The organism is Streptomyces sp. NPDC086519, from assembly GCF_040686075.1.
GTDB classification, from domain to species: domain Bacteria; phylum Actinomycetota; class Actinomycetes; order Streptomycetales; family Streptomycetaceae; genus Streptomyces; species Streptomyces shenzhenensis.
Genome location: NZ_JBFBJL010000016.1, coordinates 1 through 56,503 on the forward strand (window position 1 = coordinate 1; position 56,503 = coordinate 56,503).

54 protein-coding genes and 1 riboswitch (1 of these 55 cut by a window edge) are annotated in these 56,503 nt (G+C 72.4%); of the genes, 31 read left to right on the top strand and 23 right to left on the bottom strand.

Annotated features, from left to right (window positions below):
• Positions 1-117: 117 nt before the first annotated feature.
• Both AB0P24_RS16995 and AB0P24_RS17000 read right to left on the bottom strand, forming a co-directional pair.
• Positions 118-399 carry an Lrp/AsnC ligand binding domain-containing protein gene (locus tag AB0P24_RS16995; protein WP_365794628.1) on the bottom strand — a complete coding sequence of 94 codons (282 nt, stop codon included), beginning with the start codon at positions 397-399 and terminating at the stop codon, positions 118-120.
• Entirely contained in the window at positions 396-1,190 is a 795-nt protein-coding gene (locus tag AB0P24_RS17000; RefSeq protein ID WP_365794630.1) for a rhomboid family intramembrane serine protease, read from the bottom strand. Before AB0P24_RS17000 ends, AB0P24_RS16995 begins: the two co-directional genes overlap by 4 nt.
• Positions 1,191-1,343: 153 nt before the next feature.
• Between AB0P24_RS17000 and AB0P24_RS17005 the strand changes: the two genes are divergently transcribed.
• The 5 genes from AB0P24_RS17005 to AB0P24_RS17025 all read left to right on the top strand — a co-directional run bounded on the left by AB0P24_RS17005 (position 1,344) and on the right by AB0P24_RS17025 (position 6,895).
• Positions 1,344-1,583, top strand: coding sequence for a hypothetical protein (locus AB0P24_RS17005; protein ID WP_225096775.1), 240 nt, complete (start codon positions 1,344-1,346; stop codon positions 1,581-1,583).
• Between the two features lie 40 nt (positions 1,584-1,623).
• On the top strand, positions 1,624-2,967 hold the full coding sequence (locus AB0P24_RS17010) for an NYN domain-containing protein (RefSeq protein ID WP_365794633.1): 1,344 nt from the start codon (positions 1,624-1,626) through the stop codon (positions 2,965-2,967).
• A 210-nt stretch (positions 2,968-3,177) separates the two neighbouring features.
• Entirely contained in the window at positions 3,178-4,212 is a 1,035-nt protein-coding gene (locus AB0P24_RS17015; RefSeq protein ID WP_365794635.1) for an NlpC/P60 family protein, read from the top strand.
• A gap of 436 nt (positions 4,213-4,648) precedes the next feature.
• Positions 4,649-5,665 (top strand): NlpC/P60 family protein, encoded by a 1,017-nt coding sequence (locus AB0P24_RS17020; protein ID WP_365794637.1) that lies wholly within the window; start codon positions 4,649-4,651, stop codon positions 5,663-5,665.
• A 30-nt stretch (positions 5,666-5,695) separates the two neighbouring features.
• Complete coding sequence (locus AB0P24_RS17025; protein WP_365794639.1) at positions 5,696-6,895, top strand: hypothetical protein; 1,200 nt, start codon at positions 5,696-5,698, stop codon at positions 6,893-6,895.
• A gap of 144 nt (positions 6,896-7,039) precedes the next feature.
• Here AB0P24_RS17025 and AB0P24_RS17030 read toward each other — a convergent pair whose 3' ends face one another.
• Positions 7,040-8,275: a glycosyltransferase family 87 protein gene (locus tag AB0P24_RS17030; protein ID WP_365794641.1), complete on the bottom strand. Its 1,236-nt coding sequence runs from the start codon at positions 8,273-8,275 to the stop codon at positions 7,040-7,042.
• Between the two features lie 114 nt (positions 8,276-8,389).
• On the opposite strand from AB0P24_RS17030, the gene AB0P24_RS17035 reads away from it, so the two are divergent.
• Positions 8,390-9,532 carry a glycosyltransferase family 4 protein gene (locus tag AB0P24_RS17035; protein ID WP_365794643.1) on the top strand — a complete coding sequence of 381 codons (1,143 nt, stop codon included), beginning with the start codon at positions 8,390-8,392 and terminating at the stop codon, positions 9,530-9,532.
• A gap of 179 nt (positions 9,533-9,711) precedes the next feature.
• Positions 9,712-11,295: a GMC oxidoreductase gene (locus AB0P24_RS17040; protein ID WP_365794903.1), complete on the top strand. Its 1,584-nt coding sequence runs from the start codon at positions 9,712-9,714 to the stop codon at positions 11,293-11,295.
• A gap of 25 nt (positions 11,296-11,320) precedes the next feature.
• Here AB0P24_RS17040 and AB0P24_RS17045 read toward each other — a convergent pair whose 3' ends face one another.
• Positions 11,321-13,117 (bottom strand): AMP-dependent synthetase/ligase, encoded by a 1,797-nt coding sequence (locus tag AB0P24_RS17045; protein WP_365794645.1) that lies wholly within the window; start codon positions 13,115-13,117, stop codon positions 11,321-11,323.
• Positions 13,118-13,431: 314 nt separating this feature from the next.
• Between AB0P24_RS17045 and AB0P24_RS17050 the strand changes: the two genes are divergently transcribed.
• The 6 genes from AB0P24_RS17050 to AB0P24_RS17075 all read left to right on the top strand — a co-directional run bounded on the left by AB0P24_RS17050 (position 13,432) and on the right by AB0P24_RS17075 (position 18,739).
• Positions 13,432-14,229 (top strand): metallophosphoesterase, encoded by a 798-nt coding sequence (locus tag AB0P24_RS17050; protein ID WP_365794647.1) that lies wholly within the window; start codon positions 13,432-13,434, stop codon positions 14,227-14,229.
• A gap of 140 nt (positions 14,230-14,369) precedes the next feature.
• A complete protein-coding gene (locus AB0P24_RS17055) occupies positions 14,370-14,813 on the top strand; it encodes an SRPBCC family protein (protein WP_365794649.1) in 444 nt (147 codons plus the stop codon).
• Between the two features lie 259 nt (positions 14,814-15,072).
• On the top strand, positions 15,073-16,227 hold the full coding sequence (locus tag AB0P24_RS17060) for an ArsA-related P-loop ATPase (protein WP_365794651.1): 1,155 nt from the start codon (positions 15,073-15,075) through the stop codon (positions 16,225-16,227).
• Positions 16,228-16,290: 63 nt separating this feature from the next.
• Positions 16,291-16,752 (top strand): DUF5304 domain-containing protein, encoded by a 462-nt coding sequence (locus tag AB0P24_RS17065; RefSeq protein WP_365794653.1) that lies wholly within the window; start codon positions 16,291-16,293, stop codon positions 16,750-16,752.
• A 133-nt stretch (positions 16,753-16,885) separates the two neighbouring features.
• On the top strand, positions 16,886-17,839 hold the full coding sequence (locus AB0P24_RS17070; RefSeq protein ID WP_365794655.1) for an ROK family glucokinase: 954 nt from the start codon (positions 16,886-16,888) through the stop codon (positions 17,837-17,839).
• 150 nt (positions 17,840-17,989) lie between these two features.
• Positions 17,990-18,739 carry an endonuclease/exonuclease/phosphatase family protein gene (locus AB0P24_RS17075; protein ID WP_365794657.1) on the top strand — a complete coding sequence of 250 codons (750 nt, stop codon included), beginning with the start codon at positions 17,990-17,992 and terminating at the stop codon, positions 18,737-18,739.
• 138 nt (positions 18,740-18,877) lie between these two features.
• On the opposite strand, the gene AB0P24_RS17080 is transcribed toward AB0P24_RS17075, so the two are convergent.
• On the bottom strand, positions 18,878-19,471 hold the full coding sequence (locus AB0P24_RS17080) for a hypothetical protein (protein WP_365794659.1): 594 nt from the start codon (positions 19,469-19,471) through the stop codon (positions 18,878-18,880).
• Positions 19,464-20,243 carry an alpha/beta fold hydrolase gene (locus AB0P24_RS17085; protein WP_365794661.1) on the bottom strand — a complete coding sequence of 260 codons (780 nt, stop codon included), beginning with the start codon at positions 20,241-20,243 and terminating at the stop codon, positions 19,464-19,466. The genes AB0P24_RS17080 and AB0P24_RS17085 overlap by 8 nt, the downstream gene beginning before the upstream one ends.
• 178 nt (positions 20,244-20,421) lie before the next feature.
• Here AB0P24_RS17085 and AB0P24_RS17090 point away from each other — a divergent pair, with 178 nt between their 5' ends.
• From AB0P24_RS17090 to AB0P24_RS17105, 4 genes are all read left to right on the top strand, one after another.
• Positions 20,422-21,144, top strand: a complete 723-nt coding sequence (locus AB0P24_RS17090) for a lysophospholipid acyltransferase family protein (protein WP_365794663.1) — start codon at positions 20,422-20,424, stop codon at positions 21,142-21,144.
• Positions 21,145-21,197: 53 nt separating this feature from the next.
• Positions 21,198-22,409 carry a DUF5931 domain-containing protein gene (locus tag AB0P24_RS17095; protein WP_365794665.1) on the top strand — a complete coding sequence of 404 codons (1,212 nt, stop codon included), beginning with the start codon at positions 21,198-21,200 and terminating at the stop codon, positions 22,407-22,409.
• Positions 22,409-23,071 (top strand): response regulator transcription factor, encoded by a 663-nt coding sequence (locus AB0P24_RS17100; protein WP_365794667.1) that lies wholly within the window; start codon positions 22,409-22,411, stop codon positions 23,069-23,071. Before AB0P24_RS17095 ends, AB0P24_RS17100 begins: the two co-directional genes overlap by 1 nt.
• A 138-nt stretch (positions 23,072-23,209) precedes the next feature.
• On the top strand, positions 23,210-24,238 hold the full coding sequence (locus AB0P24_RS17105) for a 6-phosphofructokinase (RefSeq protein WP_365794669.1): 1,029 nt from the start codon (positions 23,210-23,212) through the stop codon (positions 24,236-24,238).
• 66 nt (positions 24,239-24,304) lie between these two features.
• Here the strand turns inward: AB0P24_RS17105 and AB0P24_RS17110 are convergent, their stop codons facing one another.
• Entirely contained in the window at positions 24,305-26,206 is a 1,902-nt protein-coding gene (locus AB0P24_RS17110; protein WP_365794671.1) for an anthranilate synthase family protein, read from the bottom strand.
• A 108-nt stretch (positions 26,207-26,314) separates the two neighbouring features.
• On the bottom strand, positions 26,315-26,371 hold the full coding sequence (locus AB0P24_RS17115) for a trp operon leader peptide (protein ID WP_362754581.1): 57 nt from the start codon (positions 26,369-26,371) through the stop codon (positions 26,315-26,317).
• Positions 26,372-26,477: 106 nt separating this feature from the next.
• Between AB0P24_RS17115 and AB0P24_RS17120 the strand changes: the two genes are divergently transcribed.
• Both AB0P24_RS17120 and AB0P24_RS17125 read left to right on the top strand, forming a co-directional pair.
• Positions 26,478-27,830, top strand: coding sequence for a class II 3-deoxy-7-phosphoheptulonate synthase (locus tag AB0P24_RS17120; protein WP_365794673.1), 1,353 nt, complete (start codon positions 26,478-26,480; stop codon positions 27,828-27,830).
• Positions 27,831-27,969: 139 nt separating this feature from the next.
• Positions 27,970-28,230, top strand: coding sequence for a (2Fe-2S)-binding protein (locus tag AB0P24_RS17125; RefSeq protein WP_365794675.1), 261 nt, complete (start codon positions 27,970-27,972; stop codon positions 28,228-28,230).
• 10 nt (positions 28,231-28,240) lie between these two features.
• On the opposite strand, the gene bfr is transcribed toward AB0P24_RS17125, so the two are convergent.
• The gene (bfr, locus tag AB0P24_RS17130) at positions 28,241-28,723 is read right to left on the bottom strand and encodes a bacterioferritin (protein WP_365794677.1); all 483 of its coding nucleotides are present in this window, start codon (positions 28,721-28,723) and stop codon (positions 28,241-28,243) included.
• A gap of 199 nt (positions 28,724-28,922) precedes the next feature.
• Here bfr and AB0P24_RS17135 point away from each other — a divergent pair, with 199 nt between their 5' ends.
• A complete protein-coding gene (locus AB0P24_RS17135; protein ID WP_365794679.1) occupies positions 28,923-29,555 on the top strand; it encodes a sulfite oxidase-like oxidoreductase in 633 nt (210 codons plus the stop codon).
• A gap of 45 nt (positions 29,556-29,600) precedes the next feature.
• Here the strand turns inward: AB0P24_RS17135 and AB0P24_RS17140 are convergent, their stop codons facing one another.
• The 5 genes from AB0P24_RS17140 to thiO all read right to left on the bottom strand — a co-directional run bounded on the left by AB0P24_RS17140 (position 29,601) and on the right by thiO (position 34,911).
• Positions 29,601-30,479, bottom strand: a complete 879-nt coding sequence (locus AB0P24_RS17140; RefSeq protein WP_365794681.1) for a deoxyribonuclease IV — start codon at positions 30,477-30,479, stop codon at positions 29,601-29,603.
• Between the two features lie 34 nt (positions 30,480-30,513).
• On the bottom strand, positions 30,514-32,472 hold the full coding sequence (gene pknB / locus AB0P24_RS17145; RefSeq protein WP_365794683.1) for a Stk1 family PASTA domain-containing Ser/Thr kinase: 1,959 nt from the start codon (positions 32,470-32,472) through the stop codon (positions 30,514-30,516).
• Between the two features lie 262 nt (positions 32,473-32,734).
• On the bottom strand, positions 32,735-33,529 hold the full coding sequence (locus AB0P24_RS17150; protein WP_365794685.1) for a thiazole synthase: 795 nt from the start codon (positions 33,527-33,529) through the stop codon (positions 32,735-32,737).
• A gap of 3 nt (positions 33,530-33,532) precedes the next feature.
• Positions 33,533-33,745 carry a sulfur carrier protein ThiS gene (gene thiS, locus AB0P24_RS17155; protein WP_365794687.1) on the bottom strand — a complete coding sequence of 71 codons (213 nt, stop codon included), beginning with the start codon at positions 33,743-33,745 and terminating at the stop codon, positions 33,533-33,535.
• Positions 33,742-34,911 (bottom strand): glycine oxidase ThiO, encoded by a 1,170-nt coding sequence (thiO, locus tag AB0P24_RS17160; protein ID WP_365794689.1) that lies wholly within the window; start codon positions 34,909-34,911, stop codon positions 33,742-33,744. The genes thiS and thiO overlap by 4 nt, the downstream gene beginning before the upstream one ends.
• A riboswitch (TPP riboswitch) is annotated at positions 34,909-35,020 on the bottom strand. Its footprint overlaps the gene before it by 3 nt.
• Before the next feature lie 129 nt (positions 35,021-35,149).
• On the opposite strand from thiO, the gene AB0P24_RS17165 reads away from it, so the two are divergent.
• The 5 genes from AB0P24_RS17165 (at position 35,150) to AB0P24_RS17185 (ending at position 39,679) form a co-directional block, all read left to right on the top strand.
• Complete coding sequence (locus AB0P24_RS17165) at positions 35,150-36,382, top strand: FAD-dependent oxidoreductase (protein WP_365794691.1); 1,233 nt, start codon at positions 35,150-35,152, stop codon at positions 36,380-36,382.
• Between the two features lie 159 nt (positions 36,383-36,541).
• Complete coding sequence (locus AB0P24_RS17170) at positions 36,542-36,907, top strand: Rv2175c family DNA-binding protein (RefSeq protein WP_365794693.1); 366 nt, start codon at positions 36,542-36,544, stop codon at positions 36,905-36,907.
• 33 nt (positions 36,908-36,940) lie between these two features.
• A complete protein-coding gene (gene thiE / locus AB0P24_RS17175; RefSeq protein WP_365794695.1) occupies positions 36,941-37,588 on the top strand; it encodes a thiamine phosphate synthase in 648 nt (215 codons plus the stop codon).
• 115 nt (positions 37,589-37,703) lie between these two features.
• The gene (gene metF, locus AB0P24_RS17180) at positions 37,704-38,627 is read left to right on the top strand and encodes a methylenetetrahydrofolate reductase [NAD(P)H] (RefSeq protein ID WP_365794697.1); all 924 of its coding nucleotides are present in this window, start codon (positions 37,704-37,706) and stop codon (positions 38,625-38,627) included.
• A 56-nt stretch (positions 38,628-38,683) separates the two neighbouring features.
• Entirely contained in the window at positions 38,684-39,679 is a 996-nt protein-coding gene (locus AB0P24_RS17185; protein ID WP_365794699.1) for a hypothetical protein, read from the top strand.
• A gap of 35 nt (positions 39,680-39,714) precedes the next feature.
• Here the strand turns inward: AB0P24_RS17185 and AB0P24_RS17190 are convergent, their stop codons facing one another.
• The 5 genes from AB0P24_RS17190 to AB0P24_RS17210 form a co-directional block, all read right to left on the bottom strand.
• A complete protein-coding gene (locus AB0P24_RS17190) occupies positions 39,715-41,229 on the bottom strand; it encodes an NAD(P)/FAD-dependent oxidoreductase (RefSeq protein ID WP_365794701.1) in 1,515 nt (504 codons plus the stop codon).
• 47 nt (positions 41,230-41,276) lie between these two features.
• Positions 41,277-41,891: a DUF4126 domain-containing protein gene (locus tag AB0P24_RS17195; RefSeq protein ID WP_365794703.1), complete on the bottom strand. Its 615-nt coding sequence runs from the start codon at positions 41,889-41,891 to the stop codon at positions 41,277-41,279.
• Positions 41,892-42,277: 386 nt separating this feature from the next.
• Positions 42,278-42,904 carry a TetR/AcrR family transcriptional regulator gene (locus AB0P24_RS17200; protein ID WP_365794705.1) on the bottom strand — a complete coding sequence of 209 codons (627 nt, stop codon included), beginning with the start codon at positions 42,902-42,904 and terminating at the stop codon, positions 42,278-42,280.
• 65 nt (positions 42,905-42,969) lie between these two features.
• Complete coding sequence (locus AB0P24_RS17205) at positions 42,970-45,054, bottom strand: YhgE/Pip domain-containing protein (RefSeq protein ID WP_365794707.1); 2,085 nt, start codon at positions 45,052-45,054, stop codon at positions 42,970-42,972.
• Positions 45,026-45,769: an ATP-binding cassette domain-containing protein gene (locus AB0P24_RS17210; RefSeq protein ID WP_365794709.1), complete on the bottom strand. Its 744-nt coding sequence runs from the start codon at positions 45,767-45,769 to the stop codon at positions 45,026-45,028. Before AB0P24_RS17210 ends, AB0P24_RS17205 begins: the two co-directional genes overlap by 29 nt.
• 174 nt (positions 45,770-45,943) lie before the next feature.
• On the opposite strand from AB0P24_RS17210, the gene AB0P24_RS17215 reads away from it, so the two are divergent.
• The 3 genes from AB0P24_RS17215 (at position 45,944) to AB0P24_RS17225 (ending at position 48,089) form a co-directional block, all read left to right on the top strand.
• Positions 45,944-46,507, top strand: a complete 564-nt coding sequence (locus AB0P24_RS17215; RefSeq protein WP_365794711.1) for an SAV_6107 family HEPN domain-containing protein — start codon at positions 45,944-45,946, stop codon at positions 46,505-46,507.
• Between the two features lie 144 nt (positions 46,508-46,651).
• Entirely contained in the window at positions 46,652-47,422 is a 771-nt protein-coding gene (locus tag AB0P24_RS17220) for a methyltransferase (RefSeq protein ID WP_365794713.1), read from the top strand.
• Positions 47,423-47,699: 277 nt separating this feature from the next.
• Positions 47,700-48,089, top strand: coding sequence for a DUF3040 domain-containing protein (locus tag AB0P24_RS17225; protein WP_365794715.1), 390 nt, complete (start codon positions 47,700-47,702; stop codon positions 48,087-48,089).
• Positions 48,090-48,408: 319 nt separating this feature from the next.
• On the opposite strand, the gene AB0P24_RS17230 is transcribed toward AB0P24_RS17225, so the two are convergent.
• From AB0P24_RS17230 to AB0P24_RS17245, 4 genes are all read right to left on the bottom strand, one after another.
• Positions 48,409-50,796, bottom strand: a complete 2,388-nt coding sequence (locus AB0P24_RS17230) for a DUF3488 and transglutaminase-like domain-containing protein (RefSeq protein WP_365794717.1) — start codon at positions 50,794-50,796, stop codon at positions 48,409-48,411.
• Positions 50,796-52,142 (bottom strand): DUF58 domain-containing protein, encoded by a 1,347-nt coding sequence (locus tag AB0P24_RS17235; protein ID WP_365794719.1) that lies wholly within the window; start codon positions 52,140-52,142, stop codon positions 50,796-50,798. The genes AB0P24_RS17230 and AB0P24_RS17235 overlap by 1 nt, the downstream gene beginning before the upstream one ends.
• A complete protein-coding gene (locus AB0P24_RS17240; RefSeq protein WP_365794721.1) occupies positions 52,142-53,182 on the bottom strand; it encodes a MoxR family ATPase in 1,041 nt (346 codons plus the stop codon). The genes AB0P24_RS17235 and AB0P24_RS17240 overlap by 1 nt, the downstream gene beginning before the upstream one ends.
• A gap of 417 nt (positions 53,183-53,599) precedes the next feature.
• The gene (locus AB0P24_RS17245) at positions 53,600-54,148 is read right to left on the bottom strand and encodes a carbonic anhydrase (protein WP_365794723.1); all 549 of its coding nucleotides are present in this window, start codon (positions 54,146-54,148) and stop codon (positions 53,600-53,602) included.
• A 356-nt stretch (positions 54,149-54,504) separates the two neighbouring features.
• On the opposite strand from AB0P24_RS17245, the gene rsmH reads away from it, so the two are divergent.
• The 3 genes in view from rsmH to AB0P24_RS17260 are tightly spaced (at most 33 nt apart) and all read left to right on the top strand, a layout consistent with a single transcriptional unit that may run on beyond the window.
• The gene (gene rsmH, locus AB0P24_RS17250) at positions 54,505-55,461 is read left to right on the top strand and encodes a 16S rRNA (cytosine(1402)-N(4))-methyltransferase RsmH (protein WP_365794725.1); all 957 of its coding nucleotides are present in this window, start codon (positions 54,505-54,507) and stop codon (positions 55,459-55,461) included.
• 33 nt (positions 55,462-55,494) lie between these two features.
• Positions 55,495-56,025 (top strand): septum formation initiator family protein, encoded by a 531-nt coding sequence (locus AB0P24_RS17255; RefSeq protein WP_365794726.1) that lies wholly within the window; start codon positions 55,495-55,497, stop codon positions 56,023-56,025.
• 5 nt (positions 56,026-56,030) lie between these two features.
• Positions 56,031-56,503: the beginning of a penicillin-binding protein 2 gene (locus tag AB0P24_RS17260; protein WP_365794727.1), read on the top strand. 1,513 nt of this gene lie beyond the right edge of the window; the window shows 473 of its 1,986 coding nt (coding positions 1-473); its start codon is at positions 56,031-56,033; its stop codon lies beyond the right edge, outside the window.

The window sequence follows — 56,503 nt, forward strand, 5'->3', positions numbered from 1 at the left end:
CCCCGCGGTGGCCCCCGGCGGCCGGGGCGTGGCGGGGGGCCGGCGGGGGACTGCGCGCGCAGTTCCCCGCGCCCCTTACGGGGCGCTCCAGCGGCGGGCGCTTCGAAGGCGAAGCCCCTAGCTGTCCAGGCCGATCGCGAACGCCGCCTCCAGGTCGTGCTGCGAGTACGTGCGGAACGCCACGTGCGTGTCCGTCGCCTCCACACCCTGGATCTTGCTGATCCGGCCGGGGATGACGTCGGCCAGGTCCTCGTGCTGCTTCACCCGGACCATGGCGATGAGGTCGTACGTGCCGGTGACGGAGAAGACCTCGCTGACGCTCTCCAGTGAGGCGATCCGTTCCGCGATCTCGGGGATCCGGTCCACGCTGGTCTTGATGAGGACGATCGCGGTGATCACGGCTGGTTCTCTCCCTCGGGTGCCGGAGCTGGGGCGGTCCTCACTTTAGTCGCCCGCCCGTCGCCCACCACCGCCCCTGTGCGGCCGTGCTTCTCGCCCTTCTTCTTCCTGTACCGCACCCACGCGTAGCCGAAGCCCAGTCCGAAGCCGACCAGGTGGGCGAGATAGGCCACGCCGGGGCCGGCGGGGGCCTGGCTCAGGGCCACCCACTGCAGGGCTGCCCAGAAGGGCAGGACGACCCAGGCCGGGAAGCGGAGCGGGAGGAAGAAGAGGAAGGGGAGGAGACTGGTCACGCGGGCGCTGGGGAACAGGTACAGGAACGCGCCGAGAACCGCCGAGATCGCCCCGGACGCCCCCACCAGCGACTGCTGGGACGAGGCGTTGGCGGCCGCGTAGCCGAGGAGGGCGAGATAGCCGCAGCCGACGTAGAAGAGGGTGAACTCCGTGCGGCCCATCCGTTCCTCGGTCATCGCCCCGAAGACGAAGAGGAAGAGCATGTTGCCGAGCAGGTGCACCCAGCTGCCGTGGATGAACAGCGCGGTGGCCGGGGTGAGCGCCTCCCGTGCCGGACCGGCGAACAGATCGGCGGGCACCACTCCCCACCGCCGGAAGTACGCCCGCTGGGCGGCCACCAGGGCCTCTCCGGTGCCGTAGGACGGCGTGAGGCCCGAGGCGGGGCCGAGCGCGAAGATCAGGCAGCACACGGCGATCAGGGCGTACGTCATGGGTGCTGACGTGCCCCGCAGCCTGCGCAGGGTCCGGGCGGCCGTCGTGTTCCAGTTGCCGATCATGGATACAGAGCATGACGTAACCGGACGTGGTGGTGCAGATCGCCTCGCCGCCGTGGACAGGGCGGCGTCGAGTACCCGCCAGGCCGTAGGGTTACGAGCCACACGCGTCGGGACGGCGCGTCACGGACACTAGAAGGAAGCGAACAAGCCACGATGACGGTTCCCCTGCCGACCGCCACGACGCGGTGGCGCTGCACTCTCTGCGGCAACCTCACGCGCTTCGACGTGACCCGCTCGTCGAAGGTGGTCGAGTACGTGCACCTCGACCTGGCCGGTGAGCCCACGGTCGAGGAGCGCGAGGTGGTCAGTGAGACCATCGAGTCGGTGCGCTGCCGCTGGTGCAACGCGGTGGACCAGGTGGAACTAGTGGACAGGCCGGGCGCCGACTCCTGAGTCCGGGAGCCGGCCCCGTACAGGTGATGGGGTGTGACGGATGGTGGAGACCACAGGCGGGGGGCCGGGCGACGGCACCGCCGAGGTGCTTGACCGTCCGTTGCCCGACGGCGTGCGACGGCGTGTCGTGCAGATCGTGTCGGACGGGTTCGGCGGGCTGACCGTCGCCGAGCTGCCCGCGCAGCTGCGGCAGTACGCCAGGTTCGCCCCCAATCGCCGGGCCAAGTTCGCCGGGAACGCCATGGCGGCCGCGCTGGAGACGGACACCCTCTTCCGGCAGCGGATCGGGGAGAAGCTGAGAGAGGCCCAGCCGGAACTGGCCGGCGCCCTGGACTCCGGCTCCCCGCCCCCGGCCGCGGACCCGCTCGATGTGGCGGCCGCGGCCTATGTACTGCGCCCCACGGGCTGGGTGAAGCTCGTCGCCTCGGCCGGCGAGGAGGCCCAGCGGGCCGACGCCGAGCGGGCCGACGAGGAGAGCCGGGCCGAACTGGAGCGGCTGCGCGAGGAGCTGGACCGGGCCCGGGAGCAGACCCGGTCCGAGACGGAGCGGCTGCGCACCGAGCTGGACGCGGCGAAGAAGGAAGCGGAATCACTTCACCGCAAGCTGCGGGCCGCGCTGAGCGACGTGAAGCGCGGTGAGGCGGCGCTGCGCAAGTTGCAGGGCGAGATGGAGGCGGGGCGGGCCGAGGGGCAGTCCCTGCTGTCCGCCGCCGAGAGCGAGAGCCGGCGGCTCAAGGCCCGGCTCAGCGAGGTCGAGGCGGCCCTGGAGGCCAGCCGCCGGGCTGCCCGGGAGGGGCGCAGCGTCGAGGACATGCGGCTGCGGCTGCTGCTCGACACCGTCCTGGACGCGGCCCAGGGGCTGCGCCGGGAACTGGCGCTGCCGCCGGTGTCGGTGCGGCCCGCGGAGACCGTGGACGCGGTCGAACCCGGACGGATGACCCCGAAGGACATCGCCGCGCGGGCGCTGTCCGAAAACGACCCCGCCATTCTCAACCAGCTGCTCGCCCTGCCCCAGGCGCACTTGGTCGTCGACGGCTACAACGTGACCAAGACCGGCTATCCGCAGATGCCGCTGGAGAAGCAGCGGCTGCGGCTGCTCGGCCAGCTCTCCCAGCTCGCCGCCCAGACCGGCGCCGAGGTCACCTGCGTCTTCGACGGCGCCGAGCTGGTCGCGCCGGTGCTGCTCGCCCCGCCGCGGGGGGTCCGCGTCCTCTTCTCCAAGCCCGGTGTCACCGCGGACGAGCTGATCCGCCAGCTGGTGCGCGCCGAGCCGCCGGGCCGCCCGGTGATCGTCGCCTCCACGGACCGCGAGGTCGCTGACGGGGTCGCCCGGGCCGGTGCCCGACCGGTCGCTTCTGCGATGCTTCTGAAGCGACTGTCCTGAACGTGCAACCCGCATATGCAATGCCCGAATTGACCGAACCGTCACGCAACGTAGCGTCAATCGCGCGTTACTGGTCGTGAGTTATGTGCAAAGAGTGCGTTGCGTGACCACTTTTTTGGCTGCTGGGTTTGAACTGATCACAGGTAGGTCACTAGGGTCTGGCCTCGAACCTCCACACGGGTGATCACTCAAACGAAGGAGCCCGTCTCCGTGGCGTCCCATCGTCGACCCAAGCAGCCCAGCCGTGCGCGCGTGACCGTGCTCACGACCGCAGCAGCCGCCGCCGTAGTCCTCAGTGCCAACGCCGCCAACGCGGCGCCCAGCGAGAAGCTGAGCAAGGACGAGGTCAAGGCGAAGGTCGACAAGCTCTACGAGGAGGCCGAGCAGGCCACCGAGAAGCTCGACGGGGCCAAGGACAAGCAGCAGAAGCTCCAGAAGGAGATCTCCACGATCCAGGACAACGTGGCTCGTGGTCAGGAGGAGCTCAACAAGCTGCGGGACAGCCTCGGTTCGCTGGCCACCGCGCAGTACCGCTCCGGTGGCATCGACCCGTCGGTCCAGCTCTTCCTCTCGTCCGACCCGGACGACTACCTCGACAAGGCGTCCACGCTCGACCAGTTGAGCGGCCAGCAGGTCGAGGCCCTGAAGAAGATTCAGGACAAACAGCGCGAACTCGCCCAGGAGCGGGCAGAGGCCACCGACAAGCTCAAGGACCTCTCCGCCACCCGCACCGAGCTGGCCAAGCAGAAGAAGGCCGTCCAGTCCAAGCTCGCCGACGCGCAGAAGCTGCTCAACACGCTGACCGCCAAGGAGAAGGCGGCGCTGGACCAGGAGCAGGCCCAGGCCGCTAGCCGCGCCTCCTCCCGCGTCGACCTCGGCAACACGGGCTCCGCCTCCAGCCGGGCCGCCGCGGCCTTCTCCGCCGCCCAGTCCAGGATCGGCTCGCCGTACGTGTACGGCGCCTCCGGCCCGTCCTCCTTCGACTGCTCGGGCCTGACCTCCTGGGCCTACGCCCAGGCCGGCGTGACCATACCCCGCACCTCCGAGGCCCAGGCCAACGCCGGCACCCGCATCTACAGCGAGAGCGACCTCAAGGTCGGTGACCTGGTCATCTTCTACGGCGACTACCACCACGTCGGCCTCTACGCCGGCAACGGCCAGGTGCTGCACGCCCCGCACACCGGCGCCGTCGTGCGCTACGAGGCGATCGGCGACATGACCTTCGAGTTCGGCGTCCGCATCTGACCCCACCGGGCAGCGCCGACCCCGGTACGCCCCAAGATCAACTCATCGTGGCGCCCGAACGGGCGAATCACGGCGACCACAACTGACTCCACGCCCCGCCGGTGACCTGCGTCAGCGGCGGGGCGTCGCGTTTGCGCGGCCGTGGAGGCCTTTGGCCGTCGGCCGGTCATGTGGCTAGCATCGCCGCGTTCGGCGACCGAGTTGCCGGACCTACCGCCGGACGGGCGGGAAGTCACGCCTGCGGAGGCCGCGCAGGACCAGCCCACCCGGGTTGGCGGCGGCCTGTGAAACAGGAACCCGTGGTGGCGCCGCTGTGCGGTGCGGACCGGAATTCCCCGTCTCCGGGCGGGGGAGGGCGTCAGAGTCCGCCGACTCTCCCCGGTACCCGGGGGAGAGCGCCGGCGTCCGATACAAACGGAAGGGGTGCTGTTCTCCCGTGGGGTCTCATCGCCGTCTCGCACCGTCCGGGTTCAACCGGGGCGCCGGTGCCGCTCTCTGCGCACTGTCGGCCGCGGCCGCCGCGCTCGGCGCCGTACCGGCGAGCGCCGCCCCGCGCGCCGACGGCCGCGCCGAGTTGGACCGGCTGTTCCAGCAGGCCGAGGAGGCGACCCAGGCCTACGACAAGGCCGACGAGCGGGCCGACGCGCTGCGCCGCCAGGTGAACGACGCGCAGGACCGCATCGGCCGCCAGCAGCAGCGCGTCAACACCATGCGGGAGAAGCTCGGTTCGCTCGCCGGCGCCCAGTACCGCTCCGGCGGCGTCGACCCCACCGTGGCCCTGCTGTTCTCCGACAACCCTCAGGACTACCTCGACCGGGCCTCCGTCCTCGACCGCATCGACGTCCGCCAGGCCGGTCGGCTCAAGGACTTCCAGACGGCGATGCGCGAACTCGCCCAGGAGCGTGCCGAGGCCGCCGGGAAACTCGCCGAACTGGAGCGCAGCCGCAAGGCGGTCGCCTCCCACAAGGCCGTCGTGGAGCGGAGGCTCGCCAGGGCCCGGCAACTCCTCGCCGCGATGCCCGCCGCCGACCGCGCCGCCTTCGAGCACGCCTCCCGCGGCGACGGCCGCGACGACCTGCCGTACCTCTTCGGTGTCGTCGCCCCCGACGGCCGCGCCGCCGCCGCGATCGCCGCCGCCCGCTCCGCCCTCGGCAAGCCGTACGTCTGGGGTGCGGACGGCCCCTCCGGCTTCGACTGCTCGGGCCTGATGCAGTGGTCGTACGCCCACGCCGGGATCCACCTCCCGCGCAGCTCGCAGGAGCAGCGCTACGCCGGCCGCCAGGTCCCGCTCTCCCAGATGCGCCCCGGTGATCTGGTCGTCTACCGCTCCGACGCCAGCCATGTGGCCATGTACGTCGGCAACGGCCAGGTCATCCACGCCCCCTACCCGGGTGCCCCGGTCCGCTACGACCCGGTCGGAATGATGCCCGTCTCCTCCGTCACCCGGCCCTGATGCGCGGGCCCCGACCCGTACCATCGGAAAGTGGCTGGTCGTGGACGGGCGTGGTGCTCAGGAGTGGTGGGGCTGTGTCTGCTGCTCCTGCCGCTGGCCGGATGCGGCGGCGGGCAGTCGCCGACCGGCGCGGCGATGACCGCCGTGCAGCAGGTCCTGGACCGCCGCGCGGCCGCGGTCCTCGCTCACGACGAGAAGGCGTACGCCGGGACCGGCACCCGCGGTTCGTACGTGAACCTGCGGGCGGTACCGCTCGCCGACTGGAGCTACCGGCTGACCGCCCTCCACCCCGAGGGCGCCGGCGCCACCGCCGACGCGCGGCTCAGCTACCGGATACGGGGCTACGACAGGGCACCGGTCACGACGGACCGCACGCTCGCCCTCAGCCGCACCGCCGACGGACAGTGGTATGTCACATACGACAAACCCGCCGAGAAGTCCGGGCAACAGCTCTGGGACCAGGGCAGGGTGACCGCCGTCAAGAGCACCCACAGCCTCGTCCTCGGCGTCGGCCAGTCCCCGGCCACCCTGCGGGACTACGCCCGGCTCGCCGACACCGCCGTCCCCGAGGTCACCAGGGCCTGGGGGACGGACTGGACCCGGCGGGTGGTCCTGCTGGTGCCCGGGTCGCTGAACGGCATGGCGGCCCTGCTGGGCGCCCCCGCCGCCAACTACCGGGGCATCGCCGCCGTCACCACCGGGGAGGCGGGAGGGTCGGGCCAGGCCCCGGCGGACCGGGTCATCCTCAACCCCGAGGCGTACGCCGTCCTCGGCGCGGTCGGCAGGCAGGTCGTCCTCACCCACGAGACGACCCATGTGGCCACCCGCGCCCACACCACGCCCGCCACCCCGCTCTGGCTCTCCGAGGGCTACGCCGACTGGATCGGCTACCTCGACACCGGCCGCACGCCCACCGAGGTCGCGCCGGAACTCGCCCGCGCCGTCGCGGCCGGTGACGCACCCGACGGCCTTCCGGCGGACAAGGACTTCGGCTTCACCGACGACCCCACCACACTGGCCGAAGCCTATGAGGGGGGCTGGCTGGCCTGCCGGATGATCGCCGGCCGCTGGGGCGAGGGGAAGCTCGGCGCCTTCTACCGGGCCGTGGGCGCGCACCAGGGGCGGGCGGGCGCGGTCGAGGACGCGCTGCGGACGGAACTCGGGACCACCCTGCCGGACTTCACCGCACGCTGGCGTGACTACGTGGCGGCTCAGCTCGGCGACGCCTGACTCAGCCCTACGGCGCCCGGCCTGCCGCCGGGCGCACCCGGCCTTCTCCGGCGCGAGGGAGGCCCGGCGGCCCGGGATCTGCCTGGCGCCGGGCCCGGCGACGGGGGCGCGGCGCGTGGCCGCGGGAGGTCTGCTGTCCCGGGCTCAGGAGGAGATCCGGGTCTCCTTCGTGCGGGCGGCCTGAGCCGGGAAGGGGCGGGCGGCGGCCCCGGTCACCGTGGAGCGCCACAGCACGCGGGCCGCCGCGACGGTGGCCGCGAGGAGCAGTCCGTCGCGCAGGACCAGCAGGGTGATGCCGTACCAGTCGCTGACCACGACGTGCGAGAAGCCGACCGGGAACTCCAGGACCGTCACGAAGGCCGCCAGGAGGACCAGGACGGCCGGGAGGGTCATGCGGCCGGCCCGGAAACACAGGCAGACGGCGGCCAGCCCCACCAGCCACACCATGTACTGCGGGCTGATCACCCGGCTGGTGATCGTGAACATCAGGACGGCGGTGAAGGCCGCGTCCGCGAGCGTGTGGGAGCGGAAGCGGACCGCCGACAGCCGCCACAGCAGCAGCCAGCCGAACGCCGGCGCGGTGAGCAGCAGGGCCGCCGTGCTCACCGCCCGCACGTGCGGACCGAGGAACTCGATCGAGCCGTAGTTGAGCTGCACCTCGCCGTGCCAGCCGAAGTGCCGGGCGATGTGCAGGGCCAGCGCGCCCAGCGACTCCACCTCGGTGCCCCGGTCCCGCTGGAAGGTCAGGAAGGCGAACGCCCCTGGCATGGCCACCGCGAACAGCGCGCCGACCGCCCCCGCCGTCACCGCCGCCGACGCCCAGGTCCGCCGCCGTACGGCACCCACGAGCAGCAGCGCCGGCCACACCTTGACCATGGCGCCGAACCCGGCGAGGGTGCCCGTGATCCGGGGGTGCCGGGCCCCGGCGAGCAGCGCGGCGACGGCGACGGCGGTGACCATCAGGTCGTAGCGGGAGTAGACGGTCGGGCCGAGGAGCGGGACGCCGGCCACCCAGACCCAGGCGCCGCGCAGGGTGCGGCCGGGGCGCAGGCCGGCGTGGAGCAGCAGGGAGAGGACCACCAGGTCGGCGAGGCAGGCCAGGACGAAGAACGCGGTCGGGTAGTCCAGGAAGGGGAGCAGCGCGGGGGAGAGGATCGCCAGGGCGGCCGCGGGCGGGTACTGCCAGGTGACGTCGTCCAGAGGGAACGTTCCGTGCCGAAGGACCTCGTACCAGCCCTGGTAGATGACCGACACGTCGCTCGTGACGTCCACGCCCGGGAACACGAACACCCTCAGGACGAACAGCAGCAGCACCACTCGGGTGGCACCCCAGGTGACCAGCGGCAACGCCAGGGCACGCCGCACGCCCGTCCTGTCCACCTGAGCCCCTGTCCGTCGGCATCGCCGTGTCGAGTGGGCCACATGATCTCCCGGCGTCCTGTGCGGGGGCCATGAAGCACGGCCGGACACACTGTGCGGGTATGGTCGGCGCCGATGAACAAGACCCTCATCGTGACCAATGACTTCCCGCCCCGGCCGGGTGGCATTCAGGCATTTCTGCACAACATGGCCCTGCGGCTGGATCCCGAGCGGCTCGTCGTCTACGCGTCCACGTGGAAGCGGGGCCGGGAGGGTGCCGAGGCCACCGCCGCGTTCGACGCCGAGCAGCCCTTCACCGTCGTACGCGACCGTACGACGATGCTGCTGCCGACGCCGGGGGCGACCCGGACGGCGGTCGGGCTGCTGCGGGAGCACGGGTGCACGTCCGTGTGGTTCGGGGCGGCGGCCCCGCTGGGCCTGATGGCGCCGGCGCTGCGCCGGGCCGGGGCCGAGCGGCTGGTCGCCACCACCCACGGGCACGAGGCCGGCTGGGCGCAGCTGCCCGGCGCCCGGCAGCTGCTCGGGCGGATCGGGGACGCGACCGACACGATCACCTATCTCGGCGAGTACACGCGCTCCCGGATCGCGACCGCGCTGAGCACGGAGGCCGCGGGGCGGATGGTGCAGCTGCCGCCCGGGGTGGACGAGAAGACCTTCCATCCCGGGTCGGGCGGGGACGAGGTGCGGGCGCGGCTGGGGCTGAGCGAGCGGCCGGTGGTCGTGTGCGTGTCGCGGCTGGTGCCGCGCAAGGGGCAGGACACGCTGATCCTCGCGATGCCGCTGATCCTGGCCGCCGAGCCGGACGCGGTGCTGCTGATCGTGGGCGGCGGGCCGTACGAGAAGAAGCTGCGGCGGCTGGCGCGGGAGACCGGGGTCGAGGCGTCGGTGCGGTTCACGGGGGCCGTGCCGTGGGCCGAGCTGCCCGCGCACTTCGGCGCGGGGGACGTGTTCGCCATGCCGTGCCGGACCCGGCGGGGCGGGCTGGACGTGGAGGGGCTCGGGATCGTGTACCTGGAGGCCTCGGCGACCGGGTTGCCGGTGGTGGCGGGGGATTCGGGCGGGGCGCCGGACGCCGTGCTCGACGGGGAGACCGGGTGGGTGGTGCGGGGCGGCTCGGTGGAGGAGACCGCCGAGCGGATCGTCGTGCTGCTGGGGGATGCGGAGCTGCGCCGGCGGACGGGGGAGCGGGGGCGGCGGTGGGTCGAGGAGCGGTGGCGGTGGGACCTCCTCGCGGAGCGGCTGAAGGCGTTGCTGTAGGGCGCTTTGAGGCCGTTGTTCGCCTGCGGGGCGGTGGGGGCTGGTCGCGCAGTTCCCCGCGCCCCTGACGGGGCGCTGCTGCTGCCGTAGCTCTAGGCGGAAGCCGAAAATCCGCACATGCTGCGTGCATGACAGCAAAACTGATGCAGCGTCAGCTGACGAGACGTCACATCCTGGGCATGATCGCCCTCCAGACGGCCGCCGCGGCCGGTCTCAGCCGTGTCGGTCTCCAGTCGGCGCAGGCCGCCGAGGAAGCGGCCGACGTCGACAACGCCCCGGCCATCGTGGTCGGTTCCGGGTACGGCGGGGCCGTGGCCGCGCTCCGGCTCGGACAGGCCGGGATCCGGACCGTCATGATCGAGATGGGCCAGCTGTGGAACACGGCCGGCTCCGACGGCAAGATCTTCTGTTCCACCGCCGCCCCGGACCAGCGGTCCATGTGGTTCAAGTCCCGCACGGAGGCCCCGCTCGCCACCTTCCTCTGGCTGGACGTCGTCAACAAGGACATCACCCCCTACGCGGGCGTGCTCGACCGGGTGCACTACGACAACATGTCCGTGTACGTGGGACGCGGGGTGGGGGGCGGGTCGCTGGTCAACGGGGGGATGGCGGTGACCCCGCTCCAGTCGTACTTCGCCGAGCAGTTCCCGACCGTGGACGCGAGCGCGATGTACAACACGTACTTCCCGCGTGCCCGCACCATGCTCGGCGTCAACACCATCGACGCCACCTGGTTCGAGTCGACCGAGTGGTACCAGTTCGCCCGGACCTCCCGGAAGGCCGCCGCCAACACCGGGCTCAAGACCACCTTCGTACCGAACGTCTACGACTTCGGGTACATGGAGCAGGAGGCCGCCGGCACCGTCACCAAGTCCGCGCTCGCCCAGGAGGTCATCTACGGCAACAACTACGGCAAGAAGAGCCTCGACAAGACCTACCTCGCCGCCGCCCTCGGCACCGGCAACGTCACCATCCACACCCTGGAGAAGGTGAAGGCCGTCACGCGGGCCGGCGACGGGTCGTACGTCCTGAGCGTCGACCGGATCGACACGACCGGAGCCGTCGTCGAGAGCAAGCAGTACAGCTGCACGTACCTGTTCCTCGGCGGGGGCAGTCTCGGAACCACCGAACTGCTCGTGCGGGCCCGGGACACCGGTGCGCTGCCCGCGCTCAACTCCAGTGTGGGAGGCGGCTGGAGCACCAACGGCAACACCATGCTCGGGCGCGCCAACCACATCTGGGACACCACCGGCGCCAACCAGGCCACCATGCCGGTCATGGGCATCGACGACTGGGCCAACACCGACAACCCGGTCTTCGCGGAGATCGCCCCGCTGCCCATCGGGTTCGAGACCTGGGTGAGCCTCTACCTGGCGATCACCAAGAACCCGCAACGGGCGTCCTTCACCTACGACTCGGCGAGCGACGGGGTGAAGCTGGGCTGGACCGCGGCCCAGAGCGCGGTCTCGGTGGCCATGGCCAAGAAGCTGTTCGACCGGATCAACTCGGCCAACGCGACGATCTACCGGTACGACCTGTTCGGCTCGGCCAGCAAGGTGTTCGCGGACGACTTCTGCTACCACCCGCTGGGCGGCTGCGTGTTGGGACGGGCGACCGACGACTACGGCCGGGTGAAGGGGTATTCGAAGCTGTACGTCACCGACGGTTCGCTCGTGCCGGGGAACATCGGCGTGAACCCGTTCGTCACCATCACCGCTCTCGCCGAGCGGACGATGGAACGGGTTCTCGCCGAGGACTTCTGAGTTGCCGGAGGCCTGAAGTGCCGTTCTACTTCTGGTAGATGGCCTCGATCTCGTCCGCGTAGTCCTTCGCCACCACGTTGCGCTTGAGCTTCAGGGACGGCGTCAGGTGGCCCGACTCCTCCGAGAACTGGGAGGACAGAATGCGGAACTTCCGCACCGATTCCGCCTTCGACACCGCGGCGTTGCCGTCGTCGACAGCGGCCTGGATCGCCGCGATCAGGTCCGGGTCGTCACGCAGCGACGCCGCGGTGGCATCCGCCGGCTTTCCGTGGTCGGCCGCCCAGCGGCGCAGGAACTCCTCGTCGATGGTGACCAGCGCGCCCACGAAGGGCCGCCCGTCGCCCACCACCATGCACTCCGCGACCAGCGCGTGCGCGCGGATCCGGTCCTCGATCACGGCCGGGGCGACGTTCTTGCCGCCGGCGGTGACGATGATCTCCTTCTTGCGGCCGGTGATCCTGAGGTAGCCGTCCTCGTCGAGGGTGCCGATGTCACCGGTGTGGAACCAGCCGTCGGCCAGTGCCTCGGCGGTCGCGGCCGGGTTGTTCCAGTACTCCTTGAACAGGTGCTCGCCGTGCAGCAGCACCTCCCCGTCGTCCGCGATGCGGATCACCGAGCCGGGCAGCGGCTGCCCGACCGTGCCGATCTTCTGCCGGTCCCAGGGGTTGAACGCGGTCGCCGCGCAGGACTCGGTCAGGCCGTAGCCCTCCAGGACCGTGAAGCCGATACCGCGGAAGAAGTGGCCCAGACGCTCGCCCAGCGGGGCGCCGCCGGAGATGGCGTACTCGCCCCGGCCGCCGAGTACCGCGCGCAGCTTGCTGTAGACGAGCTTGTCGAAGGTCTTGTGCTTGATCTTCAGGCCGAGGGCGGGGCCCGACGGGGTGTCCAGCGCCTTGCTGTACGCGATCGCGGTGTCGGCCGCCTTGTCGAAGATCCTGCCCTTGCCGTCCGCCTGCGCCTTGGCGCGCGCCGAGTTGTAGACCTTCTCGAAGACACGCGGGACGCCGAGGATCAGCGTCGGCCGGAACGCGGCCAGCTCGTCGGTGAGGTTCTTGATGTCCGGGACGCAGCCCAGTTTGATCGGCGCCATCATCGGGGCGATCTGCACGAGCCGGCCGAAGACGTGCGCGAGCGGCAGGAAGAGGAGGACGGAACACTCGCCGGTGCGGAAGAGGGGGCGCAGCCGTTCCACGATGTTGCCGCACTCGGCGAAGAAGGCGCGGTGGGTGAGGACACAGCCCTTGGGGCGGCCGGTGGTGCCGCTCGTGTAGACGATGGTCGCCGGGTCGTCCGCCTTCGCCTGCGAGCTGCGCTCGTCGACCGTGGCGTCGGTGACGCCCTGGCCGAGCCTGCCGAGTTCCTCCAGGGCGCCGGCCTCGATCTGCCAGACGTGCTTGAGGGCGGGCAGCGTCTCGCGCACCGACTCGACGGCGGCCGAGTGGTTGTCGAGCTCCACGACGCAGGCGGTCGCGCCGGAGTCACTGAGGATCCACTGCACCTGCTCCGGCGAGCTGGTCTCGTACACCGGCACGGTGACCGCGCCGGCGCTCCAGATCGCGAAGTCGAGGAGCGTCCACTCGTAGCGGGTGCGGGACATCAGGCCGACCCGGTCGCCCGGCTGGATGCCGGAGGCGATGAGGCCCTTCGCGGCCGCGTGCACCTCGGCCAGGAAGGCGGTGGCGGTCACGTCCTGCCAGACACCGGCGACCTTGCGGGCCATGACGGCGACGTCCGGATGCTGCGCGGCGTTTCTGCGGACGATGTCGGTCAGGTTGCCGTCCGCGGGGACCTCGTACAAAGCCGGAAGGCTGAACTCGCGCAAGACTGCTGCTCCTCATAGGGCGCCGGCGCCACGACGTTGTGCGATGCGACGGTGCGGTCCAAGGCTCGGGCAGGTGCTCAGGGTTCGCCACGGGCTGGAAGATCCGGTGGTTGAATTCCTGAGCACGACTGGACTGCCCGGACGTTACCCGCCGGTATGGGTTTTTCGACAGGGGGTCCTGGCGAGATGTTCGGTGCGTCACACGGTTGGTGTTCCTTCGCGTACGGTAGTCCACGGCCTTAGTGACTGACCAGTAACCGCAGGTCCGGCCACCGCCTGTTCACGTATGCCGCACAGGCCTACCCTTGATCACCATGGCAGCCACACCCTCCGGCACCCCAAGGGCCCGTGTCCACGTGGTCAGCGATGTGCACGGCAACGCCCGTGACCTGGCCAGGGCCGGCGACGGCGCCGACGCCCTGATCTGCCTCGGCGACCTGGTCCTCTTCCTCGACTACGCCGACCACTCCCGCGGCATCTTCCCCGACCTGTTCGGCGTCGAGAACGCCGACCGCCTGGTCGAACTGCGCACCGCCCGTCGCTTTGAGGAGGCGCGGGAGCTGGGGGCCCGGCTGTGGGGCGGGATCGGCATGGACCGGGCGACGGCGATCGAGAAGGCGGTGCGCAAGCAGTACGCCGAGATGTTCGCGGCGTTCCCGACCCCGACGTACGCGACCTACGGCAACGTCGACATGCCGCCGCTGTGGCGGGAGTACGCGGGCCCGGGCACCACCGTTCTCGACGGCGAGCGGGTCGAGATCGGCGGGTGGGTCTTCGGTTTCGTCGGCGGCGGGCTGCGCACCCCCATGCGCACCCCCTACGAGATCTCCGACGAGGAGTACGCGGCGAAGATCGAGGCGCTCGGCGAGGTCGACGTGATCTGCACGCACATCCCGCCGGAGGTGCCGGAGTTGGTGTACGACACCGTCGCGCGCCGTTTCGAACGGGGCAGCCGGGCGCTGCTGGACGCCATCCGCCGCACCCGCCCCCGGTACTCGCTCTTCGGACATGTCCACCAGCCGTTGGTGAAGCGGATGCGGATCGGGGCCACCGAGTGCGTGAACGTCGGGCACTTCGCGGGTACCGGCCGGCCCTGGGCGCTGGAATGGTGACGGCCCCGGACAGGGGGTGAAGTCGGCTGGTCGGACGCGCGGTAGCCTTCACGCTGCACACGCGTGCGCACGGTCGCGCACGGCGACCCCTTTTACTGGTCCCACCGGTCCCACCGGCCCGCACTGGAGGAGCCACGGCGATGGCGGAACACACCAGCTCGAACATCACGATCGAGGCGGCCCCGGCCGACGTCATGGCGGTGATCGCCGACTTCGGGCGTTACCCGGACTGGACCGGCGAAGTGAAGGAGGCGGAGGTCCTGAGGACCGACGCCCAGGGCCGTGCCGAGCAGGTCCGCCTGGTCATGGACGCCGGCGCGATCAAGGACGACCAGGTCCTCGGATACACGTGGACCGGCGACAACGAGGTCTCCTGGACGCTGGTGAAGTCCCAGATGCTCCGCTCCCTGGACGGCTCGTACCTCCTGAAGCCGGCGGGCACGGGTTCGACCGAGGTCACGTACTCGCTGACGGTGGACGTGAAGATCCCGATGCTCGGCATGATCAAGCGCAAGGCCGAGAAGGTCATCATCGACCGGGCGCTGGCGGGGCTGAAGAAGAGGGTCGAGTCGGGGGAGAAGTGAGCTAGGGGCGCGTCGCTGGGGTACGCGTAGGACCCCGGGTGCGGGTGCGCGGTGGCTGGTCGCGCAGTTCCCCGCGCCCCTTACGGGGCGCTGCAGTCGCGTCAGCTACATAGCTACCCAGCTGCGGGCAGTCGTGCCGCTGGGCGGCACGGGTGGGCGCGGCGGCACCCTGCCGGCGCAGGTAAGTGACACCCCCCGCGGCCAGCCCCAGCTCCGGGCACCGATCAAGCGAGGCCCGCTTCAGTTACGGTTCACCCTCATGCGCACCATCCTGATCACCGGCCCAGGCGGCAGCGGCCGTACGACCGTCGCCGCGGCCACCGCCCTGCGCGCCGCGGCCGAGGGCACCACCACCCTCGTCCTGAGCGCCGACCGCACCGACACCCTGGGCGCGGCCCTGGGCGCGGCGACAGGACCGGAGCCCACCCGCCTCACCCCCACCCTCAGCGCATGGCGCCCCGACGCCGCCGCCCGCTTCCGCGAGGACCTCACCGCCTTCCAGACCCGCGCCGCGAACGTCCTCGACCTCCTCGGCGCCTCCCGCCTGGACGCCGAGGAACTCACGCCCCTCCCCGGCGCCGAGGAGCTCTCCTTCCTGCGCGCCCTGCGCGACGCCGCCCTCTCCGAGCGCTACGAGCTGCTCGTCGTGGACCTGCCCCCCGCCCCGCAGGCGCTCGCCCTCCTCTCCCTCCCCGAGGAGCTCCGCCGCTACCTGCGCCGCCTGCTCCCGCCCGAGCGGCAGGCGGCCCGCGCCCTGCGCCCCGTCCTCGGCCGCCTCGCCGGCGTCCCGATGCCCGCCGACTGGCTCTACGAGACCGCGGCCCGCTGGGACGCCGAGCTGGCCGCCGTGGAGGCCGTCCTCGCCGACCGCCGTACCGCCGTGCACCTGGTCGCCGAACCCGGCCCGGCCGGCGCCGACGCCGTCCGCACCGCACGCCTCGGCCTCGCCCTGCGCGGCCTGCCCGCCGCGACCCTGGTCGCCAACCGCGTGCTGCCCGAGGCCACGCCGCTGCACGCCCTCGTCGCCCAGCAGCGCAAGGCCCTCGCCGAGTGGGGGGAGACGTACGACGTCACGCCCGTCGCCCACCTCGGCCACGACCCGCGGGGAACCGACGACCTGGCCGCGCTCGCCGTGCCGGGTGTCAACATCGCGCCCGCCCCGGTCGAGTGGCCCGTCGCCGACCGGATCGAGGAGGACGGCGTCCTCGTCTGGCACATCCCGCTGGCCGGCGCCGTACGGGACGACCTCGACCTGGTCCGCCGCGGCGACGAGGTCGTCGTCACCGTGGGCGGCTTCCGCCGGATCGTCGCCCTGCCGTCGGCCCTGCGCCGCTGCACCGTCGCCGGGGCCGCCCTGCGCGACGGCGAGCTGCGGCTGCGCTTCGCGCCGGACCCGGCGCTGTGGCCGCGCTGACGGTGAAACCGGTACGCCCGTTCGGGTAACGTCGTAGAGACGAACCGTAGTCAGGAGTCCGTCATGAGCGAAGAGCGCCCCACAGCTGACGCCTCCGAGGCCGCGGACGAGGTACGGGCGACGGACGACGACGCCTGGGCCACCGCCTGCGCCGAGGACCTGGAGGCCGAGAAGGCCCGCCGCCGCGCCCGGTACGGCCAGCCCCCCGGGTCGGCCGCCGAGGAACTGCGCAAACTCGTCGACGCCGTCGCCGACAAGCTCTCCGGCATCCAGCCCCCGCTGCTCGGGGCGGTCGCCGGACCCGCCGCCCAGCAGGTGGTCCGGCAGGTCGTCCAGCAGGCGAAGAACGCCGTCGAGCCCGTCATAGAGCGCAACCCGGACGTCTTCGACCACCTGGCCGCGGCCGGCAGCGAACTCCTCGCCGCCTACCGCTCCGCGGTCCAGACCCACGAGGCCCGCTGGGCCTCCGGCCGCCACGACAAGGACGACGGCCCCGGCCCCGGCGAACGCATCGACTTGGACTGACAGCCCCGTCGCATCCCTGAGTCCGCGCCCCGCACCGCCGACCGGTCCATCCACCGGACGGACGACGAGAACCCGACGGCAGGGCCTCGGGTACGGTTGGCCGTAGCGGGGCTCGACCGAAACTGAGGGATTCATGGGACTCACCATCGGCGTCGACATCGGCGGCACGAAGATCGCGGCCGGCGTGGTCGATGAGGAAGGCAACATCCTCTCGACCCACAAGGTGCCGACCCCGGGCACGCCCGAGGGCATCGTGGACGCCATTGCTTCCGCCGTAGAGGGCGCCCGTGCCGGGCACGAGATCGTCGGCGTGGGCATCGGAGCCGCCGGTTACGTGAACCGGCAGCGCTCCACGGTCTACTTCGCGCCCAACATCGACTGGCGCCAGGAGCCGTTGAAGGATGAGGTCGAGGCCCGCGTCGGCCTCCCCGTGGTCGTGGAGAACGACGCCAACGCCGCCGCCTGGGGCGAGTACAAGTTCGGCGCGGGCAAGGGCCACCGCAACGTCATCTGCATCACCCTCGGCACCGGCCTCGGCGGCGGCATCATCATCGGCAACAAGCTGCGCCGCGGGCACTTCGGGGTCGCCGCCGAGTTCGGGCACATCCGGATGGTCCCGGACGGGCTGCTGTGCGGCTGCGGCTCGCAGGGCTGCTGGGAGCAGTACGCCTCCGGCCGCGCCCTGGTCAGGTACGCCAAGCAGCGTGCCAACGCCACCCCCGAGAACGCCGAGGTCCTGCTCGGCCTCGGTGACGGCACCCCCGACGGCATCGAGGGCAAGCACATCTCCATGGCCGCCCGCCAGGGCGACCCGGTCGCCGTCGACTCCTACCGCGAGCTCGCCCGCTGGGCCGGCGCCGGCCTCGCCGACCTGGCCTCCCTCTTCGACCCCTCCGCGTTCATCGTCGGCGGCGGCCTCTCGGACGAGGGCGAACTGGTCCTGGACCCGATCCGCAAGTCCTACAAGCGCTGGCTGGTAGGCGGCAACTGGCGCCCGGTGGCCGATGTCATCGCGGCCCAGCTGGGCAACGAGGCCGGCCTGGTCGGCGCCGCCGACCTGGCGAGAGAGCCCGACCCGATCATGTGACGCCCTGGGCTTCGGGGGCGCGGGGCGGTGTCACCATGCGGCTCCGCCGCGTGAGCGCGACCAGCCACAACACACCGGCAGTCGCCCACCCCGCCTCGCGCCCCACCCCAGCAGGCGCACGGCCCCGCCACCCGGCGTACATTGATCCACATGGCTCCGCTCCCCAACTCCCGCACCGAGCCCGACGGTTCCGCCGTCATCCGCGTCCTCAGCTACAACATCCGCTCGATGCGGGACGACACCCGGGCCCTGGCAAGGGTGATCACCGCCTGCGCCCCCGACCTGGTCCTGGTCCAGGAAGCTCCCCGCTTCTTCCGCTGGCGCAAGAAGCTCGCCCGCCTCGCCTCGGCATCCGGCCTGGTGATCCTCACCGGGGGTGCCACGGCGGCAGGCCCGGCGATCCTCTGCGGCCTGCGCGCCACCGTCGAGCGCGCCGAGGACGTGCTTCTCCCCCTCACCCCCGGCCTGCACCGCCGCGGCCTCGCGACCGCCGTCGTCCGGTTCGGCGGCGCCCGCCTCGGCGTCACCAGCTTCCACCTCAGCCTCCAGCAGGACGAGCGCTACGAGCAGGGCGGCATGCTGCTCGACCGGGTCGCCGGCCTGGGCGTGGAGCACGCCATCGCCGGCGGCGACCTCAACGACCGCCCCGACGGCCGCACCTTCCGCCGTCTGGCCGACGCCTTCCAGGACTGCCGTACCACCGCGCCGTGGGGCGGCGAGTTCACCTCCTGGTCCACCGACCCCCATCAGCGCATCGACGCCATCTTCGCGACGAAGGGCATCGAGGTGCTCGGCTGCGGCGTACCGACCGGCCTCCCCGGCCTCACCGACGCGGATCTCAGGACAGCCACCGACCATCTCCCGGTCCTGGCCGCCCTCAGGGTCCCCGCCGCCTCCTAGCGGTCTGCGCCCGCGCCTCACCGTCGGATACGAGAACCGGACGTACGTCTTCATGTTCCGGGAAGAGGGGGCGCGCCGGGAGACGCGAGGACCCGCCCGGAGTGATTCCGGACGGGCCCTCGGCCGGCCGCGGATCGGTCAGACGACGGCTCCCCGTCCGGCGCCGCCGTCCTCGTCGTCGTCGGTCTTCATTCTGGTCACCAGCGTCACGAAGCCGCCGAGGAAGCCGCCGATGCCCAGCGTCGCCAGCCACCAGGTCATGTCCCAGCCCAGCACCACCGCGAGCAGCAGCAGGACCGGCCCGCCCACCACGCCCAGCCAGGCGAACTTGGCCGTGGTGTCGGCCTCGGGCAGCGGCGGGGGCTCGGGCGGCACGAAGTGCCCCTCGTCGTCCTCGTCGAAGTCGTCCTCGGACGGCTCCGGCGCCGTGTAGTCACGCGGGCCGCCCACCCCGGGCGCGAAGGAGACGGAACTGCCCAGCGGCCGCACGGGCCGCTCCTCCTCGGCCGCCCCGGCCCCGGTTCCGGCGGCCTCGGCGGGCGCCTCGGGCTCGTCCTCCTCCATCGCCGGCAGCGCGAGGTCCTGCACCGGCTTGAAGGGCGTCGTGCCCGGCGGGTCCGGCGGTTCCTCGCCGTACCCCGCGACGATCGCCGCCCAGGCGGCCTCCTCGTCGAAGGGCACCCCCGTCTCGTCCGGCTCGCGGTCCTCGCGGTCGGAGTCGTGCTCAGCCAACTGCGGCCGTCCCTTCCTTGCCGACACTGGGTGCGAGCCGGCCGATGAAGGCGAGGCTCTCCTCGAAGATCCGGTCCGCGTCATGGTCCAACGTCGCCACGTGGTAACTCTGTTCCAGCACGACCTCCGTTACGTCCGTGGAGGACACCCGGCTCAGAATGCGGGCGGAATCGGCCGCCGGAACCACGTGGTCCCGGGTGCTGCGCAGGAGCAGCAACGGCTGAGTGACCTGCGGCAGTTCCTTGTCCACCTGGCGGAAGAAGTTCCGCAGCGAGTGCGCGCTGTGCAGCGGCACCCGGTCGTACCCCGTCTCCGCGGCGCCCGGCTTGGCGATGTCGCTGGCGATGCCCTTCGTCGTGCGCACGAGATGCCGGGCCACCGGAAGGGCGTACGCCGACAGCCCGTGCACCTTGTTCGCCGGGTTGACGATCACCACGCCGTCCACCCCCGTACCGTTTCTGGCGGCCAGCCGCAGGGCCAGCGTGCCGCCCATGGACAGGCCGGCCACGAACACCTGGGAGCAGCGCTCGCGCAGCAGCCGCAGCTCGCGGTCCACCTCCGCGTACCAGTCCTGCCAGCCGGTGACCTGCATGTCCTCCCAGCGGGTGCCGTGCCCGGGCAGCAGGGGCAGGGAGACGGTCAGGCCATGCGCCGCATGGTGCTCCGCCCAGGGGCGCAGCGACTGGGGCGAGCCGGTGAAACCGTGGCAGAGGAGGACGCCGACCTCCCCGCCGTCATGGCGGAACGGCTCGGCTCCGGGGAGAACCGGCACCTTCGGTCTCCAATTCATGAGAGGGGCGGAACTGAACAAGGCACGGACGACGACTCCAGTTGTGCTTCACCGTACGCGACGGCACTGACACCGACCAGGGTCGTCGGGCTCATTCACGGCGCTCCGGGTTAAGGTCTGATCGACGGATACAGGAGGCACTCGGTTGTTGTACGGCGCGATGAAGATCGCTATCGGGGGACCGCTCAAGGTCACCTTCAGGCCCTGGGTGGAGGGCCTGGAGAACATCCCGGCCGAGGGCCCGGCGATCCTGGCCAGTAACCACCTGTCCTTCTCGGACTCGTTCTTCCTGCCCGCGGTGCTGGACCGCAAGGTCACCTTCATCGCCAAGGCCGAGTACTTCACCACGCCCGGCGTGAAGGGCCGCCTCACGGCCGCCTTCTTCAAGGGCGTCGGCCAGCTCCCGGTGGACCGCTCCGGCGCGCGCGGCGCCGGCGAGGCCGCGGTGCAGAGCGGCATAGACGTGCTGGAGCGCGGCGAGCTGTTCGGCATCTACCCCGAGGGCACCCGCTCGCCCGACGGCCGTCTCTACCGCGGCAAACCCGGCGGCCTCGCGCGCGTGGCGCTCGCGACCGGCGCCCCGGTCATCCCGGTCGCCATGATCGACACGGAGAAGATCCAGCCGCCGGGGCAGGTGATGCCCAAGCTGATGCGGCCCGGCATCCGGATCGGCAAGCCGCTGGACTTCAGCCGTTACCAGGGCATGGAGCACGACCGGTTCGTGCTGCGCGCGGTGACCGACGAGGTCATGTACGAGATCATGAAACTCTCCGGCCAGGAGTACGTGGACATCTACGCGACGGCCGCCAAGCGGCAGCTCGCGGAGGCCGCCAAGGCCGAGAAGGAAGCGGCGAAAGCCGAGAAGAAGGCCACCGAGTCCTAGACCGGCGGACCGGGGGAAACGGGCCGGGGGGCCGGCAGAGGGACCGGGGGGTCATGAGCAAGCGGGAACGCGTCGTACGGATGTCGGTCGAGCAGCCCATGTGGCGTGCCCTCACCGGCTACCGCGTGCTGACCCTGCCGTACGCGATCGGCCTGTTCGCGTCGGCCTACCACGAGTACGACCGCGCGGGCGTCGCCATCGCCTACTACGCCGTCCTGACGGTCTGGACCCTGGCGACCCTGCCCCGCGTGCAGAGCGCGGCGGCCTGCACCAAGCGCTTCCTCGCCGTCGACCTCGCCCTCGCGCTCACCGGCATCGTGCTGACCCCCTGGGTGGTCACCCAGGCCCACCTCGACCGGGGCGGCCCGACCCTGCCGTCGATATGGACCGCCGGCTCGGTCCTCGCCTACGCCCTCAAGGGCGGCTGGCGCTGGGCCGCGTTCGCCTCCACGCCGGTCGCCGCCGCCAACCTGGTCGAGCGCGGCCACCCCGCCCGTGACACCGTCCACAACGTTGTCCTGGTCTGGGTCGCCTCCATCGCCATCGGGTACGTCGTCGAGGTCGCCCGCGCCTCCGAGCGCACCCTCGCCCGCGCCCTGGAGATCGAGGCGGCCACCCGGGAACGCGAGCGGCTCGCCCGGGACATCCACGACGGCGTGCTCCAGGTGCTCGCCATGGTGCAGCGGCGCGGCGCGGTGCTCGGCGGCGAGGCGGGGGAGCTGGGCCGGCTGGCCGGGGAGCAGGAGGTGGCCCTGCGGACGCTGGTCTCCGGCGGCCTGGTGCCCCCCTCGCGGGTCTCGGAGGACGAGGCCCAGGGCGCCGTCGTACGCCTGGTCGAGGAACCGGACGACAGCGGTCCGGTCGACCTGCGCACGCTGCTCGCGCCGTACGCCGGATCCCGGGTCAGCCTCGCCGAGCCCGGCGCGCCGGTGGAGCTGCGACCGGCGGCCGCACGCGAGTTGGCCGCCGCTGTCGGTGCCGCCCTGGACAATGTGCGCAGGCACGCGGGGGACGGGGCGCGGGCCTGGATCCTGGTCGAGGACGAGCCCGGCGAGGTCGTGGTGACCGTACGGGACGACGGCCCCGGCATCCCGGAGGGCCGGCTCGCCCAGGCCGAGGGGGAGGGGCGGCTCGGGGTGGCCCAGTCGATCCGGGGGCGGCTGCGCGACCTCGGCGGCAGCGCCGAGCTGTTCTCGACTCCCGGGCAGGGCACGGAAGTCGAGCTGACGGTACCGAAGGTCTCCCCGGGGAAGGCGGAGCGGTGATGAGCATCAAGGTCATGGTGGTCGACGACCACCCGATGTGGCGGGACGCGGTCGCCCGGGACCTGACCGAGTCCGGTTTCGAGGTGGTCGCCACCGCGGGGGACGGCGAGCAGGCGGTGCGCCGGGCCAAGGCCGCGGCGCCCGACGTCCTCGTCCTGGACCTCAATCTGCCGGCCAAGCCGGGTGTCCAGGTGTGCAAGGAACTCGTCGGCCACAACCCGGCGTTGCGGGTCCTGGTCCTCTCCGCGAGCGGGGAGCACGCCGACGTGCTGGAGGCGGTGAAGTCCGGCGCGACCGGCTACCTGCTCAAGTCCGCCTCGACCGAGGAACTGGTCGACGCGGTCGGCCGTACCGCCGTCGGCGACCCGGTGTTCACCCCCGGCCTCGCCGGACTGGTCCTCGGCGAGTACCGCCGGCTGGCCTCCGAGCCGGCCCCGGCCGCGGACGCCGACCGGCCCGGCGCGCCCCGGCTCACCGACCGCGAGACCGAGGTGCTGCGGCTGGTCGCCAAGGGCCTGAGCTACAAGCAGATCGCCGAACGCCTGGTCATCTCGCACCGCACGGTCCAGAACCACGTGCAGAACACCCTCGGCAAGCTGCAACTGCACAACAGGGTGGAGCTGGTGAGGTACGCGATAGAGGCGGGACTCGACGACGACTGATCTGATCTGATCTTCGGGCAGCGCGTAAACCAACCGCCCGACAATTCACCGGAATTGCCCTTACCCGCCCATCCCTGTGTGAGCTGGATCACCATTAGCGTGAGTCCCACCAGGCAACCGCGGCGAAGGGACATTTCCATGCGGGTCGGAGTACTGACCGGAGGCGGCGACTGCCCCGGGCTCAACGCCGTCATCCGCGGCATCGTCCGCAAGGGCGTGCAGGAGTACGGCTATGAATTCGTCGGCTTCCGCGACGGCTGGCGCGGACCCCTCGAAGGCGACACCGTCCGTCTCGACATCCCCGCCGTACGCGGCATCCTGCCCCGCGGCGGCACCATCCTCGGCTCCTCGCGGACCAACCCGCTCAAGCAGGAGAACGGCATCCGCCGGATCAAGGACAACCTCGCCAAACTGGAGGTCGACGCGCTGATCGCGATCGGCGGCGAGGACACCCTCGGCGTCGCCGCCCGCCTCACCGACGAGTACGGCGTGCCCGTCGTCGGCGTCCCGAAGACCATCGACAACGACCTGTCCGCCACCGACTACACCTTCGGCTTCGACACCGCGGTCGGCATCGCCACCGAGGCCATCGACCGCCTGCACACCACCGCCGAGTCCCACATGAGGGTCCTGGTCTGCGAGGTGATGGGCCGGCACGCCGGCTGGATCGCCATCCACTCCGGCCTCGCCGGCGGCGCCAACGTCATCCTCATCCCCGAGCAGCGCTTCGACATCGGCCAGGTGTGCGCCTGGGTCACCTCCCGCTTCAAGGCGTCGTACGCCCCGATCGTGGTCGTCGCCGAGGGCGCCATGCCGAAGGACGGGGACGTCGTCCTCAAGGACGAGTCCCTCGACTCCTTCGGGCACGTCCGGCTCTCCGGGGTCGGCGAGTGGCTGGCCAAGGAGATCGAGAAGCGCACCGGCAAGGAGGCCCGGACCACCGTCCTCGGGCACGTCCAGCGCGGCGGCACGCCCAGCGCCTTCGACCGCTGGCTGGCCACCCGCTTCGGCCTGCACGCCGTCGACGCCGTCCGCGACGGGGACTTCGGCAAGATGGTCGCGCTGCGCGGCACCGACATCGTCCGGGTGCCGATCGCGGAGGCCACGGCCAAGCTGAAGACCGTCGACCTGAAGCTGTACGAGGAGGTCGGGGTGTTCTTCGGCTGACAGCCGCCGGCCGCCTCTCCTCGACCCGCGCGCCGCCACGGCCACCGTGACGGCGCGCGGAGGGGACTACCGGACCGGCCTCTCCGCCGAGAACGTGCCGCTGCCACGCAGCTCGCCGATCAGCTCGCGCACCACGGCGGCGCCGTTCAGCGTGAGGATCGACTCGGGATGGAACTGCACCCCGGCGACACCAGGACCCCGCACCGCGTGCACCTCGCCGTTCTCCGCCCGGCTCACCTCGATGCCGTGCGCCGCCAGCTCCCGCGCCGCCTCCTCGTCGCAGCGGGCCACGAAGCTGTTGTAGAAGCCGACCGTCTCCGGGCGCCCGAACAGGTCCACGGTCATCTGCGCGCCCTGGTGGGGGACCTCCTTGCGGACGATGTCCAGCCCCAGCTCTGCTGCGATCAGCTCGTGCCCGAGGCAGACGCCCAGCACCCCGTGCCGGTGGCCCCGGATCAGGGTCGCCGTCAGCTCCCGCAGGAAGCGCATCCTCGGATCGTCCAGGTCGGACGGGTCGCCGGGGCCGGGGCCGAGCACCACCGGCCCCTCGTGCGCGAGCACGGCCGCCCGCAGCCCCGGCTCGTCGTAGCGCCGGACGGTGACGTCGAGTCCGCCGGCCCGCAGCACGTGGGCGAGCATCGCGGTGAACGTGTCCTCCGCGTCCACCACGAACGCGTGCCCGGTCAGTTCGCCGGTCCGCTCCTGCATCCGCAGCCAGAACGGCGCCAGCGCGGCCCGCCGCCCGTCCAGCGCGGCCCGCACCCGGGGGTCGTCCGCCAGCCGGGGCCGCGTCTCCTCGCCCCGGGGCCGGGACGGTCGTACGCCGAGGGCCGCCAGCACGCCCGCCGCCTTGGCGTGCGTCTCCGCGACCTCGCTCGCCGGGTCCGAGCCGCGCACCAGCGTGGCGCCGACGGGGACCCGCAGCCGGCCGTCCGCGTCGATGTCGGCGGTGCGGATCAGGATGGGGGAGTCCAGGGTCTGGGCGCCGGCGGATGCTTCCCGCCCGCCACCCGCGGACCGGCCGAGCAGGGCCAGCGCACCGGCGTAGTAGCCGCGTCCGCCGACCTCGTGCCGCTCGATCACCCGGCAGGCGTTCTGCACCGGGGACCCCGTGACGGTCGCCGCGAACATGGTCTCCCGCAGGACCTCCCGCGCGTCCAGCGAGGACTTCCCGCGCAGCTCGTACTCGGTGTGCGCGAGGTGCGCCATCTCCTTCAGCCGCGGGCCGACGACCACCCCGCCCATGTCCCCCACCGTGCACATCATCTTGAGCTCCTCGTCGACGACCATCGACAGCTCCTCGATCTCCTTGCCGTCGGCGAGGAAGCCGAGCAGGTGCTCGGGGGTGGGGCCCTCGGCGGGATAGCGGTACGTGCCGCTGATCGGGTTCATGACCACCGTGCCGCCGGACATCCGGACGTGCACCTCCGGGCTCGCGCCGACCAGCGTCCGGTCCCCGGTGTGCACGACGAACGTCCAGTACGCGCCCCGCTCGCCCTCCAGGAGCCGCCGGAACAGGGCCAGCGCGTCGGCGCGTGAGAAGCCCGGGATCTCGCCCTCGTACGTCCGCCGGATCACGAAGTTCGCGCCCTCGCCCCGGCCGATCTCCTCGCGCAGCACCCGGCCGACGATCCGCGCGTACGCGTCGTCGTCGACGTCGAAGGCGCCGCCTTCGACGCGGACGTCGTGGGCGGGGAGGGTCGCGAGGGCCTCGTCCAGTGGAATGTGACATACCACCGTCGGGGTCAGCACCAGCAGCGGTGTTCCGTCGTCCCGCACGTCGAACCCCCGCTCCCGGATCTGCCGGTACGGGATCAGGGCGAGCCCCTCGTCGGGCAGGTCGGCGAGCCGGTCGTGGGCGGTGACCGGGCCGAGCAGGACCTCCACCGTGCTCTCGTCGTGGCCGGGGGTGCGGCGGCGGAGCAGGGCGAAGGGGCGGTCGTCGTGGAGCAGCTGGTTCAGGTCCATGGTTCCTCTGCGGTCCTATGTCAGGGAGACAGGCGGGAGAGGAACGGCCCCGGGAACGCCGAAGGCCGCCCCTCCGGGCGGCCTTCGCGAAGTCTTGCGTACGCGCAGTCAGTGGGCCGCCGGAGAAGCGGTCCACCACCAGTTCCGAGTCGAATGCGCGAACATGCGGGAAACCCTACCCCACCGCCCGCCCTGTCCACAGGACAATCACCGCGTCTCACCAGTCGAGCCGGAGGAAAATATGGCGACACGACCCCGTAATGTTTACGAGGTGACCGTGAACGCTAAGACCAGCCTCGGTGCTGGCAACACCTGGCGAAACCTGCCCGCGGCGCAGCAGCCCGAGTACCCCGACCCCGAGGCTCTGCGCGCAGTCGTTGCGGAGCTGGAGTCGTATCCGCCGCTCGTCTTCGCGGGCGAGTGCGACCAGCTGCGCGCCCGGATGGCGGCCGTCGCCAAGGGAGAGGCGTTCCTTCTCCAGGGCGGCGACTGTGCCGAGGCCTTCGACGCGGTGTCCGCCGACCACATCCGCAACAAGCTCAAGACCCTCCTCCAGATGGGCGCCGTGCTGACGTACGCCGCGTCGGTGCCCGTGGTGAAGGTGGGGCGGATCGCCGGCCAGTACAGCAAGCCGCGCTCCAAGCCGACCGAGACCCGCGACGGCGTGACGCTGCCGACCTACCGCGGCGACTCCGTCAACGGCTTCGCCTTCAACGAGGCCGCCCGCATCCCGGACCCCGAGCGGCTGAAGCGGATGTACAACGCCTCCGCCTCGACGCTGAACCTGGTGCGCGCCTTCACCACCGGCGGCTACGCGGACCTGCGCCAGGTGCACGCCTGGAACCAGGACTTCGTGAAGTCCTCCCCGTCGGGCCAGCGCTACGAGCAGCTCGCGCGTGAGATCGACAACGCGCTGAACTTCATGCAGGCCTGCGGCGCGGACCCGGAGGAGTTCAAGACGGTCGAGTTCTTCTCCTCGCACGAGGCGCTGCTGCTGGCCTACGAGTCCGCCCTGACCAGGGTCGACTCGCGCACCGGCAGGCTGTACGACGTCTCGGCGCACATGGTGTGGATCGGTGAGCGCACCCGGCAGCTGGACGGTGCGCACATCGAGTTCGCCTCCAGGATCCGCAACCCGATCGGTCTCAAGCTCGGCCCGGCGACGACCGCCGAGGACGCGCTGAGGTACATCGACCGCCTCGACCCGGACCGCGAGCCGGGCCGGCTGACCTTCATCGTCCGGATGGGCGCGGACAAGGTCCGCGACAAGCTCCCCGAGCTGGTCGAGAAGGTCACCGCCTCGGGTGCCTCCGTGGCCTGGGTGACCGACCCGATGCACGGCAACACCTTCGAGGCGGCCTCGGGCCACAAGACCCGCCGCTTCGACGACGTGCTCGACGAGGTCAAGGGCTTCTTCGAGGTCCACAAGGCCCTCGGCACCCACCCGGGCGGCATCCATGTGGAGCTCACCGGTGACGACGTCACCGAGTGCGTGGGCGGCGGCGACGAGATCTTCGTCGACGACCTGCACCAGCGCTACGAGACGGCCTGCGACCCGCGGCTGAACCGCAGCCAGTCCCTCGACCTGGCCTTCCTGGTCGCGGAGATGTACCGGGACCAGTAGGGCTTCCGGCAGTGCTCTGGGGCGCGGATCACACCGGATCCGCGCCCTTCGCACTTTCGCGGCCCCTCAGGGATGGGTAAGGTTAGGTTTGCCTCACCGGAAAGCGGGAGGGCAGTGAAGAGACCCGTCCTGTCGGGAGGTGAACCGCGTGTATGTCTGCAGCTGCTTCGGCATCACCGAGGCCCAGGTCCAGCAGCACGCGGCGGACGGCGCCTGCACCCCCCGGCAGATAGCGTCCGCCTGCAAGGCGGGTACGGACTGCGGTTCGTGTGTCCGTCGTATCCAGGCGATTCTCGGCCGGGGCGCCTGCCCCCGCCGCGAGCCGGCCGGCCAGGGCCGTCCGGTGCTCGCCGCGGTCGACGCCGTCGAGGCGGTCGCCGCGCTCGACGAAGCGGCCTGAGGACCGGTGCTCAGCTGCTCTCGGGCTGCTCGATGACCTGCGCGATGTAGAGCGCCTCGCCGAGCTTCTCCAGCAGCTCCAGCTGGGTGTCGAGGTAGTCGATGTGGTGCTCCTCGTCCTTCAGGATGTCCTCGAAGATGTTCGCGGACGTGATGTCGCCCTTGTCGCGCATCACCTTGATCCCGCGCTTGAGGCGGTCGATCGCCTCCACCTCGATCTGCCGGTCGGCCTCGAACATCTCCTTCACGGTCTGCCCCACCCGGACGTGGAACAGCCGCTGGTAGTTGGGCAGCTCCTCCAGGAACAGGATCCGGTCGGTGAGCACCTCGGCGTGCTTCATCTCGTCGAACGACTCGTGCCGGGTGTACTTCGCGAGCTTGTACCAGCCGAAGTTCTCCTGCATCTTCGCGTGCAGGAAGTACTGGTTGATCGCGGTGAGCTCGCCGGTGAGCTGCTCGTTGAGGAATTCGATGACCTCGGGGTCGCCCTGCATCGCAGAGGCTCCTTCCGCGTGGGTTCCGTACCGGACGGATGGGACGTTTGCGGCGCATGATTGCACCGGCACAGAAGATCGTCCAGTAAGTGCGGACTTAGTAAGTAAGTGGATGTCTGGTGCTAATTGAGTGATTTGCTGATCTTTGCGTGGTCTGCCTGGTCGGGTGCACTGCCCGTGGTCTGTCAGGATGGAAGGCATGGGTCATCCGGTGGAGCACGCGTCTCGGGGAACCGCGGGAGCCGGGCTTCCGCCGGGCCAGCGGTTGCAGCGCGGCTGGCCGGTCACGCACTACGGCCCGGTGCCCAGGTTCCGGCCCGAGCGATGGGAGTTCCGGGTCTTCGGCGCCACCGCCGACGGGGGCGTGCACCTTTGGAACCACGAGCAGTTCACGGCCCTGCCGTACGTCACCGTGGTCGCCGATCTGCACTGTGTGACGAAGTTCAGCATGCTCGGCGCGGAGTGGGGCGGGATCCCGGCGCGGACCGTCCTGGAGCTCGCGCCGCCCGCCCCCGAGGTCACCCATGTGATGGTCTGGGCGGAGTACGGCTTCAGCGCCAACCTGCGCCTCGCGGACTTCGCCGCCGAGGGCACCGTCTTCGCCACCCACAAGGACGGCGAACTCCTCACCGCCGAGCACGGTTTCCCGGTCCGCCTGGTCGTGCCCCAGCTGTATGCCTGGAAGGGCCCCAAGTGGGTCCGCGGCGTCGAGTACATGACCGCCGACCGGCGCGGCTTCTGGGAGGAACGCGGCTACCACAACATCGGCGACCCCTGGCGGGAGCAGCGCTACTCCTACCAGGAGGGTCCCGGAGACGGCCCGGAGCTCTGAGGCGCCGGCGCCGCCGGCGGTGGGGTGAGCCGTCCGGCGAGGGCGTCAGCCGTCCCGGAGCCGCTTGAGCCGCTCGACGTCCGCCGCGTGCCCCTCCTTGCCGCCGGGCGTCTCGATGATCAGCGGTACGCCCGCGGTCGCCGGGTGGGTCATCAGCGCACGGAACGGGTCCTCGCCGATGTGCCCGGCGCCGATGTTCTCGTGCCGGTCCTTGTGCGCGCCGACCACGTCCTTCGAGTCATTGGCGTGGATCAGCTTCAGCCGCCCCTCGCCGACGGTCGACACCAGCAGGTCGAGGGTCTGGTGCATCCCGCTCGGCCCGGTCAGGTCGTGCCCGGCGGCGAAGACGTGGCAGGTGTCCAGGCACACACCCAGCTTCGGATGGGCGTCCAGCGCCTCGAAGTACGGGCCGAAGTCCCAGGTCCGCGAGCAGAGCGAGGCGCCCTGCCCGGCGGTGGACTCCAGGAGCAGGAACGGGTCGTCGTCATGGGTCAGCTCGTCGAGGAGCGGCAGCAGCTGCGTCCGTACCTGCTTCAGCGCCACGTCCCGGGCCCGGCCGCCGGTCGCGCTCCCGGTGTGCACGACCACGCCGCGCGCCCCGATCTGTCGGCCGCGCCGCAGCGAGTGCCGCAGCGACTCCACCGACCTCTCCACGGTCGCCTCGGTGTGCGAGCCGAAGTTGATCAGATAGGGGGCGTGCACATACGCCGGGATCGACTCCTGCGCGCAGGCCGCGCGGAACGCCTCGTCCTGCTTCGGACTGCCCGCCGGGGTGGCCCAGCCGCGCGGGTTGGCGACGAAGACCTGCACGGTCTCGGCCCGCAGCTCACGGGCGTACGACAGCCCCACCGAGTGCAGGCCGCCGGCCACCGGGACATGGCCGCCGACGGGGTTGCGGGCGGGACCCGACTGCTGACTCTTCACCCGTCAAGGGTGTCACGGCGCGGCCCGCGCCCGGTCAGCGGATGGTGATGGTGATCGTCGACCCCTTGGGCGCCTGCTCCCCGGCGTCCACCGACTGCTTCCGCACGGTGTCGCCGAACAGCCCGAGCAGCCCGCGGTCCTCCTTGACCTGGAAACCGGACTGCTCCAGCAGCTTGGTCGCGGCGTCCACGCTCGCCCCGACCACGTTCGGCACCTCGACCAGCTCGGGTCCCTTGGACAGGGTCAGCGTCACCGTGTCGCCCTCGGCGGCCTGCGCGTCGCCGGCCGGGGTCTGCCGGGCGACCTGCCCCTGGTCGTACTCGGAGTTGATCTCGGTGGCGGACACCGTCACCTTCAGCCCGGCCTCCTGAAGCTTCTGCCGGGCGTCGTCCAGGCCGTCGCCGGTGACGTCCGGGACGTCGACCGGGGCACCCTTGCTGACGACGAGCGCGATCGCGGTCCCCGCGTGCCGCTCGGTGCCCGCCCCCGGATCAGACGAAATGACCGACCCCTTGGGCACGTTCTCGCTGAACTCCCGGGTCACCATGCCCGGTTCGAGCCCGTCGGCCCGCAGCAGCGCCCTGGCCCTCGCCACCGTGCGGCCCTGCACATCCGGCACGCTCACCGTCTCGGGGCCGTCGGAGATGGTGAGCGCCACCGAGTCGTTGCTGCGGATCCGCTCGCCGGCCGCCGGGTCGGTGCTGATCACCGTGCCCCGCCGCACCGTGTCGCTGTAGGCGTGCTCCACCGATCCGACGTCGAGCCCGGCCTCCTTCAGCCGCGCGGTGGCCTGCGCCTCGGTCTTCGACAGCAGCGGCGGCACCTTGGTGAACTGCCCGGAGTTGATGTACCAGACGCCGGCTCCGGCGCCGAAGACGACCAGCACGGCGATCACGAGCGTCACCAGCCCGCGCCGGGACCGGCGGCCCCCGCGCCGCCGGTCGGGCCCGGGCGGCGCCTCGAACCTGCTGGTCCGCAGCGCCCCCTCGTCCTCCTCGTTGACCGGCAGGGGCCGGGACGGGGGTTCCCCCGCGCGACCGAAGCCGAGCGTGGGGGAGGCCGGCGACCCGGGTATGACACTGGTCCGGTCCTCGGCGATGTCATGCGCGCCCGCCAGCGCCTGCGGCGGTACGGCGTCCAACTGCTCGGCACCGAGCGCGCCGCGCGCCTGTCGCAGCAGGGCGAGCAGCGCGACCGCGTCGTACGGCCGGACCCCGGGATCGCGGGCGGTCCCGAGCGCGACCAGCTCATCCAGCTCGTAGGCCAGCCCCGGCACGACGGCGGACGGCGCCGGCACGTCCTCGTGCAGATGCTTGTACAGAACGACCGCGGGCGAGTCCGCGTCGTGCGGCTTCTGCCCGGTGAGCATCTCGTACAGCACGACACCGCACGCGTACACGTCGACGCGCGGATCGGCGGCCCCGCTCTCGACCTGCTCGGGCGCGAGGTACGACACGGTGCCGAGGACGGCGCCGGTCGTGCTGGTCACGGAGTCCACGGACCGCACCAGCCCGAAGTCCGCGACCTTGACCCGCCCGTCGTCCCCTATCAACACGTTCTCGGGCTTCATGTCCCGGTGCACGAACCCGGCGCGGTGCGCGGCGCCCAGCGCGGCCAGCACCGGCTCCAGGATGTCCAGCGCGGCCCGCGGCCGCAGCGCACCACGCTCGCGCAGCACGTCACGCAGGGTGCACCCGGCCACGTACTCCATGGCGAGATACACATACGACCGGTCGGCCCCCTGGTCGAAGACCTGGACGACATTGGGATGGGCCAGCCGGGCGACCGACTTGGCCTCCCGGATGAACCTCTCGACGAAGGACGCGTCGGCGGCGAGCGCCGGGTGCATCACCTTGAGCGCGAGGACGCGGTCCAGCCGGACGTCCAGGGCCCGGTACACCGTGGCCATCCCGCCGACGGCGATCCGCGCATCGACGCGATAACGGCCGTCGAGCACCTGCCCGACAAGGGGGTCCTGAAGGGTCGTATCCACCCGGCGAGTGTACGAGCACCGGCCGGCACCCCACAGGTGAGACCGCTTACCCCGGGGGACTGCAGCGCACCTGTGACGCTTCACACCCGGCTGAAATATGCACCTGCCCACCCGCAGCCGCCGACGACGCCCGCCCCGGGCATGCCTTCTCCCCTTTCCCGCAGCCGCCGACGACGCTCGGCCCCCACGGGAGAGCCCCGCTTCCCGGCAGACGGTTTCGGGCGGTGCGTGGATGGGAGGCGAGACGGGAGCGGGCCGGCGCTCAGAACGCGGGGCGCTCGGGGTCCAGCACGGCCAGGCCCGCCGCGGGAGACGACGCCTCCGCGAGATACCTGCGCGGGATCCGGCCCGCCAGCCGGGCCAGCCGCCCCGCCTCCACCCCGGCCCGCATGGCGTGAGCCATCCGCTCGGGATCCTGCGCCCGCGTCACCGCCGACGCCAGCATCACCCCCGCACACCCCAGCTCCATCGCCAGCGCCACGTCCGACGCCGTACCGGCTCCCGCGTCCAGAATCACCGGCACGCGCGCGTGCTCGACGATCAGCTGGAAGTTGTGCGGGTTGCGGATCCCGAGCCCCGACCCGATCGGCGACCCGAGCGGCATCACCGCGGCGCACCCCGCATCCTCCAGCTTGCGGGCCAGCACCGGATCGTCGTTCGTGTACGGCAGCACCGTGAACCCGTCGTCCACCAGCGTCTGCGCCGCCTCCAGCAGCTCGACCGGGTCCGGCAGCAGCGTCCGCTCGTCGGCGATGACCTCCAGCTTGACCAGCGAGGTCCCCAGCGCCTCCCGCGCCAGCCGGGCGGTCAGCACGGCCTCCCCGGCGGTGTAGCACCCCGCCGTGTTCGGCAGCACCCGGATCCCGAGCCGTTCGAGGACCGACAGCACCGAACCCCGTACCCCCGGGTCCACCCGCCGCATCGCGACCGTGGTCAGTTCGGTCCCGGACGCGACGAGCGCCCGCTCCAGCACCTCCAGGCTGGGCGCACCGCCGGTCCCCATGATCAGCCGGGAGGAGAAGGTCGTACCCCCGAGGACGAACGCGTCGTCGGCCATGGCTCAGCCTCCCTGCACGGCGGTGAGAACTTCCACGCGGTCACCTTCGGCGAGCCCGGTGGCCGCCCACTGCCCGCGCGGTACGACGGTCTCGTTGACGGCCGCGGCCACCCCGGACGGCGCGGCCGTGAGGGACCGTACAAGGGTGTCGAGAGCGGTTCCCGGGGCGATCTGGCGGCGCTCCCCGTTCACGGAGATGGTGACGGAGGTGTTCATACGGTCTGCTCCACGAGTGCGGCGGGGACGGGATCGAACCGTGCCGGTGTGAACGGACGGGCCTCCTGCGGCAGTTCGCCGCCGGCCAGCAGCTCCGCCATCACGTCTCCGGTGACCGGTGTGAGCAGCACCCCGTTGCGGTAGTGGCCGGTGGCCAGCAGCAGCCCGTCGAGGCGGGTCGGCCCGAGCAGCGGCGCGTTGTCGGGGGAGCCGGGGCGCAGTCCGGCCCGGGTCTCGGTCAGGGGCAGCTCGGTGATCCCGGGCACCAGCTCGTGCGCGTCGCGCAGCAGCTCGTACACACCGCCCGCCGTGACCGTGGTGTCCCAGCCGAGCTCCTCGCTGGTCGCGCCGACGACCAGCTCGCCGTTCTCCCGGGGCACCAGGTAGACGTTCCCGCCGCGTACCACGGCCCGTACGGTCCGGCTGAGGAACGGCGCGTACCGCGCGGGCACGGTCAGCCGCAGCACCTGCCCCTTCACCGGCCGCACCGGCGGCAGCACGTCCTCGGGCACGCCCGCCAGCTCGCCGCTCAGGCTCCCGCCGGCGAGCACCACCTGGTCCGCGCCCAGCGCCTCACCCGCGCGGGTGAGGACACCGGCGGCCCGCTCCCGTACCACCTCCAGGCGCTCCGCCCAGTCGCGGTGGAACACCACCCCGGCCCGCTCGCACGCGGCCACCAGCGCCCCCGCCAGCCGGCGCGGGTCGATCTGGTGGTCGCCGTCGACCCGCAGCCCGCCGCGCACGCCCGGCGCGAGCATCGGCTCAAGGCGCCGGCACTCCCGCCCGGACAGCCACTCGGACTCCAGGCCCGACTGCTGCTGGAGGGCGTGCAACTCGCGCAGATGGGCCCGGTCGTCGGCGTCCAGGGCCACCGCGAGAGTGCCGCAGCACCGGTAGCCGAGGTCGTGGCCGGTGAGCTCGGTCAGCTCGGCGGCGAAGCCGGGATAGCGGCGCGCGGAGGCCAGGTTGAGCCCCAGCAGGGTCTGCTCGCCGTAGTGCAGTTCGGTGACCGCGGCCAGCATCCCGGCCGCGACCTGCGCGGCCCCGCCGCCGGGCTCGGGGTCGGCCACGGCGACGGTGAGCCCGCGCTGAGCCGCTCGCCAGGCCGTGACCAGGCCGATGATGCCGCCCCCGATGACGAGGACGTCGGACGTACGTGAGGACATGGGCGTCCAGCCCCTCCCTTCGCCGGCATGACCCGGATCAGGTTCGTACGGTCGGAGGCCGCCAGCCTCCCTCTCAGCCCGGTGCGTCCGGGCTCCCGCGTGTGCTTCCCCGCCACCCTAGCCCGCGCGGCTCCGCCCTCGTAAGACGGCCTCGGACGGCGCTGTGGAACAGGTCACTCGCCCCGACCCCTGACTGACTCTTCGTCAGTTGTCTATCGTTCTTGTCTATGGTGGTCAGGTGAGCGAGCAGACACAGCGACGGGGCACGTCACAGACGCGGCGCGTGGTCGTCGTGGGCGCGGGCATGGCCGGGGTGCAGACCGCCGTCGCCCTGCGCGAGCGGGGGTTCACCGGCAGCGTCACAATGATCGGCGCCGAGCCGCACCAGCCGTACGACCGGCCGCCGCTCTCCAAGGCCGTGCTGCTCGGCAAGTCGGAGGGGTCCGCCTTCGAGGTCGACTTCGAGGCGCTCGGCATCGAGCTGGTGCTGGGCCGCGAGGCGCTGGGCGTGCGCACCGCCGACCACGAGCTGGACACCGAGGCCGGACCGGTGCCGTACGACGTCCTGGTCCTCGCCACCGGTGCCGAGCCGATCACGCTGCCCGGCACCGAGGGCGTGCCCGGCGTCCATCTCCTGCGCACCCTGGACGACGCCGAGCGGCTGCGGCCCGTGCTCGCCCGGCAGCACGACATCGTGGTCGTCGGTGCGGGCTGGATCGGCGCCGAGTTCGCCACCGCGGCCCGCGAGGCCGGCTGCGCGGTGACCGTCGTGGAGGCCGCCGACCGCCCGCTCGCGGGAGCGCTCCCCGCCGAGGTCGCCGCGCCGATGACCGCCTGGTACGCGGACAGCGGAACCACACTGCGCACCCACGCGCGCGTGGCGCACATCGAGCCCGGCGCGGTGGTGCTCGACGACGGCTCCCGGCTGCCCGCGGGCGCCGTCGTGGTCGGCATCGGCGCCCGCCCGGCCACCGCCTGGCTGACCGGCTCCGGCATCGAGCTGGGCGCGCACCGCGACGTGCTCGCCGACGACCGCCTGCGCACCAGCGCGCCCGACGTCTACGCGGTCGGCGACTGCGCCTCCTTCCCGTCCGGCCGCTACGGCGAGCGCCTGCTCATCCACCACTGGGACAACGCCTTGCAGGGCCCGCGCACGGTCGCCGCCAACATCCTCGGCGAGACCGACGCCCTCTACGACCCGGTCCCGTACTTCTGGTCCGAGCAGTTCGGCCGCTTCGTCCAGTACGCCGGCCACCACGCCGCGGCCGACCGCCTGATCTGGCGCGGCGACCCGGCCGGCCCGTCCTGGAGCGTCTGCTGGCTGCGCGAGACCCGCCTGGTAGCCCTGTTGGCGGTAGGCCGCCCCCGGGACCTGGCCCAGGGCCGCCGCCTGATCGAGGCAGGCACCCGAATGGACGCCGAGGCCCTGTCCGACCCGGGGAATCCGCTCAAGAACGCCACGACTGCCTGAGAGCGCCCCGAGGGAAACGCGCCCCCAAGGGGCGCGGGGCTGTGACATGTTCGGCTCCGCCGCGTGGGCTCGACCAGCCCCTACGGCGGTGCACCCGAACGACGACCCTCCCGGCCCTACCATCGCGGTCCCCCCGCAGGAACGCCTACCCTGGATCCCGTGACCGAGATTGACGCAAAGATCGATGCCCTCGTCCCCGCCTGGCTCACCCTCCCCGACATCGCGGAAATGATGGACGTCGAGGTGACGCGCGTGCGGCAGCTGGTCAAGGAGGGCCAGCTCATCGCCGTCCGCCGCGGTGAGAACAGGGCGCTGCACGTCCCCGCCGCCTTCATCGACGGGGACAAGGTCGTCAAGGGCCTGTCCGGGACCCTGACGCTCCTGCGGGACGACGGCTTCACGGACGAAGAGATGCTGGAGTGGCTCTTCACCGCGGACGCCACCCTGCCCGGCACCCCCGCGCAGGCGCTCAGCGAGAATCGCGGCACGGAGGTGAAGCGCCGCGCCCAGGCGCTCGCCGTCTGAGGCAACCAGTACCGACACAACGGGGGAAGACCGATGCCCGACACCGCCCGCGCCCAGCTGGCCGATGCCCGGCTCTACCTGTGCACGGACGCCCGTAAGGAGCAGGGCGACCTCGCCGGGTTCCTGGACGCGGTCCTGGCGGGCGGTGTCGACATCGTGCAGCTGCGCGACAAGGGCATGGAGGCCGGCGAGGAGCTGGAGCACCTCGCCGTGGTCGCCGACGCCTGCGCCCGGCACGGCAAGCTGCTCGCGGTCAACGACCGCGCCGACGTGGCTCACGCGGCCGGCGCCGACGTGCTCCACCTCGGCCAGGGCGACCTGCCGGTGTCGGCCGCCCGTGCGATTCTCGGCCCGGACGTCCTGATCGGCCGCTCCACGCACGCCGAGTCCGAGGCCGCCGCGGCCGCCGTGCAGGACGGTGTGGACTACTTCTGCACCGGCCCCTGCTGGCCCACCCCCACCAAGCCCGGCCGCCCCGCCCCCGGCCTCGGCCTGGTGCGGTACACCGCCGCCCTGGGCACCGACCGCCCCTGGTTCGCCATCGGCGGCATCGACCTCGGCAACCTCGACCAGGTGCTGGACGCGGGCGCCCGCCGGGTGGTCGTGGTCCGCGCGCTCACCGCGGCCGACGACCCGGGCGCGGCGGCGGCCGAGTTCGCCAAGCGGCTGCGCTCGCGGTGACGGGCAGGGGGCCGCTGTCCGGAAACTTGTCCAGTATTCGGACATGAGGTCGACAATTCGGGCAAATATCACGAGTTCGGTTGGGTGGCCGTCCGCGCCTGACTAACCTGCGGGTATGGCCCTCGGAACCGCATCCACCAGGACTGACCGCGCACGCACCGTGCGTGACATGCTCGCCACCGGCAAGACCACGTACTCGTTCGAGTTCTCGGCGCCGAAGACCCCCAAGGGTGAGCGGAACCTGTGGAGCGCGCTCCGGCGGGTCGAGGCGGTCGCCCCCGACTTCGTCTCCGTGACCTACGGCGCGGGCGGCTCCACCCGCGCGGGCACGGTCAAGGAGACCGAGCAGATCGTCGCCGACACCACGCTCACCCCGGTCGCGCACCTCACCGCGGTCGACCACTCGCTGGCCGAGCTGCGCAACATCATCGGCCAGTACGCGGACGCCGGGATCCGCAACATGCTCGCGGTGCGCGGCGACCCGCCCGGCGACCCGATGGGCGAGTGGGTGGCGCACCCGCGAGGGCTGACCTACGCGGCCGAACTCGTCCGGCTCATCAAGGAGTCGGGCGACTTCTGCGTGGGCGTCGCCGCCTTCCCGGAGATGCATCCGCGCTCCGACGACTGGGACACCGACATCCGGCACTTCGTCGACAAGTGCCGCGCGGGCGCCGACTACGCCATCACGCAGATGTTCTTCCAGCCCGAGTCCTACCTTCGCCTTCGCGACTCGGTCGCCGCGGCCGGCTGCGACACCCCGGTCATCCCGGAAATTCTGCCGGTCACCAGTGTGAAGATGCTGGAACGACTGCCCAAACTCAGCAACGCGGCCTTCCCGGACGCCCTGAAAGAGCGGATCCTCACAGCCAAAGACGATCCGGCGGCGGTACGCTCCATTGGCATCGAACACGCCACGGAGTTCTGCGCCCGGCTGCTGTCCGAGGGAGTGCCCGGACTGCACTTCATCACGCTGAACAACTCCACGGCCACGCTGGAGATCTACGAGAACCTGGGCCTGCACCATCCCCCGCAGGCCTAGACCGGCCGCACCGGAGTACGACACACTGCGTAGCGGTCACTGGAGGAGGGGCGTACATGGGCTGGACGGTCCTCTACGTAGCGTTCGGCGTCGTCGCACTGTGGTTGCTCGGCGAGGTCCTGCTGCAGTACAAGGCGCGGCTGCGCTGGCGCCTGCTCGCCTTCGGCGGCTTCCTCGGGGTCGTCTTCGGTGTCCTGATCCCGTCCGTGATCGTCATCGGGGTGGGCGCGATCGCCTTCGCGGTCGGCCAGACCTACGTCACGCTGTCGTTCCGCCGCGGCTTCGAGGCCGGCTGGGCGGTCAAGCGCCCCGGCGCGGAGGGTGACGGCGGCGGCCTGATCAAGCGCCGCCGCGGCGAGCCGGACGAGGACCCGGGCCTGGAGGCCACCGACCCGGACGCGGCCGACGCCGCCTACGCCGAGCAGCAGGGCGCCTACGCCACGAACGGCACGCCGTCCTACGGCAATGACGACTACGACCGTGACGACGTCTTCACCCCGGCGGCCCGCACCATGGAGCCCGGCGCGGCGGAGTCCACCGCGGTGTACGAGCCGCAGCCGATGCCCGACGACACCGGTTCGTACGGCGTCTACCGCGACTCCGGCTACGCCGCCACCGGCGACCAGCAGGCCGCCGCCTACGCGACCGCCGGCCAGGACCAGGCGTACGCCGCCCAGGGCACCGACCAGAACTACGCCTACGACTACTCGGGTTACGGCCAGCAGCAGTACGGCTACGACACGAGCGGCGGCCAGCAGCAGTACGCCAACTACTCCGACCCGTACATCGGCGACCAGACGTACGGCGGCGCCGGGTACGACCAGTCGTCGTACGGCACCCAGCAGTACGACCAGCAGGGGTACGCCCAGGGCCAGTACGGCACCGGCGGCTACGGAGAGACCCCGGCCGGCGGGGTCTGGGTCCCGCAGCAGCGCGCCGACGAGACCTACGGCGGCGAACTCCCGCAGGAGCAGCCGTACCCCTACCAGGGCGACGGGCAGGGGCAGCAGCAGCAGGGCAACGGGTACGACGAGCAGCAGTACCGTTTCTGAGGCCGGAGCGTCCCCGAGGGGCCCGGCTCACCGGCTCACTGCGAGCCGCGGAACTCCGGCCCCTCCACGATCAGTCCGGCCACCAGCGCCCCCGACATGCCGGCATGCGGAAGCCCGCCACCGGGATGCGACCAGCCGCCCACCCGGTACAGCCCGGGGAGCCGGGTGGTGTTGGCCGGGTGCAGGAAGCGGCCCTTGCCGGCGGCGAGGGCGGGAGCCGGGACCTCCTCCGGTCCCGGGGCGTCCGTGGCGTGTTCGGGCAGCCGTGTCTCGTGCCAGAGCAGGCGCTGCCGCAGTCCTGGGACGGCGGCTTCGGCGGCCTCCAGGAGGAGGTCCGTACAGGCCCGGGCCGTGCTGTCGTTCTCCCAGCCGGCGTCCCTGGACAGCACCGCCGACACCACCACGGACTCGTGGTCGTCGTCCGGTCTGAGCGCCGGGTCGTCGGGGCGCAGCACCGTCACGGTGGGGCGCACCGGCCGGTCGCCGCCGGGCGCGGTCAGCAGGTCCAACTCGGTCTCGTCGTCCGGCGCGTGCACGATCGTGCGGTGGACGGTACCGGCCTCCGGCCCGCCACGGAGCGCGAGCAGCACGGTGAGGCGGACCGCGCGCGCCGACTTCGTGTCGGCCCGCACATCACCCTCGGCGTCCAGCCGGCACCCCGTCAGCCGGGTGAGCCTCTCGAGCCGCACCGGATCCACTCCGGCCACCACATGGTCCGCGTCGACCACACCGCCGTCGGCGAGCTCCACCCCCGCCGCGCGGCCGTCCTTCGCCAGCACCGCCGTGACCTCGGCACCGAACACGAACTCGACCCGCCGCCGCACGCACCGCTCGTACACCGCACGTGCCAACTCGCGTACGCCACCGCGCACATACCAGGTGCCGAAGGCGTGCTCCAGGTACGGCAGCACGGCCGCGCTCGCCGGCGTGTCACGGGGGTTGAGGCCGTACGCGAGCGCGTGGCTGTTCAGGAGGGCGGCCAGCCGTTCGTCGCGCAGTTCCCACGCGCCGATCTCGGCGAGGGTGGTCGCCCGGCGGGTGCGCAGCAGTTTCCTGTGCGGGACCGACGGGTACGGCTCGCGCTCGGCCAGCACCTGCCAGTTCGGCCACAGCGGCTCCTCCAGGAGCGGGCGCCTGGTGCGGTCCCAGGCCTCCCGGGCCCGCACCAGGAAGTCCCCCCAGCGCTGCCCGGCGCCGGCGCCGAGGGCCTCGTCCAGGGCGGTGACGACGCCCGCGCGGGACGCGTTCGGCAAGGACACCGCCGTGCCGTCCGCGAAGACGTGCCGCGCCGACGGATCCACCTGGACCAGCTCGACGCAGTCCTCCAGCGGCTCCTTGCCGGTCTTGACGAACAGATCGCGGTACACGGCGGGCAGCGGCAGCAGCCCGGGACCGGTGTCGAAGGCGAACCCGTCGCGCTCGAACCGGCGCACCCCGCCGCCGTAGGTCTCCGTACGCTCGTACACCGTCACCCGGTGGCCCGCGACGGCCAGCCGGGCGGCCGCCGCCATGGCGCCCATCCCGGCGCCGATCACCGCAATCCGTCCCATGCCCGCGACTTTATCCACCGCCACCGACAGTCCGGCCCGGCGGGCCGTCAGCCGGGTGGCCGTCCCGCCCGCGCCGCGAGCCGCCGTTCCTCCCGGCGCTGGGCGCGGCGGCGCCAGAACCGCCGGATCCGGGAGACCAGGAACACCAGCACGACCAGGCCGGTCGCCAGCAGCACCGCCGCGATGATCGCCGCCGCCAGCGGATGGAACATCGCGAACGTCACGATCCCGGCGACTCCGAGATCCTCCGCCAGGCTCACCACGATGTTGCTGACCGGCTCCGGCGAGGTGTTGATCGCCATCCGGGTACCGGCCTTCACGGCGTGGCTGGCCAGCGCCGTGGAACCGCCGACCAGTCCGGCCGCCACGTCGGGGAGCGAGCCGCTGTGCCCGGCGAGCAGCGCCCCGACCCAGGCGCCCGCCGCCGGCCGGATCACCGTGTGCACGGAGTCCCACACCGAGTCGACGTACGGGATCTTGTCGGCCACCGCCTCGCACAGGAACAGCACGCCCGCGACGATCAGCACCTCGGGGCGCTGGAGCGTCTCGGGGACGTCGTCGCTCAGGCCCGTCGCGCCGAAGAGGCCGAGCAGCAGCACCACCGCGTACGCGTTGATTCCGCTGGCCCAGCCGCTGGTGAAGACCAAGGGGAGTACCGACACGGACGCGATCGTAACCAGTCGGCGGCCGTACGTCCTGGGCCCGTGCGCGCACACCTGAGTACGCCTACCTAGGCGGCGAGTTGAGTACGCGCGCGGATGGGCCGCGACCTGCGTGGACGGGAGAGTGGAGACACGGAGAGGGGCGCGGGGCACGGCACCGCCGACACGGGGCGGCGGAACGTCGACCGCGCCTCGACCGCTCCTTCCGCCGATTCGCGTCGGCGGAAGCGAGACACGGGGGACACGGGGGAAACAGGGGAGAGGGGACCCGGGGGAAACGGGGTGCACGAAAGGCGCCGGTCCGACGGCGGCCCGCGGGGGACGCGGCCACCACGGACCGGCGCTTTTGTCCGCCCACGCGCGCGTGCGGCCCGGCCGGCAGGGGCTCAGCCCTTCCCGCTCACCCGCCCCTGCAACAGCCGGGACAGGGCCGCGTGGACGTCGTCCAGGGAGCGCTCGGGCTGGAAGGACTTCCAGTCCAGGGCCGCCACCAGCACCATCCCGACCAGCGCGGCCGCCGTCAGCTGGATGTCGATCTCGCCGCTGAACTCGCCGTTGTCGACTCCCTCGCGCAGTACGCCCTCGACGACCGCGACGGCCTGCTGCCGGACCACCATCAGCGTCGACTGCCAGGCCCGGTTGGTGCGCCACAGCTCCGCCACGTAGAGCTGCGTGAAGGCCGGGTAGCGGTCGATGAAGACGAGGCCCGCGCGGACCATCGCGTCCAGGGCGTCGACCTGGCTGCCGCCCTCCCGCGCGGTCTGCTCGGCGGCCTCTCTCAGGGACGCGGTGAGGAGGCCCACGCCGTGCCGCAGCAGCTCCTCGAAGAGGACCGACTTGCTCGCGAAGTTGTAGTAGACGGTGCCCTTCGCGACGCCTGCCCGTTCGGCGATCTCGTCCACGGTGGTGGCGGAGAAGCCCTGCTCGGCGATGAGCGTGACGGCGGCCTCGTAGAGCTTCTGCCGGGTGGCCTCACGGCGTGTGCTGCCGCCCGTGGTGCTGCTGCTTTCCATGGTCCCGATTCTCACAGGAACGGCGCCCCGCGCGGGCACGGAAGAGGAGGGCATGACGGCGGGCCTCACAGACTCAGCTCGGGATGCAGGCGGTCCAGCGTCCACACCTGGCGGCGCCGGGCCGAAAGCGCGGTGAGCGCGAGCGCGCCCGCGGTGAACGCCGCCAGGACGGCGCAGGCCTGCCACACCGGTCCCAGCCCGCCGCCCGTGATCAGCCGCCGCAGTGCCGCCACGACGTAGCTCATCGGCAGGAACGGGTGGATCGCGTTGAAGAAGCCCGGACTGGTCTGCACGGGATACGTGCCGCCCGCCGACGTCAGCTGGAGCATCAGCAGGGCGAGGACCAGGATCCGCCCCGCCGCCCCGAAGCGCGCGTTCAGCCACTGCACGATCGCCCCGAAGCAGGCCGCCACCAGGAACAGGAACCCGACCGTGCCGGCCGCGCGGACCATCTGGAGCCCGATCGCCCAGTGCAGCACGGCCATCAGGGCCGCCGTCTGCAGCACCCCGATCGCGACCACCGGCAGCCAGCCGGCCAGCGTGATCCGCCAGGCCGCCGAACCGGCCGCCAGGGCACGCCGGTTGAGCGGCGGGATCAGCATGTAGGCCACCATCGCGCCGACCCACAGGGAGAGCGGGATGAAGTAAGGGGCGAACCCGGTGCCGTAGTTGGGCGCCTTGTGCAGGTCCTGGGAGGCGAGCTGCACCGGGTCGGCCATGACCCCGGTGCGCCGGTCGCGCTCCTGCTTGTCGTAGTCGGGGATCTTGCGCGCGCCGTCGTGCAGGCCGCCGGCGAGGGTGTTGGAGCCGTCGACGAGCTTGTAGAGCCCGCCGTCGAGGTCGTAGGCGCCGGTCCTGAGCTTGCCTAGGCCCGCGTCGAGGCCGGTGGCGCCGGTGGTGGCCGTCCCGAGGCCGGTGTGCAGTTTCGCGGCGCCCGCGGCGACCCGGGCCGCGCCGTCGTTCAGCTTGTTGATCTTCTTGACGGCGCCGGCGACGTCCTCGGACAGGTGCGGGGCGCGGTCGGCGAGGGCCTGTGCCTGCGTCTGGAGCGTGCGGAGGTTCTCGTCGAGCGTCCTCAGGTCGCCGTTCTGGTCGGCGATCAGCGCGTTCAGGTCGTCGGCGACCGACGCCACGTCGGCGGCGGCGTCCCTGGCCTTCTTCAGGTCGGGGCAGACCGGGTCGGCCGGCTGCTGTGCCGGGCAGCGCGTCGCATAGACCTCGTCCAGGGTGTCCGCGGCCGCGTGCGCCGTCTTCGCGGCCGCCGGGGCGGTCTTCACCAGGACGCCCAGGTTGCCGCGTACGGTCCGCGCCGAGTCGGCGACCAGCCGGGCCGTGTCACCGATGGTCTTCTCGTTCTTCGCCAGGTACGGGCCGACCTTGCCGTAGACGCCGTTGACCTGGTCCGCCAGTACCTGGGTGCCGTCCGCGACCTGCCGCGAGCCGTCCTCCAGCGTCCCCGCGCCCGTGTCCAGCTTCCTGATCCCCCGGGCGAGCTTCCCGCTGCCGGTCTTGGCGTCCGACAGGCCGTCCGCGAGGTCCTTCGACCCCTGCTCGGCCTTCCCGATGCCGCCGGCGAGCGTGTCGGCGCCCTCGGCGGCCCGCGCGGTCTGCCCGTGGAGGTCGGAGAACGAGATGAAGATCCGGTCCAGGAAGGACCGGGACGCCTTGGTGGACGCGGCCGAACGCACCTCGTTGAAGACCGTGCGGGAGATCTGCCCGACGATGTAGTTGTTCGCGTCGTTGGTGCGCACCTGGAGCGCGCCGGTCCGAGGGGAGTCGCCCGCGCTGGAGGCGATGCGCGCGCTGAAGTCGGCGGGCATGGTCAGCGACAGGTAGTACGTGCCGTTCTCGACGCCCCGGCGGGCCTCGGCGGCGCTCACCTCGTGCCAGTCGAAGGACTTGCTGTCCCTGAGCCCGGCGACGATGTCGTCGCCCGCGGTGATCCGCCGGCCGCTCGCGCTCGCCCCCCTGTCGTCGTTCACGAGCGCCACGGGGACGCGGTCGAGGCGGCCGTACGGATCCCAGAACGACCACAGGTACAGCGCGCCGTACAGCAGCGGCAGCACCAGCAGGGCCACCAGGGCCGCGCGCGGCAGCCTGCCCCGTCCGAAGCGCCTGAGCTCAAGCGCGGCCAGTCGTGGCGAGCGCATCGCCGGCCTCCCCCTCTTGTGCCGCCTCCGCGTTCCCGGTGCGTACGACGAGGGCCCCCGCCGGTGCCTGCCCGCACACCGCCACCACCGTCGTCCCGGCCGCGGCGATCGACGCCAACAGCCTCTGCATCTCACTGCGTTCGTCCTGCGACAGCTTCAGGTCGGCGTCGTCCACGGCCAGCAGCCGCGGCTTGCCGACCAGCGCCAGCGCCACGGACAGCCGCAGCGCCTCGATCCGCTCCAGATCCCGTACGGCGGTCCGGGCGCCCTTCGGCAGCGACTGAAGGTCGAGCCCGGCGGCGGCCAGGGCGTCGCCCACCCGCTGCCCCGCACTGGCGGCTCGCGCCCCGGGGCGCCGCACCAGATCACGCAGCGAGTCACCGAACCGGCTCTGCAGCAGGGCCCGTTCGCGCAGGTGCTCGCCGACGGTCAGGGCGGGTTCGAGGTCGGTGACCCCGGCCACGTTCGCCACCGCGCTGATCCGCCGTACGGCCCCGAGCTGCTTGGGCAGCCGGGCTCCGCCGACGGTCGCGGTGCCCTCGGTGGTCTTCATCCGGCCGGTGAGCGCGAGCAGCAGGCACGTGCGGCCGGAGCCGGACGGCCCTTCCACCGCGATCAGCGCGCCCGGCCCGGCGTCCAGGGAGACCCCCCGGAACGCCCAGCCCCGCGGGCCCCTGAGCCCAAGGTGCTCGGCTGTGACAGGTACGCCGTGCACAGGTTCCCCCCTGCCGCATAGTTTTTAAACTGACTGGTCAGTGCAAAAACTATCCCGAACCCGCGATCGAAGCAAAAGCCCAGGTCAGAACGGATTGTCAGTGCCATACCTCACGATGGGCACATACGGCACCCCGTGTGAGGGCGCCGTCACTGAGACGACAGGAGGTTCGTCATGGCCAACTCGTCAGCGGCCGCCGCCCACCGGCGCCGCCCCGGCGGCCCTGCCCCCTCACTGACCGGCCCGGCGAGCGATGTGCACCCCGTCCTCCGCCGGGCCACGGCCCCGCCCGCCGCCCTCGACCTGCTCACCCGGGCCCGCGCCGCGCTGGACGAGGCCGAGTTGCTCGACACCCCCAACGAGCGCTACGCGAGCGCCCACCTGGCCGCCCTGCGCACCGCGGCCGCCGTGCTCGCCGCCCGCGCCCGCCCCGAGACCTCGCCCCGGCGCCGGGCCCGGATCCGCAGCGCCTGGGAGGTGCTCCCCGAGGTCGCCCCCGAGCTCACCGAGTGGAGCGCCCTGTTCGCCTCCGGCGCCCGCCGCCGGGCCCGCGCCGAGGCCGGCATCCAGGGCGCGGTGGGCCGCCGGGACGCCGACGACCTGATACGCGACGTGGCGATGTTCCTCCGCATCGTCGAGCGGATGCTCGTCCTCCAGCCGGTGCTGCCACAGCCGCGCCGGGAGGACGGCGACCGGCCGGCCGGTCCCCCGGGGAGGGAGCTGCCCGACGCGGGATGACCAGGCACGGCGGCGGCAATCAGGTGCGGAGGCAATAGGGTGGAGAACGCCTGAAGTCTTCCTTCCGCCCGCACCTCGGGCCGGGGAGGCACCGAGTTCGCGCCGCCGGGCAACAGGCGGTGCCGCGCCGAGGAGTCAACTGCCGTGCCGGACCCCACTCGACCCCGCGCCTCTCTCCGTACCGCCGTGGTCTGGGAGGTCCTCCAGGACGCCCTCGACCGCCGGGTCAAGGCCACCGGCCGGGACGCGCTGGACGTCCTGGACACCGGGGGCGGCAGCGGCAACTTCGCCGTCCCCCTGGCCCGGCTCGGCCACCGCGTCACCGTCGTCGACCCCAGCCCGAACGCGCTGTTCGCGCTGGAGCGCCGCATCGCCGAGGCCGGCGTGGCCGACCGGGTCAAGGGCGTCCAGGGCGACGTCCTCGGCCTGTTCGACGTGGTCGAGCGCGGCGGCCACGACGTGGTGCTGTGCCACGGCGTCCTGGAGTACGTCGACGACCCGGCCGAGGGCGTGCGCAACACGGTGGCCGCGCTGCGCTCCGAGGGCGTCCTCAGCCTGCTCGCCGCCGGGCTCGGCGGAGCCGTGGTCGCCCGCGCCCTCGCCGGCCACTTCAAGGAGGCCAAGCAGGCCCTGGAGGACCCCGACGGCCGCTGGGGCGAAGGCGACCCGATGCCGCGCCGCTTCACCGCCGAGCAGCTCACCGGCCTGGTCGAGGACGCGGGCCTGGCCGTCGCCGCCGTGCACGGCGTGCGGGTCTTCGCCGACCTGGTCCCCGGCGTCCTGGTGGACACCGAGCCCGGCGCCCTCGACGCCCTGCTCAAGCTGGAGGCCGCCGCGGCCGAGCTCCCCGCCTTCCACTCCGTCGCCACCCAGCTGCATGTGCTAGGCGAGACACCGGGTGCCGCCGGGGCCTGAGATCCTCCTGAGGCGACCCTGCTGATCAGGGGCTCGACAGCGGATGGAGTACGCCACAGGCCCCCCGATCGAGGGGTTTGCGCCGTATGATCGAGGGAGATCGCCCGGCATGACGGGTCGGCTCCTGGGGAATGGAAGCTTCAGCGAGCCGGGACTGTCGTGGCGGATTCCGGTTGGCCAATTGGCCTAGAGGGGCGGGTTTCACGGGGGCGATTCCCTGCCTATCCTGAAGGGACCCCCCGGGTCGCCCCGGCGACTGCACGATGAGGAGGACGCCGTGCCGCTCTCTGAGCACGAGCAGCGAATGCTTGAGCAGATGGAGCGAGCGCTGTACGCCGAAGACCCCAAGTTCGCGACAGCGCTTGAGGGAAGCGGCCTGCGTATGTACACCCGGCGACGGGTCTACCAGGCGGTCGCCGGCTTCCTCGTGGGTATCGCGCTCCTCATCGCCGGAATGGTCGTTCAGCAGGTCTGGGTCAGCGTGGTGGGCTTCCTCGTCATGCTGGGCTGCGCGGTCCTCGCCGTCACCGGCTGGCGCAAGGCCCCCAAGCCCGGTGAGCAGCCCGTGGGCGGTCCGCAGGCCCGCCGCCAGGGCCGGCCGAAGCGCTCCATGATGGACCGCATCGAGGAGCGCTGGCAGCGCCGCCGCGACGAACAGGGCCAGTGAGGCTTCGCCGGGAGACCGAAAACAGAGCGTGACCGAGGGGTGACCGCTGACGGCGGTCACCCCTCGGGCGTTGCCGGCCGCGGCCGGAGCCGGAGGCCTTGCCGATGGCCGTGAGCCCCTGCGGGTGCGTGGGGGCTGGTCGCGCCCACGCGGCGGAGCCGCATATCGACCACAGCCCCGCGCCCCTCACGGGGCGCTGTAGCCGCGTCACCCGCATAGCTGCGGGCAGTCGTGCCGCAGGGCGGCACGGGTGGGCGCAGCGGCACCCTGCCAGCGCCGGTAAGCGACCCCACCCCCCGGCCCCCGCGGCCAGCCCCCGTCAGCTCTCCTGCCCCGAGGGCTTTCGCAGGGGCGGCCGGAGCGCCGTCGCCCGCTCCCGCAGCCGGGCCCAGCCCGCCGACGCCGCCCACACCGCGCGCACGGCCGACCGCGGAGCGAACAGCGCGCGCAGGCGCGCAGGGCCCCCGACCGTGCCGTTGAACGCGGCTGAGACCCTGCGGACGTCGTCCGCGAGGCCCGCCGTCAGCCGCGGCCGTGGCGCGTACAGCACCTGTTCGACCGCGTCCGCCACCCGGTGCACCGAGGCCCCGGCGGCCGGATCCAGACGGCCGAGCCGGACGATCCGGGCGGCCGCGTTGCGCGGGGTCTGCGACTCGTCGGGCGGGATGCCGAAATCCCAGGCGGTGTCGGTCAGTTCCAGCCAGACCGCCAGCGTGTGCGCCGCCACGCCCGCGGGCGTGCGGTCGTAGGCCCCGAGCCGGCCGGCCCGCACCCGCTGCCGGTACAGCATCGGCGCCAGCGGCACCGCCGACACGGCGAGACCGCCGAGCGCCCACAGGGCCAGCTGCCACCAGGGCGGCCCGCCGTCCCCGCTGTGCACCGCGGCCGCCGCCGATGGGCTGGAGCAGGCGTCCTGCTTGCGCAGTTGCGGCGTGCAGCTCTCGCTCTGCGAGGCCGAGGCGGACGGTGCCGTCGAGGCGCCCTTGGACGGCAGGGGCTCGTCCGGCACGGCGGAGCCCGGCGTCTGCGACAGCGTGTACGACGGCGTCGTGCCGCGGGTCGGGGTCGGCTCGAAGCGGGTCCAGCCCACGCCCTCGAAGTACAGCTCCGGCCAGGCGTGCGCGTCCTTCAGGCCCACCGACACCGTGCCGTCCGCCTGCGGGGTGCCCGGCGCGAAGCCCACCGCGACCCGGGCCGGAATGCCCAGCGTCCGGGCCATCGCGGCCATCGCGAACGAGAAGTGCACGCAGAAACCGCGCTTCTGCTTCAGGAAGTTCGCGATCGCGCCCTCGCCCCGGCCGACCTCCACCTGGGTGTCGTACTGGAAGCCGCCGGACACCGCGAAGTAGTCCTGGAGCCTGACCGCCTCCTCGTAGTGGCTGGTCGAGCCCGCGGTGACCTCCTGCGCCGTCTTCGCCACCACCGACGGCAGCGAGGAGGGCACCTTGGTGTACTCCCTCTTCATCGCCGCCGACGGCTCCGGCGCCGCGGCCAGCTGCTCGGCCGTCGGCTGCACGTCCAGGCTGGTGACCTGGTAGGTCTCACCCCGCGTGTTCTGCCCGTGGTCGCCGACCAGGGTCATCCCGACCGGCTCGTAGCGCCAGGTGCCGGCCACCTTCACCCCGCTCGGCGGGTACGGCATCGGCAGCCAGTCCTGGGCGTACCAGTCGGCCGCCGTGATCGTCGACTTCACCGTCGTCCGCTTGACGTCACCGCCGAGGCCGGGCGGGGTCGGGAGCTTGTCCGGCACGCCGGTGATGTGCCGCTGGGCCGGCTTCCAGGTGGTGCCGTCGAAGTCGTCCAGGGAGACGATCCGCAGGTACAGGTCGGAGACGTCGGCGTTGTCGCTGGCCTTCAGGGACAGCACCTGCCGGTCCTCGTCCACGTTGAGGCTGTCCCGCAGCGACACCAGCGGGTTGACGGCGGAGATCGTGCCGCCGTTCCCGTTGCCGATGCCGACCCCGGTCCCGGCGGCGTCCAGCAGACCGCCCTGGATCGAGGGCATCGCGAACGGCACGAACAGCGCGACGCCCAGCACGGCGAAGCCGATCCGGCGCCCGGTGCGCGCCGGGGCCACCGCGCCGCTCTCCTGGCCGCCCGGGGTGCGCGGGGCGCCGCCGAACACCCGGCCCCACTGCGAGAGCCGCTCCCGGCCCTCGGCGAGCAGCAGCATCAGATAGCCGGCTGCCGCCACCAGGAACCACAGCCAGTCGGTCGGCCCGTCGGACAGGCCCGCCGCCACCGAGTAGAGCGCGAGCAGCGGCAGCCCGGCCGGGGCCGCGCTGCGGAAGGTCACCGCGAGAGTGTCCACGACCAGCCCGACGACCAGCACGCCGCCGATCACCATCAGCCGGATGCCGGGCGTCAGCGGCGCGGGTATCGCATACCGGCTGACGTCGTCCGAGCCCTGCTGGAGCAGGTCGCCGAAGTACCGGAAGGTGTCCGGGCCGGGGATCACCCCGGCGAGCGCGTGGCCCCGCGCGAAGACCATGGTCAGCGTCAGCAGCGTGACCAGGGCCTGCGCGGCCACGGTCAGCGGGCGGGTCAGCGGCACCCGCCGGGCGGCCGCGCCCACGCCGGTCTGGACCGCCACCAGGAACGCGGCCTGGAACAGCCAGGTCATCGGGGAGACCAGGGGCAGCAGGGCACAGGACGCCATCAGCGTCGCCGCGGCCGCGGTGAGGGCGAGCCGGGCCCGTCCGCTCATCACCGTGCCTCCCCGCCCAGCGCGGCGAGCCCCGTGCGCTCCCGGCCGGCCTGCCGCCACAGCTCGGTCACCGAGGCGCCGCGCTCCACGCCGACGGCCGTCCAGCCGGCCTCGCGCAGCATCCGCAGCCGCTCCTCGTGCGCGTTGCCGGGCGCGGGCACGTCGGTCGGCTCCCTGACCCAGGTGTCCGGGTCCAGCACGAAGGCGACGGCGCCGCCGCTGCGCTGGCGCATCTTCGCGGCCACCGTCGCCTGTTCCTCGTCGAGGTCGCCCAGGAAGGCCACCAGCAGTCCCTCGTTACCGCCGCGCAGCACGTCGTAGGCCCGGGACAGGCCCGTGCCGTCCGAGTGGTCGATCACGGCCAGGGTGTCCATCAGCAGCCCGGCGGCCTCCGCCGACTCCTGGCCGAAGCCCGCGAAACCGTCGGCGCCCTCGCCGGGCACCGAGCTGCCGGTGTCCGTCAACAGCCGGACCGAGAAGCCGCGTTCGAGCATGTGGACCAGGACCGAGGCGGCACCGGACACCGCCCATTCGAACGCCGAGTCCGGGCCCGCGCCCTCGTAGGCGCCGCCCCGGGTGTCAAGGAGCACCGTGCAGCGGGCGCGCTGCGGCTGCTCCTCGCGGCGCACCATCAGCTCGCCGTAGCGGGCGGTGGAGCGCCAGTGCACGCGGCGCAGGTCGTCGCCGTGGCGGTAGCCGCGCGGGATCACGTCGTCCTCGCCGGCCAGGGCCAGCGAGCGCTGCCGCCCGTCGCCGTACCCCTTCGCCTCGCCGCCGATCCGGATCGGCGGCAGCGGCTCCACGCGCGGGACGACGGTCAGGGTGTCGAACGTCGAGAAGGCCCGGGTCAGTTCGCACATGCCGAACGGGTCGGTCAGGCGCAGCTGGAGCGGGCCCAGCGGATAGCGGCCGCGCAGGTCCGAGCGGACCCGGTAGGACACCTCGCGGCGGCCGCCCGGCTCCACCCGGTCCAGGACGAAGCGGGGACGCGGGCCGAGGACGTAGGGCACCCGGTCCTGGAGCATCAGCAGACCGGTGGGCAGCCGCGAGACGTTGTCCATCCGCAGGTGGACCCGGGCCTCGCTGCCGGCCGGCACCCGCGATGGGGAGAGCCGGCGGCTGCCGGCCACCCGGTAGCGGGTGCGGTAGAGCACGGTGGCGCAGATCAGCGGCAGTACGGCGAGCAGCAGCCCGACCCGGCGCAGATCGGCCTGGCCGAGTATGTACGCGCAGATCACCGCCGCGATGCCGGCCGCGAGGAAGGACCGGCCGCGGGTGGTCAGCCCGGCCAGGGCCGTGCGGATCCCGCCCGTCTCCTCGCGGTCGGCCTGGGCGGGGGCGCTCATCACAGACTCCGCGGGGGCTGTTGGGGATACGCCGGCACGCCCCGGCCCAGACCGCCGAAGCCGGTCTGCTGCTGGGGGGCCGCGGGCACCGGGGTGGACTGCAGGATCTCCTGGACGACCTGCTCCGCGGTGCGCCGGTTGAGCTGGGCCTGGGCGGTGGGCAGCAGCCGGTGGGCCAGCACCGCGACGGCGAGCGTCTGCACGTCGTCCGGCAGCGCGTACTCCCGGCCGCTCAGGGCGGCGGACGCCTTCGCCGCGCGCAGCAGGTGCAGCGTCGCGCGCGGGGAGGCGCCGAGTCTGAGGTCGGGGTGGGTGCGGGTGGCGGCGACCAGGTCCACCGCGTACCGGCGGACCGGCTCGGCGACATGGACCCCGCGCACGGCCTCGATCAGCTTCACCACGTCATGGGCGTGCGCCACCGGCTGGAGGTCGTCGAGAGGGTTGACCGAGCCGTGGATGTCGAGCATCTGCAACTCGGCCTCCACGCTGGGGTAGCCGACCGAGACGCGGGCCATGAAGCGGTCGCGCTGGGCCTCGGGCAGCGGGTAGGTGCCCTCCATCTCGACCGGGTTCTGGGTGGCCACCACCATGAACGGGCTGGGCAGTTCGTAGGTCTGCCCGTCGATGGTGACCTGCCGCTCCTCCATCGACTCCAGCAGCGCGGACTGCGTCTTGGGGGAGGCGCGGTTGATCTCGTCGCCGATCACGATCTGGGCGAAGATCGCGCCCGGTTTGAACTCGAAGTCCCGGCGCTGCTGGTCCCAGATGGACACACCGGTGATGTCCGACGGCAACAGGTCCGGCGTGAACTGGATGCGCCGCACCGAGCAGTCGATGGACCGCGCCAACGCCTTCGCCAGCATCGTCTTGCCCACGCCGGGTACATCCTCGATCAGCAGATGCCCCTCGGCGAGCAGTACGGTCAGCGAGAGCCGTACGACCTCGGGCTTGCCCTCGATCACACCCTCCACCGAACTGCGGACCCGCTCCACAGTGGCGGTCAGATCACTAAGGCTCGCTCGATCGTCATAGGTCGTCACCCGGCCCTCCTCGGCCCGTTATTGCTCGGGCCGGCGCATTGCACGCACTACCGGCCCACCCCGAATCACGGACACCACGCGTGAATGGTTCCGCGTGACGTCCCACACCGCATTCTTGCTGCCGTTACCGATTCGTGTCACTCGCCTGTGGACAACTGCCCGCACTATGTCGGTCTTACGGCCTTTCGGCCGCCTATTCGACAGCGGGCCGACAGCTTACGGCCGGCGCGTTCCGGGGCACACGGTCTGATCGACGGGCCGAGGCGCCCGGACCGACGTCGGGCGACGCGGGGTGACGGGGAGCCGCCGGAGGCATGGCGGGCGGCCGCGGGGGACGGGCCGGCCCGGCTGCCGACGGTCGTCGCCGTCGGGCCGCTCGGCCGGGTGAGACCTCGCGGGCAGCCGGGCGGGGAGCGGTCAGGCCGGGTCGACCTCGCGCAGGAGGCCGGTGCGGACGTCGAAGACGAAGCCGCGTACGTCGTCGGTGTGCAGCAGGAACGGCGAGGTGCGCACCCGCTGCATGGACTGCCGGACGTCCTGGTCGACGTCCCGGAAGGACTCCACCGCCCAGGCCGGGCGCTGGCCGACCTCCATCTCCAGCTCGGTGCGGAACTCCTCGGTGAGGGCCTCCAGGCCGCAGCCGGTGTGGTGGATCAGCACGATGCTGCGGGTGCCGAGCTTGCGCTGGCTGATGGTGAGGGAGCGGATCACGTCGTCGGTGACCACGCCGCCGGCGTTGCGGATGGTGTGGCAGTCGCCGAGCTGCAGGCCCAGCGCCTGGTGCAGGTCGAGGCGGGCGTCCATGCAGGCCACCACGGCCACGTGCAGCACGGGCCGGGCGTCCATGCCGGGGTCGGTGAAGGCGGACGCGTAGGTCCGGTTGGCGTCGACCAGGCGATCCGTCACGGTGCCGCCCATGGTTATGGCGTCTTCGGATCCAGTGGGAGCTGCTGCGGAAGTCGTCATAGTCACGACGTTACTGGTCAAGGGCAGTCACGGCCTCCTGTGAGAAGGGACAAAGAACGTCATCGTGGCTTGTTGTGAGCTAACCCACACGGAGGGCAAAACGGGGCCGCACGGATGATTCCCGGTGAATACCCGTCCCGGCCGGGACGCCGTACGCGCCGCGCAGGCCGGTTGATTGACCGCGCGACACGGTGGACTAAAGTGGCGCGAAGCGGGAGGCGAGGCTCTCCCCGCTGGTGACATCCCCCGGAGACCCCGGCACGGCGCCCGGGCCGTCTCCCCACGTGCGCGGTGTGCGTACCGAGCGGGCGGGGACCCGGCGGTGCGTCCCCGTTGCCGGAACCTGAGAGGCCCCCTTGAGCCAGAGTCGACACGTCCCGGTGATGCTCCAGCGGTGCCTGGATCTGCTGGCACCCGCCCTGGAGCGGCCGGGCAGCGTGGTCGTCGACTGCACCCTCGGCCTCGGCGGCCACAGCGAGGCGCTGCTGACCCGCTTCCCCGAGGCCCGCCTGGTCGCCCTCGACCGTGACAAGGAGGCCCTGCGCCTGTCCGGCGAGCGGCTCGCCCCCTTCGGCGAGCGCGCCACCCTGGTGCACGCCGTCTACGACGAGCTCCCCGGCGTACTGGAACGCCTCGGCATCGCGCGCGTGCAGGGCGTGCTCTTCGACCTCGGCGTCTCCTCCATGCAACTAGACGAGGCCGACCGGGGCTTCGCCTACGCCCAGGACGCGCCCCTGGACATGCGCATGGACCAGACGACCGGCATCAGCGCCGCGGACGTCCTCAACACCTACCCGGCCGGCGAGCTCGTCCGGCTCCTGTACGCGTACGGCGAGGAGAAGCAGGCCAAGCGGATCGTCTCGGCGATCGTCCGGGAGCGGGAGAAGGAACCGTTCAGCAACAGCGCCCGGCTCGTGGAGCTGATCCGCGACGCGCTGCCGCAGGCCGCCAAGCGCACCGGCGGCAACCCGGCCAAGCGCACCTTCCAGGCGCTGCGCATCGAGGTCAACGGCGAACTGGCGGTCCTGGAGAGGGCGATCCCGGCCGCCGTGAAGGCCCTCGCGGTCGGCGGCCGGATCGCCGTACTGTCGTACCACTCGCTCGAAGACCGTCTGGTCAAGCAGGTGTTCGCGGCCGGCGCCGCCACCACCGCGCCGCCCGGGCTGCCGGTCGTGCCCGAGCAGTACCAGCCCCGGCTCAAGCTGCTCACGCGCGGTGCCGAACTTCCCACCGAGGAAGAGGTCGCCGAGAACCGCAGGGCCGCCCCGGCACGTCTTCGGGGAGCCCAGCGCATCAGGGAGGAAGCCGAGTGAGCGAGCGGGGTTTCCGGACCCACCGGAGGACACGTGAGTAGGAAACCCGAGCTGCGGGGGCGGGCGGCCCGGCTCGCCCGGCTCTTCCCGGGCGGCCGGGCCAACCAGGCCGCCCGCACCCCGTTCGTCCTGCTCGTCGTCCTGCTCCTCGGCGGCGGCCTGATCGGTCTGCTGGTGCTGAACTCGGCGCTCAGCGAGGGCTCGTTCAAACTCGACGACCTGCAGAAGCAGACCAAGAACCTGACCGACGAGGAACAGGCCCTGCAGCGGGACATCGACGCCTACTCCGCCCCCGACGCCCTCCAGCGCCGCGCCCGCGAGCTCGGCATGGTCCCCGGCGGCGACCCGGTCTTCCTCGACCCGGACGGCACCGTCAAGGGCGTCCCCAGCCCCGCCGCCCTCCGGCAGACGACCGTGCCGCTCGCCCCCGAGGCCCTCGGCACACCGTCCGCCGGCGCTCCGACGCCCACTGTCTTCGTGCCGGTGATCACCCCGACGGCGACCTCCACGCCGGCCCCGGGTGCCACCCCCGTGACGTCCCCGACCCCGACCCCCGGCAGGTGACGGAAGTGCCAGACACTTCTGGAGAAAGGCGATCGCCGCGCCGCCGCGTGCCCGGCCCGCCCAAGCCGCCCCGCCCCCGGGACCCCAGAGGCGCCGTCCGGCGGCAGCCCGGCCCCGGCGCCCGCCCGGTCCGCCGTCCCGGCACCCCGCGCCCCGCGGCCGCGCCTGCCCTGCGTCTGGGCAGCCCCCGCCCCCGGCTGCGCATGGTCGGCCTCGCCCTGACCCTGGTGCTGATGGTCTTCGTCGGGCGCCTGCTCCAGGTCCAGGCCGTCGACGCCGGCGCGTACGCGGCGATGGCCGAGCAGAACCGGTACGTCGTGCACACCCTGGCCGCCGAGCGCGGCGGGATCACCGACCGCAACGGCGTGGCGCTGGCGATCAGCGAGGACGCGTACGACATCACCGCCGACCCCACGATGTTCACCGGCAAGCAGCTCAAGGTGAACGACGGACCCGAGCAGGCCGCCGCGCTGCTCGC

Excerpts from the sequence above, each read along its gene's own strand:
- AB0P24_RS17235 (WP_365794719.1), bottom strand. The coding sequence starts at position 52,142 with ATGAGCGCCCCCGCCCAGGCCGACCGCGAGGAGACGGGCGGGATCCGC.
- metF (WP_365794697.1), top strand. The coding sequence starts at position 37,704 with ATGGCCCTCGGAACCGCATCCACCAGGACTGACCGCGCACGCACCGTG.
- AB0P24_RS17005 (WP_225096775.1), top strand. The coding sequence starts at position 1,344 with ATGACGGTTCCCCTGCCGACCGCCACGACGCGGTGGCGCTGCACTCTC.
- AB0P24_RS17000 (WP_365794630.1), bottom strand. The coding sequence starts at position 1,190 with ATGATCGGCAACTGGAACACGACGGCCGCCCGGACCCTGCGCAGGCTG.
- AB0P24_RS17050 (WP_365794647.1), top strand. The coding sequence starts at position 13,432 with ATGGCAGCCACACCCTCCGGCACCCCAAGGGCCCGTGTCCACGTGGTC.
- AB0P24_RS17060 (WP_365794651.1), top strand. The coding sequence starts at position 15,073 with ATGCGCACCATCCTGATCACCGGCCCAGGCGGCAGCGGCCGTACGACC.
- AB0P24_RS17035 (WP_365794643.1), top strand. The coding sequence starts at position 8,390 with ATGAACAAGACCCTCATCGTGACCAATGACTTCCCGCCCCGGCCGGGT.
- AB0P24_RS17150 (WP_365794685.1), bottom strand. The coding sequence starts at position 33,529 with ATGGCCGACGACGCGTTCGTCCTCGGGGGTACGACCTTCTCCTCCCGG.
- AB0P24_RS17205 (WP_365794707.1), bottom strand. The coding sequence starts at position 45,054 with ATGCGCTCGCCACGACTGGCCGCGCTTGAGCTCAGGCGCTTCGGACGG.
- AB0P24_RS17065 (WP_365794653.1), top strand. The coding sequence starts at position 16,291 with ATGAGCGAAGAGCGCCCCACAGCTGACGCCTCCGAGGCCGCGGACGAG.
- thiO (WP_365794689.1), bottom strand. The coding sequence starts at position 34,911 with ATGTCCTCACGTACGTCCGACGTCCTCGTCATCGGGGGCGGCATCATC.
- AB0P24_RS17040 (WP_365794903.1), top strand. The coding sequence starts at position 9,712 with ATGATCGCCCTCCAGACGGCCGCCGCGGCCGGTCTCAGCCGTGTCGGT.
- AB0P24_RS17010 (WP_365794633.1), top strand. The coding sequence starts at position 1,624 with ATGGTGGAGACCACAGGCGGGGGGCCGGGCGACGGCACCGCCGAGGTG.
- bfr (WP_365794677.1), bottom strand. The coding sequence starts at position 28,723 with ATGCAGGGCGACCCCGAGGTCATCGAATTCCTCAACGAGCAGCTCACC.
- AB0P24_RS17245 (WP_365794723.1), bottom strand. The coding sequence starts at position 54,148 with ATGACGACTTCCGCAGCAGCTCCCACTGGATCCGAAGACGCCATAACC.
- AB0P24_RS17185 (WP_365794699.1), top strand. The coding sequence starts at position 38,684 with ATGGGCTGGACGGTCCTCTACGTAGCGTTCGGCGTCGTCGCACTGTGG.
- AB0P24_RS17135 (WP_365794679.1), top strand. The coding sequence starts at position 28,923 with ATGGGTCATCCGGTGGAGCACGCGTCTCGGGGAACCGCGGGAGCCGGG.
- AB0P24_RS17215 (WP_365794711.1), top strand. The coding sequence starts at position 45,944 with ATGGCCAACTCGTCAGCGGCCGCCGCCCACCGGCGCCGCCCCGGCGGC.
- AB0P24_RS17105 (WP_365794669.1), top strand. The coding sequence starts at position 23,210 with ATGCGGGTCGGAGTACTGACCGGAGGCGGCGACTGCCCCGGGCTCAAC.
- AB0P24_RS17055 (WP_365794649.1), top strand. The coding sequence starts at position 14,370 with ATGGCGGAACACACCAGCTCGAACATCACGATCGAGGCGGCCCCGGCC.
- AB0P24_RS17200 (WP_365794705.1), bottom strand. The coding sequence starts at position 42,904 with ATGGAAAGCAGCAGCACCACGGGCGGCAGCACACGCCGTGAGGCCACC.
- AB0P24_RS17075 (WP_365794657.1), top strand. The coding sequence starts at position 17,990 with ATGGCTCCGCTCCCCAACTCCCGCACCGAGCCCGACGGTTCCGCCGTC.
- thiS (WP_365794687.1), bottom strand. The coding sequence starts at position 33,745 with ATGAACACCTCCGTCACCATCTCCGTGAACGGGGAGCGCCGCCAGATC.
- AB0P24_RS17190 (WP_365794701.1), bottom strand. The coding sequence starts at position 41,229 with ATGGGACGGATTGCGGTGATCGGCGCCGGGATGGGCGCCATGGCGGCG.
- AB0P24_RS17070 (WP_365794655.1), top strand. The coding sequence starts at position 16,886 with ATGGGACTCACCATCGGCGTCGACATCGGCGGCACGAAGATCGCGGCC.
- AB0P24_RS17095 (WP_365794665.1), top strand. The coding sequence starts at position 21,198 with ATGAGCAAGCGGGAACGCGTCGTACGGATGTCGGTCGAGCAGCCCATG.
- AB0P24_RS17230 (WP_365794717.1), bottom strand. The coding sequence starts at position 50,796 with ATGAGCGGACGGGCCCGGCTCGCCCTCACCGCGGCCGCGGCGACGCTG.
- AB0P24_RS17110 (WP_365794671.1), bottom strand. The coding sequence starts at position 26,206 with ATGGACCTGAACCAGCTGCTCCACGACGACCGCCCCTTCGCCCTGCTC.
- AB0P24_RS17090 (WP_365794663.1), top strand. The coding sequence starts at position 20,422 with ATGAAGATCGCTATCGGGGGACCGCTCAAGGTCACCTTCAGGCCCTGG.
- AB0P24_RS17100 (WP_365794667.1), top strand. The coding sequence starts at position 22,409 with ATGAGCATCAAGGTCATGGTGGTCGACGACCACCCGATGTGGCGGGAC.
- thiE (WP_365794695.1), top strand. The coding sequence starts at position 36,941 with ATGCCCGACACCGCCCGCGCCCAGCTGGCCGATGCCCGGCTCTACCTG.